Source organism: uncultured Shimia sp. (assembly GCF_947493595.1).
Lineage (GTDB): Bacteria > Pseudomonadota > Alphaproteobacteria > Rhodobacterales > Rhodobacteraceae > Shimia.
Genome location: NZ_CANLRL010000004.1, coordinates 56,919 through 114,589, shown reverse-complemented (window position 1 = coordinate 114,589; position 57,671 = coordinate 56,919). Strand labels below are relative to the sequence as shown.

49 protein-coding genes and 4 tRNA genes (2 of these 53 cut by a window edge) are annotated in these 57,671 nt (G+C 57.5%); 20 read left to right on the top strand and 33 right to left on the bottom strand.

All coding sequences use genetic code 11. The features are described 5' to 3' along the window. From Q0955_RS11970 to Q0955_RS11960, 3 genes are all read right to left on the bottom strand, one after another. Window positions 1-505 carry the 5' end (the start) of a TRAP transporter large permease subunit gene (locus Q0955_RS11970; RefSeq protein WP_299424531.1) on the bottom strand. The gene continues 1,850 nt to the left of window position 1, outside the view, so the window shows 505 of its 2,355 coding nt (coding positions 1-505); it begins with the start codon at window positions 503-505; the stop codon falls past the left edge of the window. A gap of 17 nt (window positions 506-522) precedes the next feature. Further along, a complete protein-coding gene (locus tag Q0955_RS11965; protein ID WP_299424530.1) occupies window positions 523-1,437 on the bottom strand; it encodes a TRAP transporter small permease subunit in 915 nt (304 codons plus the stop codon). Between the two features lie 122 nt (window positions 1,438-1,559). Then, on the bottom strand, window positions 1,560-2,642 hold the full coding sequence (locus tag Q0955_RS11960) for a TRAP transporter substrate-binding protein (RefSeq protein WP_299424528.1): 1,083 nt from the start codon (window positions 2,640-2,642) through the stop codon (window positions 1,560-1,562). Between the two features lie 249 nt (window positions 2,643-2,891). Between Q0955_RS11960 and Q0955_RS11955 the strand changes: the two genes are divergently transcribed. Further along, window positions 2,892-4,319: a cache domain-containing protein gene (locus tag Q0955_RS11955; protein WP_299424526.1), complete on the top strand. Its 1,428-nt coding sequence runs from the start codon at window positions 2,892-2,894 to the stop codon at window positions 4,317-4,319. After that, window positions 4,316-4,966, top strand: coding sequence for a response regulator transcription factor (locus Q0955_RS11950; RefSeq protein ID WP_299424524.1), 651 nt, complete (start codon window positions 4,316-4,318; stop codon window positions 4,964-4,966). Before Q0955_RS11955 ends, Q0955_RS11950 begins: the two co-directional genes overlap by 4 nt. A gap of 103 nt (window positions 4,967-5,069) precedes the next feature. On the opposite strand, the gene Q0955_RS11945 is transcribed toward Q0955_RS11950, so the two are convergent. Further along, window positions 5,070-5,447: a VOC family protein gene (locus Q0955_RS11945; RefSeq protein WP_299424522.1), complete on the bottom strand. Its 378-nt coding sequence runs from the start codon at window positions 5,445-5,447 to the stop codon at window positions 5,070-5,072. 301 nt (window positions 5,448-5,748) lie between these two features. Here Q0955_RS11945 and Q0955_RS11940 point away from each other — a divergent pair, with 301 nt between their 5' ends. Together Q0955_RS11940 and ilvN are read left to right on the top strand one after the other, a co-directional pair. Then, entirely contained in the window at window positions 5,749-7,503 is a 1,755-nt protein-coding gene (locus tag Q0955_RS11940; protein ID WP_299424521.1) for an acetolactate synthase 3 large subunit, read from the top strand. Window positions 7,504-7,514: 11 nt separating this feature from the next. Beyond that, window positions 7,515-8,078: an acetolactate synthase small subunit gene (ilvN, locus tag Q0955_RS11935; protein WP_299424519.1), complete on the top strand. Its 564-nt coding sequence runs from the start codon at window positions 7,515-7,517 to the stop codon at window positions 8,076-8,078. A gap of 82 nt (window positions 8,079-8,160) precedes the next feature. On the opposite strand, the gene Q0955_RS11930 is transcribed toward ilvN, so the two are convergent. Next, window positions 8,161-8,544: a hypothetical protein gene (locus Q0955_RS11930; RefSeq protein WP_299424518.1), complete on the bottom strand. Its 384-nt coding sequence runs from the start codon at window positions 8,542-8,544 to the stop codon at window positions 8,161-8,163. 305 nt (window positions 8,545-8,849) lie between these two features. Here Q0955_RS11930 and Q0955_RS11925 point away from each other — a divergent pair, with 305 nt between their 5' ends. The 3 genes from Q0955_RS11925 to Q0955_RS11915 all read left to right on the top strand — a co-directional run bounded on the left by Q0955_RS11925 (window position 8,850) and on the right by Q0955_RS11915 (window position 11,064). Continuing rightward, window positions 8,850-9,608 (top strand): helix-turn-helix transcriptional regulator, encoded by a 759-nt coding sequence (locus Q0955_RS11925; RefSeq protein WP_299424810.1) that lies wholly within the window; start codon window positions 8,850-8,852, stop codon window positions 9,606-9,608. 92 nt (window positions 9,609-9,700) lie between these two features. Continuing rightward, window positions 9,701-10,855 carry an aromatic ring-hydroxylating dioxygenase subunit alpha gene (locus Q0955_RS11920; RefSeq protein WP_299424516.1) on the top strand — a complete coding sequence of 385 codons (1,155 nt, stop codon included), beginning with the start codon at window positions 9,701-9,703 and terminating at the stop codon, window positions 10,853-10,855. After that, window positions 10,852-11,064 (top strand): hypothetical protein, encoded by a 213-nt coding sequence (locus Q0955_RS11915; protein ID WP_299424515.1) that lies wholly within the window; start codon window positions 10,852-10,854, stop codon window positions 11,062-11,064. The genes Q0955_RS11920 and Q0955_RS11915 overlap by 4 nt, the downstream gene beginning before the upstream one ends. Window positions 11,065-11,073: 9 nt before the next feature. Here the strand turns inward: Q0955_RS11915 and Q0955_RS11910 are convergent, their stop codons facing one another. The 10 genes from Q0955_RS11910 to Q0955_RS11865 form a co-directional block, all read right to left on the bottom strand. Further along, complete coding sequence (locus Q0955_RS11910) at window positions 11,074-11,724, bottom strand: pyridoxamine 5'-phosphate oxidase family protein (RefSeq protein ID WP_299424513.1); 651 nt, start codon at window positions 11,722-11,724, stop codon at window positions 11,074-11,076. An 11-nt stretch (window positions 11,725-11,735) separates the two neighbouring features. Next, window positions 11,736-12,491 carry a DUF2189 domain-containing protein gene (locus Q0955_RS11905; protein WP_299424809.1) on the bottom strand — a complete coding sequence of 252 codons (756 nt, stop codon included), beginning with the start codon at window positions 12,489-12,491 and terminating at the stop codon, window positions 11,736-11,738. A 177-nt stretch (window positions 12,492-12,668) separates the two neighbouring features. Continuing rightward, the gene (locus tag Q0955_RS11900) at window positions 12,669-14,096 is read right to left on the bottom strand and encodes an amidase (RefSeq protein WP_299424512.1); all 1,428 of its coding nucleotides are present in this window, start codon (window positions 14,094-14,096) and stop codon (window positions 12,669-12,671) included. 177 nt (window positions 14,097-14,273) lie between these two features. After that, window positions 14,274-15,401 (bottom strand): peptide chain release factor 2, encoded by a 1,128-nt coding sequence (gene prfB, locus Q0955_RS11895; protein WP_299424510.1) that lies wholly within the window; start codon window positions 15,399-15,401, stop codon window positions 14,274-14,276. 135 nt (window positions 15,402-15,536) lie between these two features. After that, the gene (locus Q0955_RS11890) at window positions 15,537-17,261 is read right to left on the bottom strand and encodes a methyl-accepting chemotaxis protein (protein ID WP_299424509.1); all 1,725 of its coding nucleotides are present in this window, start codon (window positions 17,259-17,261) and stop codon (window positions 15,537-15,539) included. Between the two features lie 49 nt (window positions 17,262-17,310). Beyond that, a complete protein-coding gene (locus tag Q0955_RS11885; protein ID WP_299424507.1) occupies window positions 17,311-17,880 on the bottom strand; it encodes a hypothetical protein in 570 nt (189 codons plus the stop codon). A gap of 171 nt (window positions 17,881-18,051) precedes the next feature. Beyond that, window positions 18,052-20,604: a penicillin-binding protein 1A gene (locus Q0955_RS11880; protein ID WP_299424506.1), complete on the bottom strand. Its 2,553-nt coding sequence runs from the start codon at window positions 20,602-20,604 to the stop codon at window positions 18,052-18,054. A 132-nt stretch (window positions 20,605-20,736) separates the two neighbouring features. Continuing rightward, window positions 20,737-21,357 carry an isochorismatase family cysteine hydrolase gene (locus Q0955_RS11875; protein WP_299424504.1) on the bottom strand — a complete coding sequence of 207 codons (621 nt, stop codon included), beginning with the start codon at window positions 21,355-21,357 and terminating at the stop codon, window positions 20,737-20,739. Continuing rightward, window positions 21,354-21,767, bottom strand: coding sequence for a MarR family transcriptional regulator (locus Q0955_RS11870; RefSeq protein WP_299424503.1), 414 nt, complete (start codon window positions 21,765-21,767; stop codon window positions 21,354-21,356). Before Q0955_RS11870 ends, Q0955_RS11875 begins: the two co-directional genes overlap by 4 nt. 170 nt (window positions 21,768-21,937) lie before the next feature. Continuing rightward, window positions 21,938-22,582 carry a glutathione S-transferase family protein gene (locus tag Q0955_RS11865; RefSeq protein ID WP_299424501.1) on the bottom strand — a complete coding sequence of 215 codons (645 nt, stop codon included), beginning with the start codon at window positions 22,580-22,582 and terminating at the stop codon, window positions 21,938-21,940. Window positions 22,583-22,757: 175 nt separating this feature from the next. On the opposite strand from Q0955_RS11865, the gene Q0955_RS11860 reads away from it, so the two are divergent. Further along, window positions 22,758-23,456 carry an FkbM family methyltransferase gene (locus Q0955_RS11860; protein WP_299424500.1) on the top strand — a complete coding sequence of 233 codons (699 nt, stop codon included), beginning with the start codon at window positions 22,758-22,760 and terminating at the stop codon, window positions 23,454-23,456. On the opposite strand, the gene Q0955_RS11855 is transcribed toward Q0955_RS11860, so the two are convergent. From Q0955_RS11855 to Q0955_RS11845, 3 genes are all read right to left on the bottom strand, one after another. Then, a complete protein-coding gene (locus tag Q0955_RS11855) occupies window positions 23,453-23,884 on the bottom strand; it encodes an NUDIX hydrolase (protein ID WP_299424498.1) in 432 nt (143 codons plus the stop codon). The genes Q0955_RS11860 and Q0955_RS11855 overlap by 4 nt on opposite strands. Window positions 23,885-23,987: 103 nt before the next feature. Beyond that, window positions 23,988-25,217, bottom strand: coding sequence for an N-acetylmuramoyl-L-alanine amidase (locus tag Q0955_RS11850; RefSeq protein ID WP_299424497.1), 1,230 nt, complete (start codon window positions 25,215-25,217; stop codon window positions 23,988-23,990). Window positions 25,218-25,367: 150 nt separating this feature from the next. After that, entirely contained in the window at window positions 25,368-26,519 is a 1,152-nt protein-coding gene (locus Q0955_RS11845; protein WP_299424495.1) for an aminotransferase class I/II-fold pyridoxal phosphate-dependent enzyme, read from the bottom strand. Window positions 26,520-26,542: 23 nt separating this feature from the next. On the opposite strand from Q0955_RS11845, the gene Q0955_RS11840 reads away from it, so the two are divergent. Then, on the top strand, window positions 26,543-27,907 hold the full coding sequence (locus tag Q0955_RS11840; protein WP_299424494.1) for a M48 family metalloprotease: 1,365 nt from the start codon (window positions 26,543-26,545) through the stop codon (window positions 27,905-27,907). Window positions 27,908-27,917: 10 nt separating this feature from the next. Further along, window positions 27,918-28,673, top strand: a complete 756-nt coding sequence (locus tag Q0955_RS11835; RefSeq protein ID WP_299424492.1) for a DsbA family protein — start codon at window positions 27,918-27,920, stop codon at window positions 28,671-28,673. 208 nt (window positions 28,674-28,881) lie between these two features. On the opposite strand, the gene ispG is transcribed toward Q0955_RS11835, so the two are convergent. From ispG to hemA, 3 genes are all read right to left on the bottom strand, one after another. Continuing rightward, the gene (ispG, locus tag Q0955_RS11830) at window positions 28,882-30,009 is read right to left on the bottom strand and encodes a flavodoxin-dependent (E)-4-hydroxy-3-methylbut-2-enyl-diphosphate synthase (RefSeq protein WP_299424491.1); all 1,128 of its coding nucleotides are present in this window, start codon (window positions 30,007-30,009) and stop codon (window positions 28,882-28,884) included. 147 nt (window positions 30,010-30,156) lie between these two features. Next, a complete protein-coding gene (locus tag Q0955_RS11825; RefSeq protein ID WP_299424489.1) occupies window positions 30,157-31,374 on the bottom strand; it encodes a helix-turn-helix domain-containing protein in 1,218 nt (405 codons plus the stop codon). Between the two features lie 110 nt (window positions 31,375-31,484). Then, window positions 31,485-32,708, bottom strand: coding sequence for a 5-aminolevulinate synthase (gene hemA, locus Q0955_RS11820; protein ID WP_299424488.1), 1,224 nt, complete (start codon window positions 32,706-32,708; stop codon window positions 31,485-31,487). A gap of 217 nt (window positions 32,709-32,925) precedes the next feature. Here hemA and Q0955_RS11815 point away from each other — a divergent pair, with 217 nt between their 5' ends. After that, complete coding sequence (locus tag Q0955_RS11815; protein ID WP_299424486.1) at window positions 32,926-34,299, top strand: M20/M25/M40 family metallo-hydrolase; 1,374 nt, start codon at window positions 32,926-32,928, stop codon at window positions 34,297-34,299. Between the two features lie 126 nt (window positions 34,300-34,425). On the opposite strand, the gene Q0955_RS11810 is transcribed toward Q0955_RS11815, so the two are convergent. Then, window positions 34,426-34,502 (bottom strand) — tRNA-Asp (locus Q0955_RS11810). Window positions 34,503-34,564: 62 nt separating this feature from the next. Beyond that, window positions 34,565-34,641: transfer RNA gene (locus tag Q0955_RS11805), tRNA-Asp, on the bottom strand. Window positions 34,642-34,877: 236 nt separating this feature from the next. Here Q0955_RS11805 and Q0955_RS11800 point away from each other — a divergent pair. After that, on the top strand, window positions 34,878-35,069 hold the full coding sequence (locus Q0955_RS11800; protein ID WP_294113700.1) for a hypothetical protein: 192 nt from the start codon (window positions 34,878-34,880) through the stop codon (window positions 35,067-35,069). A gap of 181 nt (window positions 35,070-35,250) precedes the next feature. Here Q0955_RS11800 and Q0955_RS11795 read toward each other — a convergent pair. Beyond that, window positions 35,251-35,326, bottom strand: a tRNA-Val gene (locus Q0955_RS11795). A gap of 115 nt (window positions 35,327-35,441) precedes the next feature. On the opposite strand from Q0955_RS11795, the gene Q0955_RS11790 reads away from it, so the two are divergent. Next, on the top strand, window positions 35,442-36,443 hold the full coding sequence (locus Q0955_RS11790; protein ID WP_299424484.1) for a GlxA family transcriptional regulator: 1,002 nt from the start codon (window positions 35,442-35,444) through the stop codon (window positions 36,441-36,443). 378 nt (window positions 36,444-36,821) lie between these two features. Next, entirely contained in the window at window positions 36,822-39,572 is a 2,751-nt protein-coding gene (locus Q0955_RS11785) for a calcium-binding protein (RefSeq protein WP_299424483.1), read from the top strand. Window positions 39,573-39,702: 130 nt separating this feature from the next. Here Q0955_RS11785 and Q0955_RS11780 read toward each other — a convergent pair. The 5 genes from Q0955_RS11780 to phaC all read right to left on the bottom strand — a co-directional run bounded on the left by Q0955_RS11780 (window position 39,703) and on the right by phaC (window position 43,464). Continuing rightward, window positions 39,703-39,778: transfer RNA gene (locus Q0955_RS11780), tRNA-Val, on the bottom strand. 18 nt (window positions 39,779-39,796) lie between these two features. Further along, window positions 39,797-40,234 carry an HU family DNA-binding protein gene (locus Q0955_RS11775; RefSeq protein ID WP_299424481.1) on the bottom strand — a complete coding sequence of 146 codons (438 nt, stop codon included), beginning with the start codon at window positions 40,232-40,234 and terminating at the stop codon, window positions 39,797-39,799. Between the two features lie 157 nt (window positions 40,235-40,391). Beyond that, complete coding sequence (gene phaR / locus Q0955_RS11770) at window positions 40,392-40,943, bottom strand: polyhydroxyalkanoate synthesis repressor PhaR (RefSeq protein ID WP_299424480.1); 552 nt, start codon at window positions 40,941-40,943, stop codon at window positions 40,392-40,394. A 136-nt stretch (window positions 40,944-41,079) separates the two neighbouring features. Then, on the bottom strand, window positions 41,080-41,526 hold the full coding sequence (locus tag Q0955_RS11765; RefSeq protein ID WP_299424478.1) for a phasin family protein: 447 nt from the start codon (window positions 41,524-41,526) through the stop codon (window positions 41,080-41,082). A gap of 144 nt (window positions 41,527-41,670) precedes the next feature. Next, window positions 41,671-43,464 (bottom strand): class I poly(R)-hydroxyalkanoic acid synthase, encoded by a 1,794-nt coding sequence (gene phaC, locus Q0955_RS11760; RefSeq protein WP_299424477.1) that lies wholly within the window; start codon window positions 43,462-43,464, stop codon window positions 41,671-41,673. Window positions 43,465-43,572: 108 nt separating this feature from the next. Between phaC and phaZ the strand changes: the two genes are divergently transcribed. The 4 genes from phaZ (at window position 43,573) to Q0955_RS11740 (ending at window position 51,013) form a co-directional block, all read left to right on the top strand. Further along, window positions 43,573-44,856, top strand: a complete 1,284-nt coding sequence (phaZ, locus tag Q0955_RS11755; RefSeq protein ID WP_299424475.1) for a polyhydroxyalkanoate depolymerase — start codon at window positions 43,573-43,575, stop codon at window positions 44,854-44,856. A 592-nt stretch (window positions 44,857-45,448) separates the two neighbouring features. Further along, on the top strand, window positions 45,449-49,114 hold the full coding sequence (locus Q0955_RS11750) for a vitamin B12-dependent ribonucleotide reductase (protein WP_299424474.1): 3,666 nt from the start codon (window positions 45,449-45,451) through the stop codon (window positions 49,112-49,114). 10 nt (window positions 49,115-49,124) lie between these two features. Then, the gene (locus tag Q0955_RS11745) at window positions 49,125-49,322 is read left to right on the top strand and encodes a hypothetical protein (protein ID WP_299424473.1); all 198 of its coding nucleotides are present in this window, start codon (window positions 49,125-49,127) and stop codon (window positions 49,320-49,322) included. Window positions 49,323-49,651: 329 nt separating this feature from the next. Further along, on the top strand, window positions 49,652-51,013 hold the full coding sequence (locus Q0955_RS11740) for a DUF3179 domain-containing (seleno)protein (protein ID WP_299424472.1): 1,362 nt from the start codon (window positions 49,652-49,654) through the stop codon (window positions 51,011-51,013). Here Q0955_RS11740 and Q0955_RS11735 read toward each other — a convergent pair. Then, complete coding sequence (locus Q0955_RS11735; RefSeq protein WP_299424471.1) at window positions 51,010-51,897, bottom strand: LysR family transcriptional regulator; 888 nt, start codon at window positions 51,895-51,897, stop codon at window positions 51,010-51,012. The two genes, Q0955_RS11740 and Q0955_RS11735, sit on opposite strands and share 4 nt — an antisense overlap. A gap of 97 nt (window positions 51,898-51,994) precedes the next feature. On the opposite strand from Q0955_RS11735, the gene Q0955_RS11730 reads away from it, so the two are divergent. After that, on the top strand, window positions 51,995-52,762 hold the full coding sequence (locus Q0955_RS11730; protein WP_299424469.1) for an SDR family oxidoreductase: 768 nt from the start codon (window positions 51,995-51,997) through the stop codon (window positions 52,760-52,762). A 61-nt stretch (window positions 52,763-52,823) separates the two neighbouring features. Here Q0955_RS11730 and lon read toward each other — a convergent pair whose 3' ends face one another. The 3 genes from lon to tgt all read right to left on the bottom strand — a co-directional run bounded on the left by lon (window position 52,824) and on the right by tgt (window position 57,212). Then, a complete protein-coding gene (lon, locus tag Q0955_RS11725; RefSeq protein ID WP_299424467.1) occupies window positions 52,824-55,226 on the bottom strand; it encodes an endopeptidase La in 2,403 nt (800 codons plus the stop codon). A 295-nt stretch (window positions 55,227-55,521) separates the two neighbouring features. Then, a complete protein-coding gene (locus Q0955_RS11720) occupies window positions 55,522-56,070 on the bottom strand; it encodes a hypothetical protein (RefSeq protein WP_299424466.1) in 549 nt (182 codons plus the stop codon). An 11-nt stretch (window positions 56,071-56,081) separates the two neighbouring features. Continuing rightward, a complete protein-coding gene (gene tgt / locus Q0955_RS11715) occupies window positions 56,082-57,212 on the bottom strand; it encodes a tRNA guanosine(34) transglycosylase Tgt (protein ID WP_299424464.1) in 1,131 nt (376 codons plus the stop codon). 130 nt (window positions 57,213-57,342) lie between these two features. On the opposite strand from tgt, the gene Q0955_RS11710 reads away from it, so the two are divergent. Next, window positions 57,343-57,671 carry the 5' portion of an SPFH domain-containing protein gene (locus Q0955_RS11710; RefSeq protein ID WP_299424463.1) on the top strand. 556 nt of this gene lie beyond the right edge of the window, so only the first 329 of its 885 coding nucleotides appear in the window; the start codon lies at window positions 57,343-57,345; its stop codon lies beyond the right edge, outside the window.

Here is a 57,671-nt window from a genome sequence, read left to right as displayed (position 1 = left end):
CCACAACCGACACAGCCAGACCGCCCGGCAGCGGGCCAAAGACGCGCGCCATTGTAGTCAGAAGGTCGTTTGCAATCTTGGACCGTTCCAGCGTGATGCCCATCAGAACAAACATCACAACCGCCAACAGCGTTTCGATGGATTGACCGGCAAGCACACGCTCGTTCATCCGGTTCACAACAAAGCTGATGTTGCGGTTCATTGCCTGTTCCCAACCGCCCGGGAACACAGATTCTGCCACACGAGGCAGATCCGGGTATCGGAAGACCGAGATTGTATCCGACTTCACCCCTTGGGCAATCAGGTCGGCATACATGGTTGAGCTGGTGTCAATTGCTTGGTGTATCAGGATCCCGGCACTGTCGAGTGCCGCAATGATCCCGAAGGAGATAACCCCTGCCCCACCAATGGCAAACGCCACAGGGAAACCGGAGAGAATGCCTCCAAAGAGGCAGAGAAAGACGATAATCAGGCCGATTTCGACCCCATCAAGTCCAAATAGCATTGGTTCTGCCCCTTAGATCAGTGTGTGCCTTCATAGGCTTCTTCGCCCTCGCCCAGCGTATCGCGGTCGAGGTATTTGCCAATGCTGCCGGCGCCTTCTTTGAACTCGAGGAACGAGCGATAGAAGAACGCAATGGCCTGCAAGAAGACCATGGCGGCAAAGCAAACAAGAAGCACTTTGAAGAGGAAGTACGCGTTAAAGCCGTTGGGTGAAAAGCCGATGGTTTCCACGTTCCATTTCAGGATACGGGCTTTTTTCATCAGGATCTCAACCTTGTCAGACGCCGATACTTTTGGGGTCACAAGGTGACGCCACATGAAGAACCAGCCATACATCCAGGTCAGAACCGCAACCGGCATCATGAAGAAAATCGAGCCGAACATGTCGACAACCCGCTTCGCACGGTGGCTGATCGCGGAGTAGACAAGATCCACACGCACGTGGCCGCCCTGCACAAAGGTGTAGGTCGCACACATACAGACGATCATGGCGTTATAGAGCTTCAGCTCTTCTGCCCACCAGCTCACGTCATACGTCAGGAAATCCACGCCATAGATCAGCGAGATCTCCGCCACGGTGAAAATCCGCTGCATGAACACGATCACGATTTGCTGCAGCACCATCAACAGGCCTGCCCACGCAAAGAAACGGCCCACCGAGTTGGCAAAGCCTTCCAGAACGCGCACGCATCCCCACATGAAATTGGGCCGCGCAATACCAACCGCCGTAACGATCAAGAATAGCGTGAACACCACAAAGAAAAACTCGACCGAGCCACCGTAGTACACAAACCGCATCAGCGATTGTTTATCTTCGGTGGTCTCCAGGCCTCCCATCCAGCTCAGCCACAAGCCTGGATGTGTGAGTGCATAACCTGCATTCACAAAGGCTTGGCCGATGTTGGAAAAGAACCAGACCAGACCGTCCAGCATTGTCCCCTCATCCCCTTATTGTTTTTGGATTTTTGACAGTGCTGCGATCCGCGCCCTGTCCGTTTTTGCAAAAGGCCCCCCGGAGGTCACCGAGGGGCCAATCTGCTTAGCTTCTCAAGGCCTTAGCCCATCACGCGGTCACGCTGAGCGCGGTACACGCCTTCGGATTTAACCAGCCAACCGGAAGACGCTTTCATGCTTTCTTCTACGGAGGCACGGACTTTGGCGAAGATTTCGTCGTCCATGTACTCGTCCAGAGTGTCTTTTGCGGCTGCGCCCATTGCATCCCAAACGGTGTCTGGGAATTCCAGAACCTTCACACCACCGGCTTGCAGACGCTGCAGCGCCGCACCGTTGTTGTTCAGGAACTGAGCCAGGTTCCACTGGTGGGTGGCTGCGGCTGCAGTTTCGATGATTTTCTGGTTCGCAGCGGACAGGCCTTCGAACACTTCGCGGTTGGTTGCGAGTGTCAGAGCGGCACCTGGCTCGTGGAAGCCTGCGGTGTAGTAGAACTTGGTGATTTCCTGGAAACCGGCTTTTTCGTCAGCCCATGGGCCAATCCACTCGGTGCCGTCAATCGCGCCAGACGCCAGCGCCTGATACACTTCGGAACCTGGAAGGTTCTGAACAGATGCACCCATCTTGCCGAGCGCTTGACCGCCCATGCCAGGCATACGGAACTTCAGACCTTGGAAGTCTTCTGGACCGGAGATCTCTTTGGAGAACCAGCCACCAGCCTGTGCGCCAGTGTTACCCGCCAGGAAGGATTTCAGGCCGAAGATTTCGCCCAGCTCGTCATGCAGAGCCATGCCGTCGCCGTGGTGGTACCAGTTCATCATTTCCTGAGCGGTCATGCCGAATGGTGCTGCGGTGAAGTACTGATACGCAGGGTGCTGACCGGTGAAGTAGTAGTCAGCCGCGTGGTACATATCAGCCTGACCAGCGGTCACGGCGTCAAATACTTCAAATGCGCCAACCAGCTCGCCGGCGGCTTTGATTTCGACGGTCAGGTTGCCGTCGGACATGGCGTTGATGGTGTCAGCTGCGTGCTGAGCCGCGTCAAACACACCTGCAAGGCCACGGCCCCAGGATGTTACCATGGTCAGTGTTTGTTTGCCGGTTGCATAGGCCGGTGCTGCCAGAGTGCTGGCTGCGGCTGCGGTGCCGCCGAGTGCAGACGTCTTTAGAAAAGAACGACGATCCATGTAGGTCTTCCTCCCAGAATGTTGTTCAGCTCGGGTCTCCCTCCAGAGACTCCAAGCGGATCGTTGAAGTGGGGCGAGCCTAGCCTTGCCCCTACGTAGAGGAAATACCCACTACCGCGTAGAAACCGACCAAATGGCCAAAAATCCGGACCAATTTCAAAAGTTAATTTTGGGTTCACAGGTTCGTTAGCGGTAACGAAGATGATTCTAACCTAGGATTCGCCCCCAAACTTCCGTAACGAATCGAACATGCGACCCATTTGGCCCCTCCTGCGACTGTCTTACGGTCAGAAGCTTTTTCTGCTGGCAACCGTACCCTTGCTTTTGGCGGTCGCGGGCATTTCCGTTCTCGTGGCCAATCAATCTCGCCAATTGGCCGACCGTGAAATCCGCGCTTTAGAGGCACAGCTGATCGAGGCCAAAAAAGCGGAACTCAAAAACTATATCTCGATTGCCCGCACAGCTTTCATCAACATCTATGGCCGCGCCGCGCCGGATGACTACGAGGCCAAACTTGCCGTCACCCAAATCCTCTCCTCTATGCTCTATGGCCAAGACGGCTACTTCTTTGTGTTTGACTATGACGGCAACAACCTTGTCAGCCCACGTCAGACCTACCTGATTGGCAAAAACTGGCGTGGCCTCACCGATCTGAACGGCACAGAAATCACCGATCCCCTGATTGAAATTGCCCGTTCCGGAGGCGGGTATCACAGCTTTGACTGGGCCAAACCCTCCACCCTCGAGACCGCCCGTATGGTCACCTATGTGGTTGGCCTACAAGACTGGCAGTGGGTGGTGGGCACCGGCATCTTCATTGATGACGTGCTGGAAAGCGTCGCCGCCGCCCGTGCCGAAGTCGAAGAGCGCGTGCAACGCACCTCTTTCTATATTCTGGTGATCACTGTCGCCTGCCTCACGCTTGTGTTTCTGTCCGGCTTTTTCATCACCGTACGCGAACGCCGCCTGGCGGACGCCAAGCTCAAAGCCCTGACCCAACGGGTGTTTGACGCCCAGGAAGAAGAGCGCGGCCGTGTAGCCCGTGAACTGCACGACGGCATCTCGCAACTACTTGTAGGCGTGCGCTACGCCCTCGACAGCGCCACCCGCCGCCTCAAAAACGGTGACGACCGCGGGTTGGACTCGCTGGACAAAGGTGTACAGCACCTCTCCGGCGCCATTCAAGAGGTCCGCCGCATCTCGCGCGACCTACGCCCCGGCGTGCTCGATGACCTCGGCCTTGGCCCTGCGCTCAAGGCCTTGACCGACGACTTCTCAGCCCGCACCGGTATCGAGACCCATTTCAACACCGTAGTCTTCCGCAATCGCCTCGACCAGGACGCCAAAATTGCGCTCTACCGGATTGCCCAGGAGGCCCTCACCAACATCGAACGTCACGCCGGTGCGACCACCGTTTCCATCGACGTGCGTGGCCACAAAAAAGGCGCGACCCTGCGAATTGCCGACAACGGCAAAGGCCTACCGCAGGAACGCGATCCCTCCGCCCGTGGTGGCCTTGGACTGCGCAACATGCAGGAGCGTGTGGAACAGCTCGACGGCACCCTGCGCATATTCTCTTCTCGCTCCGGCACGGTGATTGTGGCAGAAGTCCCGCTAAGCCACATCCTGACGCCCGAAACCGAGGGCAACGACAAGACCCGAAAGGCCAGCGCATGAGTTCAGACACAAGCATCAAAGTGATGATTGTCGACGATCACCCGATGGTGGCCGAGGGCATCGAGTCCATTCTGGAAAGCTATGATGACATCACAGTTGTCGGCACGCTCTCCAATGGGCGTGAGGCGGTGGACCAACTGCCGGCGTTAAAACCCGATGTGGTGTTGATGGACCTCAACATGCCGGAGATTGGCGGCCTGACCGCCACCGAGATGTTGTTGGAAATGGACCCGGATCTGCGTGTGTTGATCCTGTCGATGCACGACAGCCCGGAATACATCTCCACCGCCCTCAGCCACGGTGCCATGGGATATGTGCTCAAAGACGTGCCAACCGAGGAGATCAAAACCGCGATTGATGCGGTGATGGGCGGCAAAAAATACCTTTGCACCGGTGCCAAAGGTTCACTTGAGCCATCCGAAACCGGCGCCCGCGAACCGCTCACAAGCCGCGAGCAAACCGTGCTGCTGCAACTGGCGCAGGGCAAATCCAACAAAGAAGTCGCCAACGAGCTCAACATCTCGGTGCGCACCGTGGAAACCCACCGTAAAAACATCAAACGTAAGTTGGGAATCTCGTCCACCGCCGGCCTGACCCGCTACGCCATGGAACATGGTGTTTTACAAGGCACCGGCGTCGGTTTGTAAGCCCCCTCGCCCGGCGCCCCCACAACTTCATTTGACCGCAAATATCCCGGGGGGCATAGGGGCTGGCCCCCATTTCCGCGCACGCCTCAAACGGGCCGCCGGCTTAAGGCGCAATTGCCTCGCCAAAAAAAATGAGGTTCCCGTCCTCATCCAACACGTGAAATTCCCGCTGCCCGTAAGGCTGGTCAAACGGTGCCCGCACCCGGCTTGGTGGCAGGCCATTCAGCGCTTCCAGCAAATCGGCAAACAACGCATCAATCCCGGCGACATCAATGTAAAACGACATCTCCCCCCCGGCTAGTTCCTCACCCGCCTCCACCTCTATCAACCGCACCGCCACGGCCTCACGCCGCAAAAAAGCGTAGTTGCCGGCCACAAATCCCTCCTCAAAGCCCAACACGTCGCAATAAAACGCAATTTGCCGCGCCAAATTGCTGCAAGGAACAAACGGTGTGATCTGATTCAACCTGAATCCACTCATAATATTTCATCAAATTTCACAAGACCCCAGGGTTTACGCAATAAATGGAAAGAATTTACGCCTGAAACGGTGCTTTTCTGTAGTTTTCGCGGTTGACGCCGCGATGCAGCAGCCATAAGGTCCGATCCGAACACATTAAGTCACCCCACTTGAGGACAAAAACGATGCCAAGGCTAGTCGTCATTGTCGGAATAAGGCGCATGGGCCGGTAACGGACACCATAACGGTACCCCATGCGCCCTCGCTCATAAGCGGGGGCTTTTTTGTGCAGCTAGTAATGTCGTCGGTAACGGAGAGAATGATGACACGTCAGATGACCGGAGCAAAAATGGTAGTTCAAGCCCTGAAGGATCAGGGAGTGGACACAGTCTTTGGCTATCCCGGAGGGGCTGTCCTACCCATTTACGACGAGATTTTTCAGCAAAATGACATTCGCCACATTCTGGTGCGTCACGAACAAGGCGCCGTGCATGCCGCCGAAGGCTATGCCCGCTCCACCGGCAAGGTTGGCGTGGCACTGGTGACCTCTGGCCCCGGCGCAACCAACGCCGTGACCGGCCTGACGGATGCACTTCTGGACTCGATCCCAATTCTGGTTCTGACCGGCCAGGTGCCGACCTTCATGATTGGCTCTGACGCCTTTCAGGAAGCGGACACCGTCGGCATCACCCGCCCGTGCACCAAGCACAATTGGCTGGCCAAAGACACCGACACATTGGCGGAAACCCTGCATCAGGCGTTCCACGTGGCCCAAACTGGTCGCCCCGGTCCCGTGCTGGTGGACATTCCCAAAGACGTGCAGTTTGCCAATGGCACCTATACAGCGCCGGAGAAATCCGACACCACCATCTACGCGCCGGAAACCAAAGGTGACATCACCGCCATCAACGAGCTGGTTGAGGCCATGGAAAAGGCCGAACGTCCAGTGTTCTACACCGGCGGCGGTGTGATCAACTCCGGCCCCAAAGCCTCCAAACTGCTGCGTGAACTGGTGGAGGCCACTGGCATCCCAATCACCTCCACGCTGATGGGGCTTGGTGCTTATCCGGCGTCGGGTGAAAACTGGCTCGGCATGCTCGGCATGCACGGTCTCTACGAGGCCAACATGGCGATGCACGACTGTGACCTGATGATCAATATCGGCGCGCGCTTTGATGACCGCATCACTGGCCTCATCTCCGCCTTCTCGCCCAACTCGATCAAAGCCCACATCGACATCGACCCCTCCTCGATCAACAAGGTGATCCCGGCGGACATTCCAATTGTGGGTGACGTGGAAAGCGTGCTGACGGACATTCTGAAAGTCTGGAAAGCCCGTGGCCGCACCGTGAACCGCGACGCCATTGCCAACTGGCAAAGCCAGATCAGCGAGTGGCGCAAGGTGGAATGCCTGAAATACACTCAGGAAGGCAAAGTCATAAAACCCCAATATGCCCTGGAGCGTCTTGAGGCACTGACCAAAGAGCATGACCGTTACATCACCACCGAAGTTGGTCAGCACCAGATGTGGGCCGCGCAATACCTTGGTTTTGAAGATCCCAACCGCTGGATGACCTCCGGTGGCCTCGGGACCATGGGCTACGGCACCCCTGCCTCCATTGGTGTGCAGGTAGCGCATCCCGACAGCCTCGTGATCAACGTGGCTGGCGAAGCCTCTTGGCTGATGAACATGCAGGAAATGGGCACCGCGGTGCAATTCCGCCTGCCGGTGAAACAGTTCATCCTGAACAACGAGCGCCTCGGCATGGTGCGCCAGTGGCAGGAACTGCTGCACGGCGAACGCTACAGCCACAGCTGGTCTGAGGCCCTGCCTGATTTTGTGAAGCTCGCCGAAGCCTTTGGCGCCAAGGGCATCATCTGCTCCGATCCGGATGACCTGGACGAGGCGATCATGGAAATGATCAATTACGACGGCCCGGTGATCTTTGATTGTCTGGTGGAGAAACACGAGAACTGCTTCCCGATGATCCCGTCGGGCAAGCCGCACAACGAAATGCTTCTGGGCGAAGCCAGCACGCAAGGCGTTATCCAAGCTGCCGGCGCGGTGATGGTGTAAGGAGAGAGATCATGGCTGCTCTAAAAATCAAAAAAGGCTCCACGAGCCACTCCGCATACAACCTACGTCCCAACTTTTCGGATGAGGTCGAAACCCACACGCTCGCCGTTCTGGTGGACAACGAACCGGGCGTTCTGGCGCGGGTGATTGGCCTGTTTGCCGGGCGTGGCTACAACATCGAAAGCTTGACCGTGGCCGAGGTGGACCACACCGGTCACCTGTCGCGCATCACCATCGTAACCACCGGTACACCGCAGGTGATTGAACAGATCAAAGCGCAGTTGGGCCGCATTGTCTCGGTGCATGACGTGCATGACCTGACCGTCGAAGGTGCCTCTGTGGAGCGCGAACTGGCCCTCTTCAAAGTGGCAGGGACTGGTGAAAAACGCGTTGAAGCCCTGCGGCTGGCCGATATCTTCCGCGCCAATGCGGTGGACAGCACGCTGGAAAGCTTTGTGTTTGAGCTGACCGGCACGCCGGGCAAGATCGACGCCTTTGCTGACCTGATGCGCCCGCTGGGCCTGATCGAAGTGGCGCGCACCGGTGTTGCGGCCCTCTCGCGCGGCCCCGAATAAACCCTGACGCTATAGCGCAGCAAAAAGGGGCCAGCTGGCCCCTTTTCTTTTGTCTGGTTGTCTTGGCTGCGCCGAAACTCAGCTAACTGACTTTGCGCGACCGTGCGACCGCCTCCAAGTCAATCACCTCCGCCGACGCGCCTGTGTCCTCTGCCGCTTCCGGCAGATGCAAAGCCGCCCGCAACGCGCGTGCAACCTCTCCGGATTCCACTGCCATCGCCGCCTGCAACAGGTGCTCTGCCAATGGCGTGCCTGGAGCCAGACGACGCAGGTTCATCGCACGCCGTTGGTCGCCAACCAGCATCACTTCAAAAATCACCAGATCCCCGGCCGCCAACACCACGGCATCGCTCCCCAAAGCGGCCGCATCTGTTTCTGCGGAGTAGTAGGCCAAGTCCGCGTGATCTTCACACCAAATTACCGCTGTACCACTTGTGTTGTCATGCCAGAGCACAACCCCATTCATTCCTTTCCCTCCCCTAAACTCGTTATGTCCCGTGCATAGATGAGCCAGCCCAAAACACAGCTGGCGCATGTCCCTGCCCCAGCCTACAGCCAGTTTCCCATCAACCCATGGCCAATTTTGTGTCGGCCCCATTGCAAGCTGGTGCCAAAATGCGCCAAGATGACGCCATTCAGCGTCGAAATTGACCACAAGCGGATTTTGCACACGTTCTGCGAGTTATTCAATGACAAACACAGCCGGAGAGCCAATTGTCACAACCCGAACCTGCATTGGAAGCAGAAACACATCCTGCAGAGCTACGTCAAATGTTTGGGCGAAATTTGCGGGCGCTGTGCGCCCCGTACCGCTCTGTGTCCGATCTGTGCCGCCAATTGGGAATCAACCGCACGCAATTCAATCGCTACTTGTCTGGTGAGAGTTTTCCACGCCCTGATGTGCTACATATCATGTGCGCATTTTTTGACGTCGACGCCCGTATTCTGCTGGAACCTCTGGAAAACCTCGACACGCGCCCTGGTGTGCTCAATCATCCGTTTTTGGAGGGCAATATCGGCAGTGGCATGCAAGCCCTGACCGAAGACGCTTTCCCCTCTGGCTTTTACCGCTTCTCCCGCAAGAGCTTTGTGGAAACCGAGCTTGTGGTTGTCGGGCTGGTCTATGTCTTCCGCGACAACCAATACACCTTCCTGCGCGGTTATGAGCCCCGCGCCGCCATGAGCACTCATGGTCTGCCCACCAATGGCCCTCTGCGCGAGTATCGCGGCTATGTCTCCCCCCAAGAGGACGGCATCTCCATCAATGTCTCCCACCGCCACAACATGGCCGCCACCTTCAGCTTCCTCGGGCGCGTGGCCGCCTTTCAAAACAAGTTCTGGCTTGGCTATTCCGCCCGCCCCACCCGCGAGACCCTGCGCGGCCGCCGCGTGGCCCGCATGGTCTATGAACATATGGACCTGCCCCTACAGGAGATTGTCGCTCTGGCCCGCAAAACCGGTTACGTCGATCCCGACGACTTGCCTGATTTCCACCAACGTCACCTGATGCTCGACACCCCATTCACTTGACTGGCGCATCTGCGGCATCCGCTGTCGCAGATAGGCCGGACCAGTCTTAAACATGCCGCCTAGGCTACCTGTGCCAGCCACAGGAGCCCGCCATGTCCAACCGGAAACCTCACGCCGATCCCCTCGCATCCGTGCGCCTACCCGTGGCCACGGCCAACGGCTTGCCCAACGCGCATTACACCGATCCAGCGGTGTTTTCAGAAGAGGCCGACGCTTTGCTAAAGTCCACATGGGCGGGGCTGGCTGTCGCCTCCGATGTGCCCGAACCGGGCGACGCCGTACCGCTGACCTTCCTTGGCATGCCACTCCTGCTCCTACGTGACAAAGCTGGCACTGTCCGTGTCTTCAACAACGTCTGCCGCCACAGAGGCATGATCCTCGTAGAGGAACCGCGCAAAATCGAAGGCGCCATCCGCTGCCCCTACCACTCCTGGTGCTACGCCACCGACGGCCGTCTGGTCACCACGCCCCACGTCGGCGGTCCCGGCCAAAACACCGATCACAACATCGACCGCGCCACGCTCGGCCTGATCGAAGTCCGCTCCCACATCTGGCACGACATTGTCTTTATAAACATCTCCGGCGATACCCCAGCCTTTGAAGACCAACACGCCGCCCTGCTGTCGCGCTGGCACGCCTTTGACCAACCGCACATCCACGGCGGCGCCGACAGCCGTTTCACTCTCGATGTCGCCACCAACTGGAAGCTCGCCGTGGAAAACTACTGCGAAAGCTACCACCTGCCTTGGGTCCACCCCAGTCTCAACAGCTATTCCCGCCTCGAGGATCACTACAACATCGTCGAACCGGAGCATTTCTCCGGCCAGGGCACCCACGTCTACCGCCAACTCACGTCCAAGGAGGGCACCACCTTCCCCGACTTCGCCAACCTGCCAGATTTCTGGGACCAAGGCGCCGAATACATCGCGCTTTACCCCAACGTGCTCCTAGGCGCCCAGCGCGACCACGCCTTTGCAATCATCCTGGAACCTCTGGCCCACAATCAAACCCGAGAACACGTGCATCTCTACTACGCCAGCCAAGACACCAACGACGCCCTGCGCGCCACAAATGCAACCCAATGGAAACAGGTGTTTGAGGAGGACATCTTTGTCGTTGAAGGCATGCAGCGTGGACGATCTGCCCCACATTTTGACGGTGGTCGTTTCTCCCCCGCCATGGACGCGCCCACCCATTGCTTTCATGACTGGGTCGCCGCGCGCCTGCAGGCACACCGCGCCCCATGAGCGACTTGGAAGCCCGCCTGCTCGCCGCCCATGCCGCAGACGACAAAATCGCGTTGGTCACACTCTACAAAGAAGCCGCCACAGCAGCAAAAACACCCGAAGCAAAAGGCTTCTTCCTCACCCAGGCCTACGTCTACGCGATAGAAACCGGCCACCCTATAGCGGCCGATTTGCACCAGAACCTCAAAGCCACGGGCCGTGAGGCCTGAAACACAACGTCAGTACATCGTTTCCCGATAGCGCGCCTCAAGCTGCGCATCGAGTTTCGCCATTTCCTCTGCATCCTCAGGCGCGCCCGTGCTCTGATCCAGCACCATATTGCTTAACGAAGGCATCCCGCTACGGTCCTGCAACGACGCAGGGTCCCACAGCTTGGATCGGCGGAACGCTTTGGCACAGTGCAAGAAGACCTCTTTCACCGACACCACAATCGCCGCGCGCGGCAACCGGTCCTGCACTTCCATCAGCGCCAATATCTCCGGATCCGTCGTCACCTGCGCCGTGCCATTCACCCGCAGCGTCTCGTCGAACCCCGGCACCAGAAAGATCAGTCCCACATTGGGGTTGGCCACGATGTTGGTCAGGCTATCAATCCGGTTGTTGCCCGGCCGCTCCGGGATCACCAACGTGCGCGCATCGAGCACTTTTACAAATCCCTCAGGATCACCTCGGGGCGTCACATCCGCCAAGCCATCCGGCGCCTGCGTGCCCAAACACAAAAACGGGGCACGGCTGATAAAATCCCGCGCGTGTTTGTCCAGATAGTCGATGCATTTCTTCTGCGACAAAGACTCAGGATTGGGTGTCTTAAACACCGCCCGCAACCCTGCCACATCCGAAATCACAAACTCCGGCTTCAACTCACCCATTCTACTTGCCCTCAGCCGTCTTCTTGCGCACCCGCCGCTTTGATCAGCGCGTATAAATGCCAACTGCCATGGCCCAGCACCGGCAGGCAAATCAACAATCCGAGAAATCCGGGCAGCAACGCCAAAAACGTGACGCCCGCCACAACGGCCGCCCACATCAGCATCACCACAAAATGGTTCTGCACATAAGCAAAACTGGTGATCATCGCGGTCACAAAATCAATCTCCCGGTCCAGCAACAGCGGCAAAGACAACACCGTGATCATGTAGAGCAGCAGCGCAAACAGAAACCCGACAATCGAGCCCACCAGCAGCATCGTGATGCCGTTTGTGGTGGTGTAGATCTCAAAGGAGCTCGACACATTCGTCATCGGTGCCAGCCCCAGAAACAGCGCAAAAATCATATGTGCCAGAAAAAACCAGAACAGGAAGACAATGATGATGATCGCACAGATCGACGGCAATTGCCGCTTGCTCTGCCGCCAGACCACGCCGGCAATCAGCGGCCAGTTGATCTCCCAGCCCCGCTCCAATCGCAGCGACACCTCATATAGTCCCACGGCGGCAAACGGCCCCAAAAGCGGAAAGCCAATGGCCGCAAAGGTCAGCCAATAGCTCTGCCCACTGGCCACGGTCAGCCAGGTCATCAGCCAGCCGCCAATCACATAAAAAAGCCCAAACCCAATCCCGTACATTGGCTTACGCACAAAATCCCGCAGCCCCAGCTTCAGCGCCTGCCCCAACATGCCCGCCTTCACGTCGCCCATGGCCGGGGCGCCATGGGCGCGCTCACCATTCTCGCTGCGTGCGGCGGACAGTTGTGTTTCGCTCATGGGTTTTTCAGAACCACGGTTTTCCCCCGCGCCCTTAAGTGTCTCCTCAGACATGCGGCCTCCCTGCGCCTGCTCGCTCCCCGGCGATCAAAGCCGGTTTGCTGTCTTAAATCAACCGTTTGGAATGTGTGGCGGACGTTTCTGCGGCCATTGCGTCGCCATATGGTAGGCCTCCGCGACTTCCAGCAGCCGGACATCCGTCCCTTTGGCCCCAATAAGCTGCATACCCATGGGCAAACCGGCTGCGTTAAATCCCACCGGCACGCTGATCGCAGGCAAGCCAAGCAGGCTTGCGGGCACCATCACCTGCATCCAGCGGTGATAGGTGTCCATCACCACACCCGCAATTTCCTTGGGCCAATCCCACTCTGCCGGGAAAGGGAACACCTGCGCCACGGGCAACACCAAAACCTCATAAGTTTCAAAAAGCTCAGCGGCTCTCGCAAACCATTCCGAGCGCACTTTGGTCGCCCGATGCAACTCCAACGCCGCCATCTCCATACCGCGCTTGATTTCCCACTGCGCTGCAGGCTTGAGCCGCTCCCGCTTGTTTTCATCCTCATAAAGCGCGACCAACTCCCCCGCCAAAGCAAAAGCCCGCAAATCGCTCCAGCTCTGGAACATCTCTTCCGCATCAAACGGCGGTTCAACATCTTCCACCACAGCACCAGCGCCGCGCAGAACGTCCACACCATCCTCACAAAGCGCCAAAATCCCTGCCTCCATCGGCATCGCGCCGCCCCAATCGGCCAACCAGCCAATCCGCGCGCCTTCCACCGAACAAACTTCCGGCAGATTCCAATCTTGCACCGGCAGGTTAAACGGCACCCTCGGCTCGGCTTCGGCCATCACGGACAGCAACAGCGCACAGTCGCGCGGACTGCGCCCCATCGGGCCAATGGTCGACAACTGCTGCCAGAAGCTCTCCGCCCCGATCTCCTTAGGAACCACGCCCCAGCTTGGCCGAAAACCATAGACGTTGTTCCACCCCGCCGGATTGCGCAGGCTGCCCATCATGTCGCTGCCATCCGCCAGCGCCACCATGTTCATCGCCAAGGCCGCCCCGGCCCCACCGGAACTGCCCCCCGCCGTGCGGCTGGCGTCATAGGGGTTCAATGTCACCCCATGCACTGGGTTGTAACTGTGAGAGCCAAGCCCAAACTCGGGCACATTGGTCTTGCCAATGAAGATTGCACCGGCACGGCGCATCCGCGCCACAAACGCACTGTCCTTGTCGGCCACACGCTCCGCAAACAGCGGGCTGCCCTCAGTGGTCCGCATACCTTTCACATGCGAAAGCGCTTTCACCGCAATCGGCAGGCCATGCAACGCGCCACGCTCGGTAACCGGCACCGCATCCGCCGCCCGCGCCGCCGCCAACAGCGTGGCCTCGTCGCGTAAATCCACTATTGCGTTCACCGCCGGGTTGCGCTCCCCAATCCGCGCCAAAGTCGCCACCATCACGGTCTCCGCGCTCAAATCCCCGCCACGCAACGCCGCCGCCAACTTGCCTGCGTCCCAATCCAAAAACTCTGCCATACCCTGCTCCTCCTCCGCCTCAGAGGATCATGAACAGGTTAAACACACAAGCACGCCAACAAACAAAAGCGCCCCACCATTCGGTGAAGCGCCTGCACATTCTCATTCCCAAAATATCCTGGGGGAGTCACATCCTCGATGTGACGGGGGCAAAGCCCCCTCAAACCCGGATCGGCCTTAGTCCTCAGACTGCGCGTCCGCGCGGCTCATACCCGAGACGTCCATCGCCAATGTCGCCGCCATCAACCCATCCAGATCGCCATCCAGAACACCTTTGGTGTCGCTGGTCTCGTAACTGGTGCGCAGGTCTTTCACCATCTGATACGGCTGCAACACGTAAGAGCGGATCTGGTTGCCCCAGCCCGCGTCGCCGGCGTTTTCATGCACCTCATTCACCAGCGCAGACCGCTTGTCGAGCTCAATCTGATACAGACGTGACTTCAGCGCTTTCATGGCAATATCGCGGTTCTGGTGCTGCGACTTCTCGGAGCTGGTCACCACAATCCCGGTGGGGTGGTGGGTGATCCGCACCGCCGAGTCCGTGGTGTTCACGTGCTGACCACCAGCGCCCGAGGAGCGGTAGGTATCAATCCGGATATCCGCCGGGTTCACCTCAATCTCGATGTTGTCATCTACCACTGGATAGACCTTCACCGACGTAAACGACGTGTGACGTTTCGCGGCACTGTCAAACGGCGAAATCCGCACCAGACGGTGCACGCCGCTCTCAGACTTCAGCCAGCCATAGGCGTTGTGTCCGGAAATCTTATAGGCCGCCGATTTGATGCCCGCTTCTTCGCCCGCGCTCTCGGCCTGAAGCTCGACTTTGTAGCCCTTTTTCTCGGCCCAGCGCACATACATGCGCGCCAACATGCTGGCCCAATCACAGCTTTCTGTGCCGCCAGCGCCAGAGTTGATCTCCAGGAAGGTGTCATTGCCATCCGCCTCACCATCTAGCAGGGCTTCCAGCTCTTTTTCTGCCGCTTTGGTGACCAGCGCCTTAAGCGCCTCTTCGGCCTCCGCCACAACCTCGTCATCTTCTTCCATCTCGCCAAGTTCAATCAGCTCAATGTTATCAGACAGCTCGGTCTCAATGGCTTTCACAATATCCATCGCGTCGACCAAAGTCTGGCGCTCGCGCATCAGTTTTTGCGCCGCCGCAGCATCATCCCAAAGGTTTGGATCTTCGACACGGGCGTTGAATTCTTCGAGCCGATAGGGTGCGGTTTCCCAATCCAAACGCTGGCGCAACAGGGTCAGGGATTTTTCGATCTCTGTAACGGTGTTCTGAGCTTCAGCGCGCATGGGAAAAGACCTTCTTATGGGTTCAGATCAGCGTGATAGCGCAGGCCTGCCTGCCCCGCAAGTGACGACGCACGGCCAAGCGCTTTGCCCGGCTGTGCGTCATAGAGTTTTTTGCTGCAGTGTCGCGAGACCCGCTTACGCCGCCCGGCGCGCCGCACCTTCTGGCGTCACCTTGAACACCGACACTTGAGAGGCCAACTCGCTGGCGTCGCTGTGCAGCACGGTACTTGCCGCCGCAGTTTCTTCCACCATCGCGGCATTCTGTTGGGTCACACGGTCCAATTCCGACACGCCCTTGTTGATGCCGCTCAACGTGGCCGCTTGACGTTCCGCGCCGTCCGCAATGCCGCTGACACGCTCTGACACCGTGGCCACGCCGCTGATGATCTTTGTCAGCTCATCGCCAGTGCGGCCGACAAGCGTCACACCTTCATCCACATGGGTTGCGCTTTCGTTGATCAGCTCCTTGATCTCCGACGCCGAGTCAGACGAGCGCTGAGCCAAGGCCCGGACTTCTGAAGCCACAACCGCAAAGCCACGCCCCGCGTCCCCGGCCCGCGCCGCTTCCACGCCCGCATTCAGCGCCAGCAGGTTGGTTTGGAACGAAATGTCATCGATCACCGAGATGATCTGCGAAATCTTGTCTGAGGACGCCTGAATCAGCGACATCGCATCCACCGCCTGCTTCACCACTTCGCCGCTGGACTGCACGGTCTGCTTGGTCCCCGCCACAATGGTTTCCACGTCTTTGGCACCTTCTGCGGCTGCACGCACACTGGCGGTCAATTCTTCCATCGCATGGGCCGTTTGCTCCAACGTAGAAGCCTGGCTTTCTGTCCGGGTCGCCAGTGAGGTCGAGGAATCGCCAATCTCTTTCGAGCTGCTGCGAATACGGTGTGAGTTCTCCACCACGGCTTCCATGATCGAGACCAAGGTCACCAAGGTGTTGTTGTAGTTCTCCCGCAGCGGCTCATAGCCTTCAGAGAACCTCTGTTCGATGGGATGGGTCAAATCGCCCTCCGCCAAGCGTTGCAACGCCGCTGTCAGCGCTTCAACCACACGGTCCTGCTCCTGCTGGGCCAGCTTCTGATCCTGCTCCACTTCATGGGCTTCGGCAAGCTGCACCTTCAGGCCTTCAACCGTGCGGGAAATCCCGCCAATCTCGTCACCGCGCTCTACGTGTTTCGCAGGCGTGTCATAACGCCCTTCAGCAATGTCGCGCACCACTTCGCGCACGTCCTGCAACGGATGAGACACCACAGTGCGGATCACCCAGGCACAGAGTGTGCACATCACCAGAAACACCACACCTGCGGTGGCAATCGACAGCATATTGGCCGCCTGCGCCTGTGCCAACGCCTGATCCGGAGACCAGATGATCGCCACTGAGCCGGCAATCTTGCTGCCGTCTTTGCCGCTTCGCGCCGGTTCCGCCATCACATAGCCGTTCTCAGACCGCGCGGCTTCACCGCTCTCCAGAGCCTGTTTGGCCAGCGCCTCAACTTCGGATCCCGCAGCATTTGGTTGGGCGCCGGAGGTCCCAATTGCCTCACCGGCCTTATTCAAAGCAACCGCATACAACGCCTGACCGTCCGCACGATCCAGCGTGGTGTCCAAAATCGCTTGCAGGGACTCCGTGTCGCCAAACCGGATCGCACCGCTGGCATTGACCGCGGTGGAGCTGGTCATCTCTGTTGCAAGTTGAAACAGGCCGTTTTTGATCGACTTGGTCACCTGACGCTGGGAGTCCACGGTAAGCATCGTGGCCACGATCAGCGTGGTGCCCACAATCAACAGTGTGGCTTTCAAAAATACAGACAACTTATCAAACAGCGCCAAAACCGGCGAAAACAGTTTCATGATCTACTCCTGAAAAGGAAAGCGATCCCACTAGGGGACCGCATAACAATTATTCGAGGGTTTCCGCGTCAACACCGACAACAATCGCGCCAATGCTGGCACCGGTGTCCGGATCCACAATCGTCATCGAAATCTGCACCTGATAGGTGCGGGTCGAGTCATCCAGCTCCACTTCGCTGAAGTGATAGGCCTCTGGACCAACGCTGTAGGTTTGCTGATATTTGGCCTCGTCACCTTGCCACATGTCAGAGTTCACACCGGACGCCGCCACGTTTAGGCCAACAGAATCCATCACCGTAATCTCGGTGATCTGACCGGCAGACTTATCCAGTTGCATCCGCAAAAAATCGGCCGCTGCATTTTCAATCACTGGCGTAATTGTTGGGGTTGACGCGGCACCCACTTCGGCCCGCCATGTGGTGTCCATCTGATCGATGGTGGCTTGATCATAGCCAGCGGTGGTTTCGTTCTGTGCCTTGATCGCAGACACTAGGATCGGATCCTGCGCCCAGGTACGGATGTTATCATTCAGGAACGCTGCCATGGCAGGTTCATACTCGTTGGCCACAACAGGCGTCGCGGCCAGCACGGCCACAACGGCAAAAGCGGTTATTTTCATTGGAGGAGTCCTTGTTAGGCTGCAATTTGCTGCGCCTGCATAAGAGCCAAGTATTGCCGCCTCGTTAACTGCACAGGGCGTTAGCGCGAACTGCGTCATTCTGCACGAAAAAGCGGAGGCCGTTTCCGACCTCCGCTCAAATTTCACTTACCGATGAGTGGCTTATTTTGCTTAGTACAGCCCACCAGAGCTTACCGTGCCAAAGTCCGCCTTCGGCCCGACAACCCCAGTGCCGCCTGAGGAGGTCGTCACCTGACGGCCAGCCGATTGAACTTCCTCCACCAGCGGCAGGTTGCTGCCCATGGCAAAACCACCGTCATAGGCGATACCAAAGATCGGCTCTTCGCCGTCACGGAAGTACTCTGCCACAACGCTGGCGCCGCTGGCATCATTGTCCAGACGCGCACCGGTGTAGCGGTCGATCTTGATGAAGTGGCCACCCGGCGGTACGCGAAATTTCCCGCCACCGTATTTCTTGATCGCCTCTTTCATGAACTCCTGGAACACCGGACCACAGGTGGTACCGCCGTAGGTGCCACGCCCAAGCGGGCGCGGGCGGTCATGCCCGATGTAGCAGCCCGCCACGATGTTGCTGGTAAAGCCCACAAACCACACGTCTTTGGCTTCGTTGGTGGTCCCGGTCTTACCTGCGACAGGCACCGGCAGCTTGATCTGGCTAGAGGCTGTCCCTCGTGTCACAACACCCTGCATCATCGAGGTCAGCTGATAAGCGGTGATCGCATCCATCACGCGCTCACGGTTGGTCACAATCCGTGGCCCCCGGCTCTCCGGCACGCTTGGATCCAGACAGTCGGTACACTCCCGCTGGTCATGACGATAGATTGTTTTGCCGTAGCGGTCCTGCACCCGGTCCACCAGGGTTGGCTCCACCCGCTCACCACCATTGGCAAACATCGCATAGGCCGCAACCATCTGATACAGTGTGGTTTCATCCGCGCCCAGCGAGTTCGCCAGGAAGGCGCCCATATTGTCATAGACCCCAAAACGCTCCGCATAACGTGCCACGGTTTCCATCCCAACTTCCTGCGCCAAACGAATGGTCATCAGGTTCCGGCTCATTTCGATGCCGGTCCGCAATGGGGTTGGGCCGTAGAATTTGTTGGTCGAGTTCTTCGGACGCCACACACCTTGGGGCGTGTTGATCTCAATTGGCGCGTCAATCACAATGGTCGCAGGGCTATAGCCGCTGTCCAACGCCGAGGCATAGACAAACGGTTTAAAGGATGAGCCCGGCTGACGTTTCGCCTGCGTCGCACGGTTGAACACCGTGTCCTGATAGCTGAAGCCCCCCTGCATCGCGATCACCCGGCCGTTGTTCACGTCCATCGCCATAAAGCCGCCCTGCACTTCTGGCACCTGTCGCAAGGTCCAGCGCACAAAGCTGCCGTCGCTGTCTTTGGTCATCGCCCTGACAAGGACAACATCCCCTTTGGACACCAGATCGCCGGCCACTTTGGCCTTGCTGGCAAGGGATCCGTCTTCTCGCTGCTTGCGGGCCCACTGTGCGTCCTTGGCTGGAACCCAATGGCCGTCGTCGTCATCTTCAACACCTTCGATGCCGATACGTGCATCGTTTTTGCCAACCTCAAGCACCACCGCCGGATGCCACTGACCTTCCAGGTCCACATCCCGTGGGATAGACACATTGGCCAGCGCCTCGCGCCATGCCGCCTCATCGCCAAGCACCTCTTCCGGCAACACCTCGCCAGTGCCACGCCATACGCCCCGCGAGCGGTCATATTTTTCCAGCGCCCGACGCAACGCCCGCGCCGCCACATCCTGCATTTCCGGATCTTCCGTGGACCGCACCGCCATACCGCCAGAGAAAAACTCGTCTTCGCCAAAGTCACGGCTCAGCTGACGTCGGATCTCATCAGTGAAATAGTCACGAGGTGGCCGTTCCGTTTTGTAGCTCTCATAGTCGCCATTCTGAACCGACTTCAGAGGAAGCGCCTTTTCACTCTCATAGACCGCCTGCGTGATCACACCGTTCTCGGCCATCTCCTTGAGCACAAAGTTCCGCCGTGCCAGAACCCGATCCATGTTGCGCACAGGATGAAACTTGCCCGGCGCCTTTGGCATCGACGCCAGGGTTGCCGCTTCATGCGGCGCCAGCTCTTCCAACGTCTTGTTGAAATAGGTCTGCGCCGCCGCAGCCACACCGTAGGAGTTCTGACCGAGGAAAATCTCGTTCATGTAAAGCTCAAGGATCTGATCCTTGGACAACGTGTCTTCCACCCGCGTTGCCAGAATGATCTCTTTGATTTTCCGCTCAATTTTCCGATCACCGGAGAGCAGGAAGTTCTTCATCACCTGCTGCGTGATCGTCGACGCCCCGCGCACGTTGGAGCCCCGCGACTGCACCGCCTCTACAGCCGCCGCCGCGATACCACGTGCATCATAGCCGGAGTGGGTGTAGAAGTTTTTGTCTTCCGCCGAGATAAACGCCTCTTTCACCAGAACCGGAATCTCATCCGCTGGCACAAACAGACGGCGCTCTTTGGCAAACTCATCGATGATGTGCCCCTCACCCGAATAAATCCGGCTGATTGTTGGCGGCTTATACTGCGCCAGGCTCTCATGGCTGGGCAATTCCTGACCATAAATCCAGAACACCGCCCCAATGGAGAGCGCCACTACGGCAATACCCATGGTCACAAAAGTGAAAATGGTGCCGAAGAACGAAAGGATGAATCGTATCACGCTGGAGGCCTTCTGAAGTCGCGTCTCAAAGCCCCTCTATATAGAGGCCCTTAGGCAGGGTCAAAACACCTTGCCGCGATAACAGCGCCTTGCGCGTGGTTTTGCCGGAAATCGCACCTCAACTGACCACCATCACGCCAGGGCAATGCCTTGCCTCTGCAAATCGGCGCGTGTTTTTGCCATGTTCTGCACCGCCAGAACACCCGGCTCCACCACGGTAACATCATACCCACGGCGTACAGCCGCCAGGGCTGTCTTGGCCACGCAATAATTGTAGTCCAATCCAACAATTCGCAATGCGCCTACGTTCAACTCCGCCAACAGCTCATCCAACGCACCGGTTTCAAACCCGTCCTGCACCCGTTTGACAAGCTCATGATCTGCGTATCCCACAAATGGAGCGGCCATTTCCGTACCAGAAGTTCCTGCAACCGCCTGCCCCTTCATCGTCAAACGCGCAATCACCTTGGTCGCTGGCAACGACCATTCCTGCCGTAGCGCAATCACTGGAGTTCCTTTCGCTTTAGCTGCTTGAACCTCCCCTAGGATCACCGTCGCAACCGCCTGCTTGTCTGCTTCCGAATACGGCCCCTCATTCCAAAACACCGATTGCAGATCGACCAACATCAGCGCCGCGTTCTCTCGCCCCTCAATTCGCTCCCCAGGGCTCACCTTCCCAATCCGGACCACGCCTCCCACAAGCCACAAAAAGCCCGCCACCAGCGCACCAAACACCACATACACAACACTCATCTCTCACCACCTGTTTTGCCCTTTAGGCTCTCTGTTAACCGCCGCACCACGTCCAAGGCCGTGGTAATCTCCTGTTCCTCAAACCCGTCGCCAATGGCCTCAAGCAGCCCCCGCTCCCGCGCGACCACCCCGTCGATCAACGCCTGCCCCTTGTCGGTCAGCACCAGAAGCGAGGATCTTTTGTGACGTGGATTGGGACGCTGTTCTGTCAGCCCCTCTGCCAACGTCTCATTGACCATGACTTGCACGTATTGCCGCTGAATCTCCAAATGACGGGCAATCTCTGGCACAGGAAGCGCGCCTTTCTCCCGCAAGATCTCAAGCACGGCGCGCATCCGCACCGTCAGGCCGGAGCCCTCAAGCCCCTGTTCCACAGCCAGTTCCGCAACTTGCATCAAAGGCCGCGACATCCAAACCAGGTGATATAAACGATCAATTTTTTCCATGTCATTATTAATGTCATATTGACATGCATAATGTCAATATGGATGGAAATGCGCCGCCCACAACCTCGGCCACCAACAAAATAAGGGCGACACACGGGGTGCCGCCCAACCTTCAAACGGATCGCTCTGTTGACCTACTCCGCAGCCACCGGGAATCGCTCCCCTTCCCGCATCTCAATCGCCTCAGCCCGTTGAAACGCCTCACGTGCTTTCAACCGCACCAAGTACTCTCCAATCGGCCCATCCGTCGGAATAATCCCAATCATCTGCCCAAAGACCAGATTGTTGCCCACAACCACATCCGCTGCCGAGAACGTCTCCCCAAGCAACCAGGGCCCTTCGGTCAGCCCGTCCGCAAGAACCTGCATCATCTGCTCATAGGAGCCCCACGCCACGGTGGCCGCAGAGGCCTCCCAGCCAAACAGCTTCTGCGCAAAAGCTGGCTCCATGATGGCACTGGCAAAGAACATCCACCGCAAATACGCAGGGCGTGCCGCGTCCGTCGCCGCAGGCGCCAAACCAGCCGCCACATAACGATCCGCGATGTAAATCGCCATCGCGCCAATCTCCGGCACCGGCGTCTCGCCATCCACCACCAACGGCACTTTCCCCATCGGGTTCAACGCCAGGTAATCCGCCTGCTTGTGTCGACCAGTGGCAAAGTCAAAGCTCTCTAACTGATAAGGCTCCCCCAGTTCTTCCAACAGCCAAAGCGCCGCAAAAGACCGAGTGCGCGGAGCAAAGTATAGGGTCAGGTTTGGAGTGTGTGTGCCAGACATGTTCGTTTCCTCAATAAGTGTTTGCCTGTCTGACCTAGAACCTATGGTGACACTTAGTGTCACATTTGTTGACACACAGGCCTGTCTATTCTGCCCCGCACACCATCTTGCGCCCGCGCCGAGACAATGGTTCAGTGCGCCGCAGCATCCAAAGAAGAAAATGGGCACACCCCTGATGACCGAATACACTCTCAAAGGCGTCAAGGTAGGCCTGCCCGACTGGCTCGAAGGCACCAAAATCGAAGCCAAACTGGCCTCAGGTGACTATGAGGGGCGGGAAAGCGCGGCCGCGCTCAAACGCATCAAACCCGGCTGGAAAGTGCTCGAGATTGGCGCAGGCCTGGGCTATGTCACCACCATCTGCGCTCAGGCCGCCGGGGCGGAAAATGTCACCAGCCTCGAAGCCAACCCGCAGATGCTCGACCAAATCCGCGACACGCTGGCCCGCAACGGACAAGAAAACGTGAACCTGTGGCATGGCGCTGTTGTGGGAGATTCCCATGACGGCGACACCGTGGCCTTTCGCGCCGGCGCGCTGTTCTGGGGCGGCGGTCTTGTCGCGGATGGCCGCAGCGAAAAAGATATGGTCGAGGTCCCCGCCACCCGCATCAGCGACCTGCTGGCCATTGTGCAGCCGGACTTTGTGATGATGGATGTCGAAGGCGCCGAGCAGCATCTGTTTGAACAGGACTGGCCCAAATGCGTGCGCCATGTGGTTATGGAAATCCACATGGCCAAATATCCAAAACACGTTTTGCAAAAGATGGTGGACTGCATGTCCCGCTCCGGCATGACCTATGACCCCGCCACCAGCAGCGGCCGCACCCTGGGCTTCATGCGCGTGCGCAAACCCAAACCTGAGGCATCGACCTAAGCCACCTCCCGCTCCGCCAGATAGTCTGACAGCCGCGTCTGCATCGTGGGCACCACATTGCTCATCCGCAAGAACCGCGCCACATCCCACATCCGCCAGGCCTGCCCTTCCGCTCCCAGTCGAATGCGATTGATGTCCAACTCTGGCACCTCGGCGACAAAGAACCAGGTTGTGCTTTCCCCATCCAGATCAGAGACATACCGGCGTTTCCAGCGCAGGTCCGCCTCACTCAAGGGGAGCGACAACTCTTCTTTCAGTTCGCGCAAGACACAAGCTTCCGGACTCTCACGGCCTTCCCGCCCGCCTCCAGGCAAATCCCACATATCCGGATAGGGGATCTCCGGGTCCTTGTCCCGCAGGATCGACACCAAGCGATCCCCGGTCAAAAGCGCCAGCTTGGCCCCGTGAAACCCGTCTGTCTCCTGCATCGCCGTCTGCCCTTTAGCCTGCCAATTACGGCACACTCGACAAACTCTCACGCGCAAAGGAAAGCGGTTTCCCGCCAGCACGAAGAAACCAGCGACGCTCCGCCTATTGCCGCACCAGCGCCCGCGCTGCCTTGTCTTCGACCACCCAGGCCAGCAACCCGTCGCGCAACCCCGCCGCCATCGCCGCGCGCCACCCCGCGTCCTGCAAATTGGCCAGGTCCTGCTGGCTTGACATAAAACCAAGTTCCACCAAAACCGAGGGCACATCCGCCGCCTTCAACACCGAAAACCCGCCGGTTCTCAACGGCTTGCGATTCAACCTTACGGTGGTTTCTTTCAACGCGCCGACCAAAGTTTCTGCCAACATCATGGTCCGGGGTTCTGTCTCCAACCGCGCCAGATCCAACAGCACATCGGTCACCTCATCATCCGCGCCGGACAGGTCCACGCCAGACAAAATATCCGCCCGATCATGGCGCTCCGCCAAAAGCGCTGACGCCGCATCGCTGGCCTCCTCAGACAATGTATAGATCGTCGCACCCTTGGCATTGCCCTGGCTCAAACTGTCCGCATGCAACGAGAGAAACACATCCGCCTGCGCCCGATGCGCAATCGCAACGCGCCCTTCCAGTGACACAAACGCATCCTCATCCCGTGTCAGCACCACCTCAAAACCACCCGCCCGACGCAGCACATCGCGCAGCTCGCGGGCAAATAGCAGCATCAGGTCTTTCTCCTGCGCCCCGTCACGCTCCGCCCCGGGATCAATGCCACCATGGCCCGGGTCAATCACCACCACCGTTGGTGCCCAATCCGGCCGGGCCTCGCGCGCAACTTCTGTGGTGTCCGCAGGCTCCGGTAAATCCCAGCGCGGATCATGTGGTGCCCCTGCGGCCTTGGCAAACGCCAGCGTATCACTCGTTGCCAGTACCAGTTTTAACTGCGCGCGCCCCGTGGCGTCGTTCACGGTCATACCGGCGCTTTCCACCGCAAATGGCCGCGCCAAATCGAGCACCATCCGGCTCCATCCGGGGCGATACGCCCCAAACCGCACCGTTTCCACACCATCCACAGTGCCAAACGACTCCGCCGTCAGGTCTTCCCAATCAATCTCTTTGAAATCCAGCACCACACGCCGGGGATCATCCAACGTGAACACCCGCCAGGGCACCCCTTGGCTCAGGCTCAAAGTCAGTTCCGCCGCCCCGCGCCAGCCCTCTGACAAGCCGCTTTTCGCCGCATCCAACCGCGCAAGCGCGGAAAACTCCCGCTCCTGCGCCGCGGCCACTCCGGCCCAAACCATCACCATAAAAGCCCAAAACACTCTGCTCATGCTGCCGCCCTGCCCGCTGTTGCGCGTCTTCTTTGGTGGCACTCTACATCAGCCCGCCGCCCTTCACCACGCCGCGCATTCTCATTCCGCAAATATCCTGGGGGAGTCGCCAATTGGCGACGGGGGCACCGCCCCCGCCAACCTTACGCCTTAGACAAACCCACGGGCGGCCATAAACTTCTTCAGCCGCGCCAGACCTTCTTCAATGTCGGCTGTGCTGCGCGCATAGGAAAACCGCAATGTCTGATGCCCGCGCACCGGGTCAAAATCCAAACCCGGCGTTGCGGCCACCCCTGCCTCATCCAACAGCTCCCGCGCAAAGGCCCGGCTGTCCTGGGCGAAAGCGCTCACATCCACATAGAAATAAAACGCCCCATCCGGTGGCGCAAACTGCGTGAACCCCGCCTTTGGCAAGCCCTCCGCCATCAATGCCCGATTGGCACGATAGACCGCCATATTGGCCTCAAGCTCTTCATGGCAATCCATCGCCGCCAAGGCCGCCACCTGGCTGGCATGACTCGCGCAAATGAACATGTTCTGCGCCAGACGCTCGATCTTGCGCACATGATCCTCCGGCACAACCATCCAGCCCACACGCCAGCCGGTCATGCTGAAGTATTTGGAAAAGCTGTTGATGACATAACACTCATCGGTGAGTTCCAGCGCCGTGACAGCCTTCGCCTCATATTCAATGCCGTGGTAAATCTCGTCGCTGATGAAAGCCGCCTCTTTCTCCCGACACAGGTCGATCAGCTGCCCCATGGCCGCGCTGTCGAGCATCGTCCCTGTAGGGTTGGCTGGAGAGGCCACCATCAGCCCCTCAAAATCCAACGCGCGCAGATCATCTGGCACCGGCTGCAACCGGTTCTCGGGCGCGGTCTGCACATCCAGCGACTGTAAACTCAGTGCCTTCAAAATCTGGCGATAGCTGGGATAACCCGGCGCCCCAATGGCCACCCGCTCCCCCGCATCAAACAGCGCCGAGAACGCCAGCAAAAATGCACCTGACGAGCCCGGCGTGACTATCACCCGCGCGGGATCAAGGTCCACATTGTACCACTCGCCATAGAGCTGCGCGATCCGCGCACGTAGCGCTGGCAGGCCCAAGGCCACCGTGTAGCCCATGGCGTCTTCTGCCATCGCGTCGGTCAATGCCTTGCGCGCGCCTTCCGGCGCCGCCGTGCCCGGCTGACCCACTTCCATATGGATGATGTGGCGGCCATCCGCCTCGGCCTGACGCGCCGCTTCCATCACATCCATCACAATAAAGGGATCAACCGCCCCACGCCTTGAAGTCCGCATCAAATTCGTTCCTATTGTCGCTCATGAGGTTTCACCGCGAAATGACGGCGCCGTCAATCACCGCTTTGCGCGCCCGCGTCGTCACGCTGCTGACGACCTGCGCGCTTGTGCTTGCCTCAACGGCCGCTCAGGCCGTGTCTCTGCTGCGAGATCCGGACATCGAACATGCCTTGCAACGCATGGCTGCACCCGTACTCTATGCCGCAGGCCTTGGCGACAATATCAAAATCCTTCTGGTGGACGATCAGCGCCTCAACGCCTTTGTCATCGACCACGGCCATATTTTTATCAACTCCGGCATGATCATGCGCATGACCACCCCGGAAATGCTGCAATCGGTGATCGCCCACGAAGCCGCCCATATCGCCAACGGCCACATTGCCCGCCGTATGGCCAACCTTGATTCGGCCCGCACCACCGCAGGCCTCGGTCTCGCGCTTGGGCTGGCCGCCGCCGCTGTTTCCGGGCGTGGTGATGTGGGCGCCGCACTTGCCTTTGGCACACAAAGTTCTGCCCTGCGACAATTTCTCGCCCATACCCGCGCCGAGGAATCCTCCGCTGACCAATCCGGCATCCGCTACCTCGCCCGCGCTGGCATCGACCCGTCCGGCACGCTGGATGTGCACCGCCTGTTTGAAGGCCAGGAACTGCTCTCCGCTTCCCGCCAGGACCCTTACATGCGCTCCCACCCGTTGACCCGTGACCGCCTGCGCGCGGCGGAAGGCTTTGTGGCGGCTTATGCTGGCAATGCCAAATCACAACCAGAGCTGGACTACTGGTATGATCGCGCGCGCGGTAAAACCACTGCGTTCATCCGCCCCACCAAATGGACCCTGTCGCGCTACAAGGAAAGCGCCGCTGAAGATGTGCGCCACATGCGCCTCGCCGTGGCTTACCACCGGCAACAAAACACCGCCAAGGCGGTCTCCCACATCAATCAGGCCCTCGAAACCCGCCCTGACGATCCCTATTATTACGAGCTCAAGGGGCAAATCCTGCTGGAAAGCCGCCAATTCCAAAACGCCGTCACTGCCTACAAAAAGGCCGCAGAGCTTGCACCGGGCAACGCGCTCATCCTCGGCGGCTTGGGTCGTGCCTTGCTAACCGTGAACCGCCCCAAAGAGGCCCTGCAATATCTCGAATCCGCCCGTGCCCGCGACTTCCGCGACGCGCGCGTGCTGCGCGATCTTGGCTCCGCCTACGCGCAAACCAACCAACACGGCATGGCCTCGCTTCTGGCCGCCGAACGCTATGCGCTCGCCAACCGACTGGACGACGCTGAAATCCACGCCCGCCGCGCCATGGCCCGCCTTCCCCAAGGCTCCAGCGCATTTAACCGGGCCGACGACATCGCCCGCGCTGCCAAGCGCCGCAAAGACAAGAAATGAGGAAAACCCCATGAGCACATTGAAAACCAAATTGGCCAGCAGCGCGCTGGCCCTCACCCTGGCCGCCGCCCCGGCCCTGGCTTTTGACATCGACAAACTGTCAGATGCCGAACGCGAGGCGTTCCGCGCCGAAGTCCGCGCCTACCTTCTGGAAAACCCTGAGGTCATCATGGAAGCTGTTGCCGTGCTGGAAGAGCGCAATGCCGCCGCCCAAGCGACCGCCGATTTTGATCTGGTGACCAACAACGCCGACCGCCTGTTTGACGACGGCTACAGCTACGTCGGTGGCAACCTTGAAGGCGACATCACCATCGTAGAATTTGTCGACTACCGCTGTGGTTACTGCCGCAAGGCCCATGACGAAGTGGCCGAGCTGATCAAGTCAGACGGCAACATCCGCTTCATCGTAAAGGAATACCCGATCCTCGGCGAAGCCAGCGACCTCAGCTCCCGTTTTGCCATCGCCGTGAAACAGAAGGTGGGGGATGAAGCATATAAGCTAACCGCCGACACACTGATCAAAATGCGCGGTGACGTGAATGAGAAGTCCCTGCGCAAAGTGGCCAAGGGTCTCGGTTTTGATGCGGACATGATTCTGGATCACATGGACGCGCCCGAGGTGGAGAAAGAGATCGCCACCACCCGTGCCCTCGCCCGTGACCTGAACATCACTGGCACCCCAAGCTTTGTCTTCCACGACGAAATGGTGCGCGGCTATGTGCCGCTCAAAGGCATGCAGGCAATTGTGAAGGACAAGCGCGGCTAAGGCGTTGCGCCAACCAAACAGTCTAACACCGCAGCGGCCACCGTTGCGGTGTTTTGCGTTCAGCGCTCGTTGCGCAACGCACGCTGGCTTAATCCAGACGTTCTGAAAACTGGCACCACCGCAATACAGCCGCGATACCGTCAGCATACCGACGTAAAAAAAACGGCCCCTGAGGGCCGTTAATCTTTGAGTCGCTTGTGCAGGTGGATCACTCCGCCGCTTCAGCAGCCTCTGCAGCCTGAATCGCCGCCACCTTCTTTTCCACTTCTTCCACGATGTGATCGACCATCGCCTCATTGGACATTTTGTGACTCTGCTTCCCGGCAAGATACACCATGCCAGAACCAGCCCCACCGCCGGTGAAACCAACATCGGTCATCAGCGCTTCACCCGGTCCGTTTACCACGCATCCGATGATGGACAGGCTTAACGGCGTATGGATATGCGCGAGGCGATTTTCCAATGTTTCCACGGTCTTAATCACGTCAAATCCCTGACGCGCGCAGCTAGGGCAACTGATGATATTCACCCCACGGTGACGCAGACCAAGGCTCTTGAGGATCTCAAATCCAACCTTCACCTCTTCCACGGGATCAGCGCTCAGGCTGACACGCAGCGTGTCGCCAATGCCCATCCACAACAGCTGACCAAGGCCGATCGCGGACTTGATGGTGCCGCTGACAAAACCGCCAGCCTCAGTAATACCAAGGTGAATCGGCGCATCGGTGGCATCCGCAAGGAGCTGATAGGCCGCAGCTGACATGAAGACATCTGACGCTTTCACGGAAATCTTGAACTCGTGAAAATCGTTATCTTGCAAGATCTTAATATGGTCGAGACCACTCTCCACCATCGCGTCAGGGCACGGCTCGCCGTACTTATCCAACAGGTGCTTTTCCAAGCTCCCGCCGTTCACCCCAATGCGGATCGAGCAGCCATGATCCTTGGCCGCCTTGATGACTTCCTTGACCCGCTTTTCATCCCCGATATTGCCCGGATTGATCCGCAAACAGGCCGCCCCGGCCTCCGCCGCCTCAATCGCGCGCTTGTAGTGGAAGTGAATATCCGCCACGATTGGAACCGGGCTCTCTTTTGTGATTTCTTTCAGTGCCTTAGTCGCTGCTACATCTGGCGCTGAGATACGCACGATGTCCGCGCCAGCCTCGGCTGCGGCCAGCACCTGCCCCAACGTGGCTTTCACATCGCCACTGTCGGTGTTGGTCATGGTCTGCACCGCAATGGGTGCGTCCCCGCCCACAGGCACATTGCCCACCATGATCTGTCGAGACTTACGTCGCTCGATATTGCGCCACGGACGGATGTGATTCATCGACATATCAAGACCTTTCACCACAGCAGAGATGGGTTTGATGCCTGTCTAATCGCTTCCGCCAGAAGGGGCAATGCGCGATGGCGCACAGACAAAGAGCGCCCCGAAGGCGCTCTCTTAACTAATTGAAATCTTAGAGGGTTTTGATCCGGATCACTCGTCCGCAATCACCACATTCTGCGCCGCTGCCAAGGCCACGATCTTGGCCAGCTCCGGATCATCGTTCAGATCCGCCACCGCAAAGCTCTCTTTGAGCGCATCCGTAGCCAGTGCGAGATTGCGCACAGTCCCCGTGCCCTCACCCGCCGGCCCATACAGCTCGCCGTTCACCTTGAAGTATACCGATCCGGACATGCCAGCCCGCAATGTGGGTGGCTCTTCCGTCGCCGGAAGCACATATTCCTCACCCGCATCGAGGATTTTCTCAAACAAAACAGAGCCATCCGCCGCACGCACCCGCACCCAAGCTGGCCGCACCGCCATCAGCACCAGCTCTGGCGCATCATCCTCAACCACTTTTGGCACCGGCAATGTGTCAGCCACAGGCGCGGCCATCGCCACCGCTGCGGGCAGCTCCGGTGTAAACACCCCAATGTTGTTTGGGTTCAGCTGGGAAATTGGCGCATCCCGCGCCACCAACACTGGCACATCCAGCGCTTGCGGACGATACAGCCGGTCCAACGCATCAGACGGGGCAAATACCCCAGCACCAACGGTGGCCACATCGGTTGTTGCGTCCGTCTGCGACGTCGCAACAGGCGCACGCCCGGCGCCATCCAGAGGATCCAAATCACTCAATACCACAGGGGACTGTTCCACTGGCGCTAGAGTAACCCGTTGAATTTCATTGAGAACCGACCACCCGCCGTAGCCGATCCCAGCAATCAGCGCGACGAGCACCAGAGAGGAGCCCACCGCCCGCATCTCCACGCGAGATAGCAGAGATTCCTGCATCGGCGTAAACGGCGTGTTTGAGGAAGAGAACGGATCGTTGCCCGTCATAGCCGGGGCAATGGCTTCCGCCTTACGGACACCGGAGGCCTCCGCCGACATCCCGTGCGCCGTGGAAAACCCACTCTCCGCACAGAACAGGCTGAACGTCTGTTCCGGGTCCATGCCAAGATAACGTGCATAAGACCGCACATAGCCGGCAATAAATCCAGGGGTTTCAAAGGCTGACGGATCGCAATTCTCAATTGCAGCCACATAGCTTGCACGGATTCGCAACTCGCGCTGCACATCCAAAAGCGACTTCCCCAAAGTCGCTCGTTCGCCGCGCATCATGTCTCCAAGTTGCACGTCAAAATCGTCGTACCCTTTCGGGCCTTCGTCTACCGCTTCGGCATTGCGCTTGAATCTGCGCCCGATCATCCCACTGGCCTCTTCTTGCGTCGCCGGTTCTGAAAGTCCCCGATTCGAACCGATCCCCTTGTTAGGTATGAATATAACACAAACAAGGGTTTCTACACTAAGAAGTCATCTTACCCCGCCATATCGGCACGATTCAGCGCACAGTGGCTCCAGAGGGCGTCCATTGCCCCTACAAGGGCATCAATTTCCTTCGGCCCATGCACTGGTGATGGCGTGAACCGCAAGCGCTCGGTGCCGCGTGGCACGGTTGGGAAATTGATGGGCTGAACATAGATGCCGTAGTCTTCCAGCAGATGGTCAGACAGCACCTTTGTGTGCACAGGATTGCCCACAATCACCGGCACAATATGACTGCCGTGATCGATGATCGGCAGACCAAGCCCTTTCAACCGCAGCTTCAGAATCTGCGCCTGTGTCTGATGCTGATCCCGCAACGCCTGATCGGTTTTCAAATGCGCCACAGAGGCCGCGGCACCGGCTGCCACAGCTGGTGGCAAAGACGTCGTAAAGATAAAACCTGGCGCGTAAGACCTTACAGCATCACACATTTTTTCAGATGCAGCGATATACCCCCCCATCACGCCATAGGCTTTGGCAAGGGTGCCGTTGATGATGTCGATACGGTGCGCAAGGTTGTCACGCTCGGTCACACCACCGCCGCGCGGGCCATACATGCCCACCGCGTGCACCTCATCGATATATGTCAGCGCGCCAAACTCATCCGCCAGATCACAAAGCGCTTCAATGGGGCCGAAATCGCCGTCCATCGAGTAAACAGATTCAAACGCAATCAGCTTCGGCGCCGCCGGATCATCGGCTTCCAGAAGCTCGCGCAAATGCGCCACGTCATTGTGCTTGAAGATACGTTTTGCCCCGCCGTTGCGGCGCACACCCTCAATCATCGAGGCATGGTTCAATTCATCCGAATAGATGATCAATTCGGGGAAGAGTTTTGGCAAAGTGCTTAAAGTTGCATCATTTGCAATGTAGGCGCTGGTGAAAAGCAGCGCTGATTCTTTACCGTGCAGGTCGGCAATCTCGGCTTCCAGACGTTTGTGATAAACAGTGGTGCCGGAGATGTTGCGCGTCCCACCGGAGCCCGCGCCGGTGGCGTCTACAGCTTCATGCATCGCCTCAAGCACCACCGGATGCTGTCCCATGCCAAGGTAGTCGTTGCCACACCACACAGTGATTGGCTGCGCCTCACCATCCGGACGGGTCCAAGTGGCATGCGGGAAGTGGCCCTGCTTACGTTCGATATCAATGAACGTGCGATACCGCCCCTCTTCGTGCAAACGATTGAGTGCAGTGTCTAGCTTCGCAGTATAATCCACAGTGGCTTTCCTTCTTCCCGGTCAGGGCGACCTGGCGTCGCAACACCCTATCTGGGCATTGGCGCTCTTTTAGTCATCTGTCGCGCTTTCAGCAATGGCTACCAAATGATACATCTTTCGCACATTGATATCGATCAAACTGTGAAAGAGCGAGTCTGGACAGTTGACTTTGGGGTGGTACGGTCCCTGCAAATCGTCGCACCCGAAGGAGGCTTTCATGACGCTTGATCCCGTTCTCGCCCGCATTGACCAAAACATGCCAGAGGCGCTGGAGCGCCTGTTTGATTTGCTGCGCATCAAATCCATCTCCACCGATCCGGCGTTTGACGCCGATGTCGACGCCGCAGCGGACTGGCTGGTCAAGGAACTGCAAAGCCTTGGCATAGAGGCACAAAAACGCCCAACCACCGGTCATCCGATGGTAGTTGGTCACGTGGATGGACCCGGGCCTCACGTGCTGTTTTACGGACATTATGATGTGCAGCCAGTTGATCCGCTGGAGCTTTGGGACCGCGATCCGTTTGACCCCGCCCTGGAAGACACCGACGCTGGCCAGGTGATCCGCGCGCGCGGATCATCTGATGACAAGGGACAATTGATGACCTTTGTCGAAGCCTGCCGCGCCTGGAAAGCCGAACACGGCAGTCTACCGTGTAAAATCACCTTCCTGTTTGAGGGCGAGGAAGAATCTGGCTCACCAAGCCTTGTGCCCTTCCTCAAAGAGAACGCCGAAGAGCTGAGCTGTGACATTGCGCTGATCTGCGACACCGGCCTGTTTGAAAGCGCAGTGCCTGCGATCACCACCATGTTGCGCGGCCTGCTGGCCGAGGATTTCACCATCACCGGCCCAAGTCGCGATCTGCACTCCGGCATGTACGGCGGCATCGCCATGAACCCGATCCGCGTGCTGAGCAACATCCTCGCAGACCTGCACGACGGCACAGGTGCGGTGACTTTGGATGGCTTCTATGATGATGTACCAGAACTGCCTGATGACATCCGCGCCCAATGGCAGGGCCTGAACTTCGACCACGGCACCTACCTAGGCGACGTAGGCCTGAAATCCCCGGCGGGCGAGCAAGACCGCACCCCACTTGAGCAAATATGGTCCCGCCCGACCTGCGACGTAAACGGCATCTGGGGAGGTTACACCGGCGACGGGTTCAAAACCGTCCTGCCCTCTCAAGCCTCAGCCAAACTGTCTTTCCGCCTCGTCGGCCAGCAGGATCCAGACAAGATCCGCGCAAGCTTCCGCACGCACTTGGAAAGCCGTCTGCCAGACGGATTCACCGTCGAATACCGCTCCGAAAAAGGCTCCACCGCCTCACAAATGTCGATCGAAGATCCTGCTTTTGAAAAGGCGCGTATTGCGCTCAGCGACGAGTGGCCCCGTCCAGCGGCTTATGTCGGCTGCGGAGGCTCCATCCCGATCGCTGGCTTCTTCAAAGAGATGCTGAACATGGATTCGATGCTGATTGGCTTTGGCCGCGACGACGATCAAATCCACTCTCCCAATGAGAAATACAATGTGGAGAGCTTCCACAAAGGCACCCGCTCTTGGGCGCGAATCCTGGCGGCACTCTCCAACTAACCCTTTGAGAAGGTTTAGAATCACAAAACGCGCCCACAGGGGCGCGTTTTTTTGTGCTGGAAAAATTGAACGCAAAGATAGAATGCGCGGAACCAATTCATCATCTCTGTTTAGGGGAGGAAGAAGTGGCGCGGTTGACGGGGCTCGAACCCGCGACCCCCGGCGTGACAGGCCGGTACTCTAACCAACTGAGCTACAACCGCGCATATATCTTCGCCTTTCGGCGTGTCCATTCCCGAAGGACCCAGGACGTGGGCTGGTAGTGTGGCGCGGTTGACGGGGCTCGAACCCGCGACCCCCGGCGTGACAGGCCGGTACTCTAACCAACTGAGCTACAACCGCTCACTACCTGCTGTCTGGCGTGTGCCGTTCAGCGTGTGGCGTGGTTTATGCCGAGTGCTCAGGCGCGTCAAGCGGATATCCGCGAGAAAATCGAAGAAAATTTCCAAAGCCGTTTGTGGACCTTTCACAACAATGGTTTCCTATTCAGCGAACTCCCGCGTAGAGTGCTTTGCGCGCTGAATTTTTTGTGTTTAGATGCGCTTACTCGATTCAATTGCTTTTGAAGGAATAACCCGATGAAACCACTTTATGCTGCCCTGTGTGTTGCCGGTATCACTCTTGCTGCGTGCTCTCAGCAAGAAGAGCCTACTCCGGTTTACGCTCAGCCTGATTTTGACAAGCGTGGCAACGCAAGCTGTATGGCCGGTTACGACCTGCTGACCACAGACACCGGCGCTCTTGTTTGTGCACCGGCAACTGCTGGCTAAATTTCAGCCACAGACTGGAATTTCAGGCGGTCCCTTCAGGGATCGCCTTTTTTGTTTCTGCCGCACGGTCTCAGCGTCGCAAACACAGATCCATCGCCCGTCAAACAACAAGGAGTTTTCAAGAAAAGATGGGAGCAGCGCCCTGAAGGCACTCGAAGTTTCAACGCTGGTAGAGAGAAAATGGTGGGTCGTGAGAGGCTCGAACTCCCGACATCTTCGGTGTAAACGAAGCGCTCTACCAACTGAGCTAACGACCCGGTAGGCGGGGATTTAGACCTTGGCGCGGGGACATGCAAGCCCCCTTTTTGAACTTTCTTTGCGTCTTGTCCAACTTCCTCATAGGGTGGCGGCAAAAAAGGGAAAACACACCCCATGCCCGATCCAATTGTGCCCAAAGGCGTTGCCCACGTAGCTGTAGATGTGGTCGAAACCCCTGATCCTATTGTCTTTGCGCTTCAACCGAATCTGTCGATGCTGGCCTTCACCTCCGCGGTAGAGACCCTACGCATCGCCAATCAGCTCACGGGACAGATTCTCTACACCTGGACCACCATGTCTGAGACCGGCGAAAATGTCCGCTGTTCCAACGGTATTGAAATTGGAATCGACGCGCCTCTTGGTGACACCCCGGCCAGTGCCTGCGTGTTTGTCTGCTCCGGAGTGGAGCCCGAACGCGCGGCCACTGCGAAAGTTGCTGACTGGATTCGCCACCAATGGCGCACCGGTCGCCGGGTTGGTGGCCTCTGTACCGGCGCTTTCACCCTCGCCAAGGCGGGCATTCTCGAAGGCAAGGACTTCACCCTGCATTGGGAGAACATCACGCCCTTTCGGGAGCAGTACCCAACCCTTGATCCGCTGGAACAGCTCTACGCCATTGATGACCGCATCATGACCTGCGGCGGCGGCGTAGCTGCGATGGATCTGTTCCTGAAACTGATCTACGACCGCCACGGCGCCCCCCTCGCCCGCGCGGTGCTCAACATGTGCCTACATACCGTGCAACGCTCCGAGACCGACCGTCAGCAGAGCTCGACCGCCGCGGTGATCGGCAACCGAAATGACAAGTTGGTCAAAATCATCGCCCATTTTGAGGAAAACCTCGAAGAGTCCATCGACCTTGATCAAGTGGCCCGTAGCCTCGGTGTGTCCCGCCGCCAGATGGAGCGCCTGTTCAAAACCCACCTGAACACAACCCCAAAACGCTTTCTGCAAGACCTGCGCCTACAACGCGCCCGCATCCTGCTTGCCGAGACCGACATGCCGGTGGTCGACGTCGCCATAGCATGCGGCTATGAATCCGCCGGAAACTTCTCCAAACGCTTCCGCGAAGCCTATGGCATCTCGCCTCACCGGTTTTCCGCAGGACATGGATAAGCCTTTCGGCAGCTCCTCGCCTGAAAAGGCGTAATATCTCCAAAATTGCTTGGGTTTCTCGCAAATTTGATACACTTTTAGCGGTAATTAAAGGATCGCAACAATCGCTTTGACCTATGTGGCTCCTAGCGCTTGGCGATGGAGAACCCACGCTGGTTGTGACCAACAAAGAAAGGTCCCTTGCCGCCAACACGGGCGCGTTTTTGCCTGCAGAGTTTTTTACCCTTGGCTTGGGCTTAACCGGGCATCCAAACCCAGAGCATCGACCGCAGGCCAGTTTTCTCGCGTCCCCACATTCATCCGCGCAATTCAGCCAAGCAACCTATTGCCGAGCCTCGCGCAATTTCGACCCTATTCTCACAACAAAAGTACACAACAATGCCAGACGATCATTCCAATACCATTATAGGCGCAACTGAAATTAGCCTTGGGACAGATTTTTCGGGTACGCTCGACTACACCTTGGACGCAGATATATTTGCCATCAATCTCATCGCAGGGCAAACCTACAGCTTCAACTTTCAACTCCAGGACGGGGTGCAAAGCTGGCTTGACCTCGACATACTGGATGCGGGCGGCAACAGCATCGTTCCATATGAAGATGTACTTAACACCTCCATGACGTTCCGCGCCACGACGTCTGGGACATACTATGTTGCCGTCAGGCATTACGAAGACGATGATGAAATTTCGTCGTTTTTGGGAGGCTACACAGGACAGGTGCAGGTCATTGAAGACGACCACCCGACCGCCACGACACCGTCCGATGATGTGATCAATCCAGGAGAAACGGTCACAGGTACAATCAATCACTACTTGGACAGAGACGCTGCACGGATCAATGTTGAAGAGTACGGGATCTATCGAGTTGTTTTTGATGAAGTGCCACCGAGTCTTTATCTCGGTGCAGTTTCTGGCAATTCCGCTCAAATCTCAGAGCTCTGGTGGGGTACAGTCGATGCTGGCGAAGAGTACTACTTTATTGCCAACTCGTCAGGCACCTTCGATCTGCGTGTTTTAGGTCAAGAGCTAGGAAACTACTCTTATACCATTGAACGCGCAGGAACCGATGACCACAGCGCACTCCGTTCGCAGGCAACTCAACTTGACAATGAAAGCAGCATTGCAGGAAACATTGCTTTTTATGCAGATGAAGACATCTTCGAAATCAACGGGGTTGCGGGGACAACCTATTTCTTGACCGTTGACCTGAACGACTATGCCACGCTCGATGGCTTGGTGGTTGGATTACGAGAGGCTGATGTCTACGGGTCTCCCGGAACCTATACAAGAACAGAAACCCAGGTCATCTTTGAGTGGACGCCGTCCGTTGACACCTCATATTTCCTGAATGTTGGAACAGACAGTTCTCGAACCAATGGTGTCAATCCACATGGCGACTATACCGTGACCCTGTCAACGGAGTCCGCCTTGCTCCGTCGCGGCGACGACACGGACGAGCTTTTCCTTGGCACGGATGACGCTGAAGTATTCGTCACCCTCGGCGGCAATGATACAGTCCACTCCGGAAAAGGCGCCGACATTGTCCGCCTTGGCGACGGCGATGACGTCGTTTTTGTCGGCGGCGGTGCGGAACAATTCCACGGCGGCGCTGGACACGATCGGATCAGCTACCACGACAGCCTCAACGGTGTGAACATCAACCTGGAAACCAATGAGGTGTCCGGCTCCTGGGCCAGCAATGACACCATCAGCGGCTTTGAAAGCGTCGACGGCTCCAGATCCGGGCACGATGTTATCCACGGCACCAGCGGCGCCAACACCATCCGGACCTTTGGCGGCGACGACCGGGTCTACGCGGGCAAAGGCAATGACACAGTCAACCTCGGGGACGGCAATGATTACGTTCGAGTTGGCGGTGGCGCGGAAGAATTTCACGGTGGCGATGGAAACGACTACCTCAGCTACTACGACAGCCGCAATGGCGTAAACGTCAACCTGGCGACCAATGAAGTCTCAGGCTCATGGGCGGCAAATGACAAGATCAGCGGCTTTGAAAACGTCTCGGGTTCCAAAACCGGCGACGACACAATCACTGGCACGTCCGGCGCCAACAAAATTAAAACCTACGGCGGAGACGACCTCATCTTCGCTGGTGGTGGTAACGACAAAGTTTACGCGGGCAAAGGCAATGACACAGTCAACCTCGGGGACGGCAATGACTACGTACGTGTGGGCGGCGGGCGTGAAGAATTTCACGGCGGCGGTGGCAATGACTACCTCAGTTATTACGACAGCCGCAATGGCGTGAACGTCAACCTAGCGACCAATGAAGTCTCCGGCTCCTGGGCCAGCAACGACACCATCAGCGGTTTCGAAAACGTCTCTGGTTCCAAAACCGGCGACGACACAATCACAGGCACGTCCGGCGCAAACAAGATCAAAACCTACGGCGGAGACGACCTCATCTTCGCCGGAGGCGGCGACGACACTGTCTATGCCGGCAAAGGCAATGACCGCGTCTTCCTCGGCCATGGTGACGACTACGTTGTTGCTGGCGGGGGCGCCGAAAGTTTTGATGGCGGCGCTGGAGATGACATGATCAGCTACCGCAACAGCCGCTCCGGCGTCGTCATTGATTTGCAGGCAAACACCGCTTCTGGATCCTGGGCCGCAAATGACAAGGTCAAGAACTTTGAGAATGTCGTGGGCTCCGACACCGGTCACGACATTATTTTCGGCACCTCCGGTCAAAACATTCTGGACGGGTTCCGCGGAGATGACAGGCTCTATGGCCGCGATGGCGATGATTGGCTTATGGGCCGCGACGGTGACGATCAGCTGTTTGGCGGCGATGGTAGCGACCTCTTGCGAGGTGGCGCTGGCAATAACACACTGACAGGTGGCTCCGGCGCGGATGCTTTCGAGTTTGATAGTGAAGACTACGCCCACGGGGAAGCCAGTCACAGCGTCATCCGGGATTTCGAAGACAATGTGGATACGATCAGAGTGAACTACTCTGATCGCCGTTTTGGACCCGACCTGTTCAACAACGCGCAGCAAGTTGGCAATGATGTTGTCGTCACGGCAACCTCTGATGTGACCCTGACCATTCTGAACATCACGATCGACGCGCTTCAAAACGACGTTGAGTTTTTCTGGATTTAGGCAAATTCGACAGGGGTGCCGCAACTGCTCGGTGCCCTACTCATTTGGCGGCCGGCCACTTCCAACCACTTTCCAAACCCAGAAAAATAAACGGGCGCTCAACCAGTTAAGGGAGCGCCCGTTGGAATAATGGTGGGTCGTGAGAGGCTCGAACTCCCGACATCTTCGGTGTAAACGAAGCGCTCTACCAACTGAGCTAACGACCCGATAAGCGCCTTCTAGACTCACTCCGCAGGCTCTGCAAGGCCCTCTTCGTCACTTTCTTCACCTTCTGTCGATTTCCGGCGCAAACGCAGGTTTACCACCTTTACTTCATCCAGATCTTTGCTGTTTTGCACCTTCACTTTGCCAAGTCCAGGCATATTCAGACCACGCCCAGATGTGAGGGTTTCCCCGAGGATCGCCAGTGCAGCCTCAATGGCCGGCTTGGCATCACGTTTCTTCACGCCAGCCCGGGCAACAGCCGCTTCGATGAGCTCCTTTTTACGCATGAGATCCTGACCATCGTCCACCGCAGTGCCTTCGATGCTCTCAGACACCGCTGCTGGTGCCGCTTCTGCAATTTCTTTTAAGCTGGTGCTGGTTTTGCGGGACGTGGTCGCACGTGCGCGCGTCTTACTGCCGGACGCGCTCTTGCGCGTCGTTGCGGGAGCCTTAGCCATGGCTTTCTACCTCACTGGTCTGCTCAACTGCTTGACCATAGCATGGACAAGCAAAAAAGACAGGCAATTCGGGTATTTGCCACAATATCTGCACCAAAACCAAAAGTGGCGCACCAAATGCGCGCCACTCAAACTGTCTTGGATCTGAACAAAGCTGTCACTTCAACTTGGACAGTTTGTCCTGCAATTCCGCCAGCTGCTTCTTGATGTCGTCGAGGTCTTCCCCCTCACCACCAGCAGCCTCTTCCTTCTCCGCGGCCGGAGCCGCCGCGCCAGGCCAGGCCATGCCCCCCGTCATCGCCTTCATGAAGGCTTCTTGCTGCGCCTGCATTGCTTCCAGACCCGGCATTGTCATGCCAGTCCCCATGCTTTCCATGACCTTTTCCTGGCTGTCACGCAGCATATCAAAAGAGGTTTGCAGAAACTGCGGCACCATTGACGTGGCCTGTGTGGTGTAGGCCCGTACCAAATCGTTGAGCACATTCACGGGCAAAACATTCTCACCCCGGCTCTCATGTTCCGCAATGATTTGAAGCAGGTACTGACGGGTCAAATCATCCCCGCTTTTCAAATCGATGATTTGGACTTCTCGACCGGATCGAATGAAACCGGCAATGTCGTCCAAGGTGACGTAGTCACTGGTCTCTGTGTTGTAGAGCCGCCGGCTGGCGTAGCGTTTGATCAGCAGTGGTTTGGTGTCTTCGCCCACGTCATTCTCCCCAAAAATTTTGCGCGCTGCAGAAAAAGCCTATGCGACTGCAGCACAAAAAGAAAGAGCGGGCATAAAGCCCGCTCACGCAATCTGCATCCTCAGGGAGGATAAGGATGCCGAGTTGCGGCTTTTCTTACTTGGAAGTCGCTTTTTTGGCAGCTGCGGTCACGTCGTTTGTGGCCTTTTTCACAGCAGCAGTTGCTTCTTCAGACGCTTCTTTGCCCGCAGACATCAGCAGCTCAACAGTTTCCATCTGAACTTTTTTGGCAACTTCGGCAAACGCTGCCATGTTTTCAGCAGCAACTTCAGCCTGAGCGGATGCAAAATCGGTCATCGCTTTGGCGTAATCAGCTGGATCTTCCTTGGCTTTGGACATGTCGCCCAGTTTCGCCAGAGTGTCTTTGGTCCACTTGGTGGAGATCTCGGAAGACTTCTCAGCCGCACCCAGAGCAACAGTGGTCAGCTTTTCGTTCAGCGCTGCGGAGTTTTTGAACGCGTCATCAAAAGCAGATGTATCAACCGGGAATGCGCCCAATACGTCTTTGAACATTGCGGTCATGTCCTGTGTCGCTTTAGCCATTGGTGTAGTTCCTTAAACAAATGACAGCCCGTGAAGATGAGGAGTATGGGCTGCGTTTCTAGTCTCTGGAAACAATATGCTTTCTGCGTCGCAGCATTTCAAGAAGTTTTTGCTGCAATGCAGCAAAAACCTTTCACGTAGCTGTTATTTACAGGCTTTTTTCAAGACATAACTGCCCGGAGCCTCACCAAGCGTGGGGTGATTCTCATCTCCAGGCTGTCGGGCGGATACTTTTTTGCCAGACTTGGGCGACAGCCAGCCATCCCAGCGCGGCCACCAGGACCCCTCGTTAAAGGTTGCCCCATGCATCCACTCGTCCGCTGTGCCCTTCACATCGGTATTGGTGTAATGGCCATACTTCTTCTTGCTTGGTGGGTTCACAATCCCGGCAATGTGTCCGGACTGCGATACGATGAAAGTCTTGGACCGACTCTTGGTTTGCTGAAATCCGTTGTAGCAGTCTTTCCACCGCGCGATGTGATCTGTCTCGCAGGTCACGGCGCAGACCGGCACATCAACGTCAGTGATTTTCAAAGTTGTGCCACAGAGCTCGACACCTTCACCGACAAACTTGTTGGCCTGACATAGCTCGCGCAGATACTGATGCGCCATTTTGCCTGGCAAACCGGAGCCATCGCCGTTCCAGTATAACAAATCAAACGCGGGCGGCGCCTCTCCCAAAAAGTAACTCTTGATCGCAGGACCGTAGATCAGATCATTGGACCGCAGGAAACTGAACGTGCGCTGCATGATAAACGAGCGCAGGATGCCAAACTCCTCAACCTCATCATCAATGCCGTCGATAAAGTCATCCTGCAAAAACGGCGTAAACTCGCCTTGGTCAGAGAAATCCGTCAGCGTGGTGAAGAACGTCGCGGACTTTACCGATTTGTCTCCCCGCTGCTTCATCAACGACAACGTCAGATGCAGCGTGGTTCCCGCAATACAATAGCCAACCGCATTCACCTGTTTCTGTTTGGTGATGTCTTTGACCTGAGTAATGGCTTCGAGGAACCCCTCCTCAATATAGTCATCCAGCCCCACGTCCGCGTGAGACAGATCTGGATTGACCCAGCTCACCACAAACACGGTGTAACCCTGCGCCACACACCACCGGATCAGACTGTTCTGCTCTTTGAGGTCCAGAATGTAGTATTTGTTGATCCAGGGTGGAAAGATGATCAACGGGATCTCATGTACAGTCTCGGTGGTTGGCGAAAACTGCAGCAACTCGAACATGCGATTGCGGTACACCACTTTGCCCGGTGCCGTCGCAATATTGCGCCCAATCTCAAAGGCGTCTTCGTCCGCGAGCTTCACCAGAAGCTCACCGTTGTTGGCCTCCAGATCAGAGATCATGTTCTGCAATCCGTCGATCAGCGACTGCCCTTCCGTCTCCACAGCTTTTTCCAACGCATCCGGGTTGGTTCCCAAAAAGTTGGTCGGCGACATCATGTCGACAATCTGACTGGAGAAATATTCGATCCGTTGTTTGTCTTTTGGCGCCAGCCCCTCGAGCTCACCAACAGCGGTTTTGATCGCTTCGGAATTGCGCATGTATTGCTGTTTGAGGAGGTTGAAATAGGGATGAGACTTCCACATTGGGTGAGAGAATCGGCGGTCGGTTGGGGTGTCATCCTGCGGTGCAGAAAACTGCCCCTTAAGCATTAAATTCTGTGCGTCTACGAAAGATTTAACCGACTTCCCCCACAAATCGAGCTGATTTTCGATAACTTTTCCAGGGTTGTCGACCATCGCTTGCCAATAGGCCGTCGCAGCGTTCATAAAAACTTCAGGTTCCGGGGAATTTAGCTCATCTCTCAATGGCTTATGGCGACCAAGAACTTCGGTTAATCGCAGTGACAAAGCTTCAACTTTTGCCAAATTTGCGTTCAGGCGATCCATTTTTTCGCCAGTTTCAGTCTCATTTGTTGTCATATTAACCCATTCGCCCTAATGTCGCTGCTGTGCAGCATTAACCAAGCGCCCCCTCAATATTACTGGGGAAAACACAGGGTGCATACCCCAAACGATAGGACGAAGCACATGCGATACATGGCCACGTATGACCTGATGGAAACGATGCGGAACACCAACCAATGGTTGGGCGCAACCGCCAGCGCCATGGCGTCATACCCGGCATTCGCATTGGTCCCCAACCCCGGTTTGCAGTGGATGGCGGCTTGGGGTGAAGTCACAGAACGGGCCTTCCAGCGCATGATTGTGAAACCGGATTGGGGCATCGACAGCTTCACCTGTGAAGACGGCAAAGACCACATCGTCAACATCAACACCGTGATTGAGCGCCCCTTTGGCGATTTGATCCACTTTGAGGTTTCCGGCCGCAAGCCAATGAAGCGCAAAGTCATGTTGGTGGCGCCGATGTCCGGCCACTATGCCACCCTGCTGCGCTCCACCGTGAAAAGCCTGATTGCCGATTGCGAAGTCTACATCACTGATTGGCATAACGCGCGCGACATCCCCGTGTCCGAAGGCAAGTTTGATGTTGAGGATTACACCCTCTACCTTGTCGATTTTATGAAAGAGCTTGGTCCCGACACCCATGTGATCGCCGTTTGCCAGCCCGCCCCGCTCACTCTGGCCGCCACCGCTTATCTGGCCGAAGAAGATCCCAAGGCGCAGCCGCGCTCCCTCACTTTGATCGGTGGTCCAATTGATCCAAACGCCGCTGCAACCGAGGTCACCGACTTTGGCCACCGCGTCACCATGGGGCAGCTTGAAGAAACCATGATTCAACGTGTGGGCTTCAAATACCCGGGTGTTGGACGCATGGTCTATCCGGGCCTGCTGCAGCTTTCTTCCTTTATGTCGATGAACGGAGAACGTCACTCTAAGGCGTTTAACGACCAGATCATGCGTGTATCCCGGGGCGAAGCCTCCGATCACGACGCGCACAACCGATTCTATGACGAATACCTGGCTGTCATGGACATGACCGCAGAATTCTACCTCTCCACAGTAGAGCGCCTCTTTAAAAACGGCGAAATCGCCAACAACGAATTTGTCGTCGCTGGCCGCAAGGTTGATATTGGCAAAATCACCACCGTGGCTGTGAAAACCGTCGAAGGTGCCAAAGACGACATCACCGCGCCAGGTCAATGCATTGCCGCACTGGATCTTTGCACGGGTCTGCCAGACGACAAAAAGGCCAGCCACGTAGAGCCCGGTGCTGGTCACTACGGCATCTTCGCGGGCAAAAGCTGGCGCAACAACATCCGTCCGCTGGTGTTGGAATTCATCGACGCCAATGCAGAAGCGCCAAACAAGGCAAAACCGCGCAAGGCTGCGAATAAGAACAACGCCGCCTAAACCGACGCTTCAAAAATCTTCCGCACACAATTGGGGCGATCGTTAGACGATTCGCCCCTTTGTTGTATTTGCTGGCCACCGTTGCAAAAGATGCACATCTGTTCACCGCAATATTTTCCACAAAGACACCCCCTCAGGCCTACATATTGTGGATAACTCTGCCGTCTCCCCTCGCCCAAAAGCAGAAACGCCTTTTTTCAAACGTTTAGAGGAATTAACCATTATTAACGGGCTCTAAACGTCCCTGTGGAGGAATCGGAGACCATGCGCGAGTCGCCGCCGACCACTTTCCGTCAACAGGAAAAATCCTGATTTTTAGTAAATAAATCCGTTGACCCTTTAGGGGCCGATACGCCAGTTTGTGGCAGCAGCCGAGAAAACCCACTAGATATTGTGGCGACCGAGGTAGCAGGGACAAACTCTGACATACGCCCATTTGGGTCTATTGCAGCGGCAAATGTTTGACGTTTGCGCACCGGTTTCCCTTTGCCTGCTGGTCCCGCCCAACGTCCAAGGGTTCGCACTGGGTGCGCCATCAATTGCACAGAACGTGCACCACGGGACACTTTTGGCACTGGGGACGACAACAGGCATGAAGATTCAACGACGCTTCACCAAGACCGGACAGGACGCTTACGCAGATCTGGATTTTGTGACCACCGAATCTGAAATCCGCAACCCGGATGGCACCATTGTTTTCCACCTTGATGACGTTGAGGTTCCAGCCAGTTGGTCTCAGGTGGCCTCTGATGTGATCGCCCAGAAATACTTCCGCAAAGCTGGCGTACCTACCAAGCTGCGCAAAGTGCGTGAAAAAGGCGTACCGGAGTTTTTGTGGCGTTCCATTCCTGCCAATGAAGACGTCGCCCTTGGCGGTGAAGTCAGTGCGAAACAGGTGTTTGACCGGCTCGCCGGCGCTTGGACCTATTGGGGCTGGAAAGGCGGCTATTTCTCCACCGAAGAAGACGCCCGCGCCTATTTTGACGAAATGCGTTACATGCTGGCGTCGCAACGCGCCGCACCAAATTCGCCACAATGGTTCAACACCGGCCTGCACTGGGCTTATGGCATCGATGGCCCATCGCAAGGCCACTACTATGTCGACTACAAAAGTGGCAAGCTGACCAAATCCAAATCCGCCTACGAGCATCCGCAGCCGCACGCCTGCTTCATTCAGTCCGTGGCTGATGATCTGGTGGGCGATGGCGGCATCATGGACCTCTGGGTCCGCGAAGCGCGCCTGTTCAAATACGGCTCCGGCACCGGCACCAATTTCTCGTCCCTACGTGCCGACGGCGAATCCCTCTCCGGCGGCGGTAAGTCCTCCGGCCTGATGGGCTTCTTGAAAATTGGCGACCGCGCTGCAGGCGCCATCAAATCCGGCGGCACCACCCGCCGCGCGGCCAAGATGGTGATTGTTGACGCAGATCACCCGGACATCGAAGAATACATCAACTGGAAGGTCAAGGAGGAGCAAAAGGTTGCCTCCATCGTGGCCGGCTCCAAAATGCACGAGCAGAAGCTCAACGGTATCTTTGACGCCATCAAGGCTTGGGATGGTGCCGAGGCAGACGCCTATGATGCCAAAACCAACGATGGTCTGAAATCCGCGATCCGCGACGCCAAAAAGTCGATGATCCCGGAAACTTACATCAAACGCGTGCTGGACTACGCCAAGCAGGGCTACGCCAGCATCGAGTTCCCGACATACGACACCGATTGGGACTCTGAGGCCTACGCCTCTGTATCTGGCCAAAACTCCAACAACTCCATCCGTGTCACTGACGCCTTCCTCAAGGCTGTGGAAAACGATGACGATTGGGAGCTGATCCGCCGCACCGACGGTAAAGTGGCCAAGACCATCAAAGCACGCGACCTGTGGGAAGACGTGGGCCACGCCGCATGGGCCTGTGCCGATCCCGGCATTCAATACCACGACACCGTAAATGCCTGGCACACTTGCCCCGAAGACGGTGAAATCCGCGGTTCCAACCCGTGTTCCGAATATATGTTCCTCGATGACACGGCCTGTAACCTCGCCTCCATGAACCTGCTGTCCTTTCTGAAGGACGGCGTGTTCCAGGCCGAAGACTACATGCACGCCACCCGTCTCTGGACCGTGACGCTGGAAATCTCTGTGACCATGGCGCAGTTCCCGTCAAAGGAAATTGCCCAACGCTCTTACGACTTCCGCACACTTGGCCTTGGCTACGCCAATATCGGCGGCCTGTTGATGAATATGGGCTACGGCTATGACAGCGAAGAAGGCCGTGCCCTTGGTGGCGCTCTCACGGCACTTATGACCGGTGTCTCTTATGCCACTTCCGCCGAAATGGCTGGCGAACTTGGCGCCTTTGACGGCTACGCCCGCAACAGCGAACACATGCTACGCGTCATCCGCAACCACCGCCGTGCCGCGCAGGGGCTGACATCCGGGTATGAAGGTCTGGCCGTCAAACCACTGCCGCTTGACGCTGAAAACTGCCCGGACCAAGTGCTGGTTGAATTGGCCAAATCCGCTTGGGACGAAGCCCTGCAATTGGGCGAGAAAAACGGCTACCGCAACGCGCAGACTTCCGTGATTGCCCCAACCGGCACCATTGGCTTGGTGATGGATTGCGACACCACCGGCATCGAGCCTGACTTTGCGCTGGTGAAGTTCAAAAAGCTCGCAGGCGGCGGCTACTTCAAAATCATCAACCGCTCTGTTCCCGCTGCTCTCGAAGGCCTCGGTTACTCATCGGCGCAGATCGAAGAAATTGTGTCTTACGCGGTTGGCCACGGCACCATCGGCAACGCGCCGGGCATCAATCACACCTCACTGATCGGCCACGGCTTCACCACCAACGAAATCGAGAAAATCGAAGCTGCACTTGGTTCCGCTTTCGACATCCGCTTTGTGTTCAACCAATGGACCCTGGGCGAAGAGTTCTGCACCAATGTTTTGGGCATTCCAACCGAGAAGCTGAACGACCCGGCGTTCGAACTGCTTGGCCACCTCGGCTACACCAAAGCGGACATTGATCTGGCCAACGACCATGTCTGTGGCACCATGACCTTGGAAGGCGCGCCGTTCCTGAAAGAAGAGCACTATCACATCTTTGATTGCGCCAACCCCTGCGGCAAAAAAGGCAAGCGCTACCTGTCAGTAGACAGCCACATCACCATGATGGCCGCCGCGCAGTCCTTCATCTCCGGCGCGATCTCCAAAACGATCAACATGCCAAACGATGCCACCATCGAAGACTGCCAAAACGCCTATGAGCTCAGCTGGTCCCTCGGCATCAAAGCCAACGCGCTCTACCGTGACGGCTCCAAGCTGTCCCAACCGTTGGCCGCCGCTCTGGTCGAAGATGATGACGACGCTGCCGAAGTGCTCGAATCTGGGTCCATGACCGAAAAGGCGCAGGTTCTGGCGGAAAAAATCGTCGAGAAGATTGTCGTCAAAGAAGTGGCCCGTGGCCGCGAGAAAATGCCAGAACGCCGCAAAGGCTACACCCAAAAAGCGGTTGTGGGCGGCCACAAGGTGTACCTGCGCACCGGCGAATACTCTGATGGCGCTCTGGGTGAAATCTTCATCGACATGCACAAGGAAGGCGCTGGCTTCCGTGCGATGATGAACAACTTCGCCATCGCGGTGTCGGTGGGCCTGCAATACGGCGTGCCGCTTGAAGAATTTGTCGACGCCTTCACCTTCACCAAATTTGAGCCCGCGGGCATGGTGCAGGGCAACGACAGCATCAAAAACGCCACCTCGATCCTCGACTACATTTTCCGCGAATTGGCCGTGTCTTACCTCGACCGTACCGACCTTGCGCATATCAAGCCAGAAGGCACCACGTTTGACGATGTTGGACGTGGCGAGGAAGAAGGCGTGTCCAACGTGTCAGAGCTGTCTGACACCGCGGCCTCTCGTTCGCTGGAGGTCCTCAAACAGATCTCCTCCACCGGGTATCTGCGCAAACGCCTGCCCCAGGAACTGGTGGTGCTGAACGGCGGCGGCAACATTTCTGTGGATAACTCGGAAACTGTCAAAAATGTGAGCACTTTGGTGCCGGAAACCGCTGGCGCAGCCGTATCAGACATGGCACCTAGCGCCTCCGTCACAGCGGTTGCAACACCGATGAACGAGCGCGCCAAAGCCAAAATGCAAGGCTACGAGGGAGACCCCTGTGGCGATTGCGGCAACTACACTTTGGTGCGCAACGGCACCTGTATGAAATGTAACACCTGCGGCGCCACTTCGGGCTGTAGCTAAGGAGATGACTGTGACGAAGAGCAGAAGCCTTCCGTCTAAAGACGACCAAAGCCAAACCACCAATGACACGTTGGTGGGCACCATCCGCATCAGCGGTGACTGGGCCCGCAAAGTGCGTGGCGACGCAGACACAAGCGCCCCTGCCCCGCAGGCGGCCAACGACGATTACGCCGAACATCGGATTTTTGCCGCCCGCAAAAGCTCCTGATCGGTGACACCAAGATCCCGGGGGGACCTGGGTAGGGGGCCTCGGCCCCCGACGACATACTCCGCTGCCGTCCCTAAGTTTAGGCAGTGGTGTTCCACGGAGCGGGTGCGCTCGCTCCGACGACATTCAGGCCGCAGGCAAAAAACATCGAGCGGTAATTATAGAGTGAGCCTGAATGGCGAAACTGGGGGGTCTTTTGACCCCCCATTTTTTTTGCCCAGATCCCAAATCTTTCAACCAACTCACTTTCTCCTGATGCAAGTTGATTGGCGTGCACAACCACTCCTCGGCCACAAAGATGCAACCGCCCTTTGCGCCAAGGACCCCTCATGCCTCTCCGCCTCTCTGCCCTGCTCTGCGCCGTCGTTTTTTCTACCGCCCAGCCCGTCATCGCGCAGGTCACCGCCCCCCTCCCCGCCTATGTGATCGACCAGTTTGGCACGCCTCCTACCGTGCCCACAGGTGCACTGTCAGACACCGTCGAAACCGCCGCTGATACCGCATTTGTGCAAAGCATGCAGCAGGGCACCTGGAGCCGTGATCAGTCGCTGGCCCTCGAAGAGATCGCAGCCTCAGGCGACCCGCGCCTCGCCTGGATCATCAGTGATCTCATGCGCTTTGTGACCTCTCCCCAACTGAACCTCGTTCTCTCCGAAGCGGCCGCCACATTGCTGGAGATCGACACGCCAACCGAGAACACCTGGGGCATCGTCACCGATCACCTGATCGCCTGGGACATCCCCGAGCCGCCCGACTACTTGCGTTTCAAACGGGCGATTTTCACCGCCATCGTTCCGGAATGGGACCCGCTGTTTGTGCCCGGCGATATTGACTGGCGGCTGGTTTCCTGGGGCGGCGTGCTGATTGATGACCGCGCCTTTGACACCACCGATGATCCCTGCAACTGCATCCCCGCCGCCGACAACCCAGAAGTCACCGATGCCGCAGGCGCCACGTGGCTCAAGGATGACGACATCGTCTTTGGCGTTGAGGTCAACGACGAATTCCGCGCCTACCCCCGCCAGATCATGGAAGTCCGCGAGATGGTCAACGACACGCTGGGCGGGCGCGACCTTGGCATCCCCTACTGCACGCTCTGCGGCGCAGCCCAGGCCTATTTCACCGATCAATTGCCAGCAGGCGTCGATCGGCCGATCCTGCGCACCTCCGGCCTTCTGAGCCGCTCCAACAAAGTCATGTATGACCTAACCACCTATTCTGTGTTCGACACCTTCCTCGGCCACGCTGTCACCGGTCCCTTGGCCGACAAAGGCATCAAACTCGAGCAAGCTGCCGTCATCACCACCGACTGGGGCACATGGAAAACCGCCCACCCAGAAACCACTGTTCTGGCCGAATACCTCGCCCTTGGACGCAACCCGGATTTCCGCAATGGCCGTGACGCCAACGGCCCAATCTTCCCGGTTGGCGACGTAGATCCGCGCCTGCAGGTGCACGAAGACATCATCGGCATTGTCGCCGCCTCCGGCCAGCCCATCGCCTTCCAGAGATCCAAAGCCCTTGTGGCCCTGCGCAACGGCGAAAACATCGCCTATGAAAACGTCCGTCTCAAACTCGACGCAGGCGGCATCCGCGCGGTCGACGCAAATGGCGCCGACCTCGGCAGCCAACAAGCCTTCTGGTTCGCTTGGTCACAGTTCCACCCGGACACCGCTCTTTGGCCCGGCTAACGCGCTAACGAATCACGCAAAAAATCAATCATCACCCGCGTCTTGCGCGGCAAGTACCGGCGGTTTGGGTAAAGCACCCAAGCCGCCGTTTCAAAATTGCTCACCGTGCCCTGATACTGCGGGCATAGCTCCACCAGTTGCCCCGTTGCCAAATCTTGCGCCACCAGCCAATCTGCCAGCAACGCCACGCCAAGCCCTTGCCTTGCGGCCTCCAATAGCGCCAGAGCATTGGAAAACTTGTGCCGCCCGGTCACGTTGACCTCAAACGCTTCCGAACCCGCTCGAAACCGCCAAACATCCCCAATCCCCGGCAGCGCGTACCGCAAACAGTCATGATCCCGCAGGTCCACTGGCGTCGCCAAACCGCCCGCACGCTCTAAATACGCCGAGCTCGCCACCAGATGATACCGCGTGTCCATCAGCTTACTGGACACCCAATCCCCTTTCGGCGCCGGGGCCAAGCGCACCGCCAGATCAATCCCTTGCTCGACCAAATCCAAGTTAGTGTCACTGCTGATCACCTCAACGGAAATCTCCGGGTACCGCTCTGAAAACGCGGCTAAAACCGGCACAATCTTCTGACAGGCAAAGGCGACCGACGCCGTTAATCGCAGTGTACCTGCCGGTTCCTGCCGCGCTCCAACAGCCGCCTGTGCTGCTGCCCGCATCTCCTCCATCAGCGGAGCCACCCGCTGCAAATACGCTGCGCCTTCCTCGGTTGTGGATAGCTTCCGGGTCGTCCGATGAAACAACCGTACACCCAACTCCGCTTCCAAAGCTGCCAAGCTGCGCGACACCGACGAAGGATCCACATCCAACACCCGCGCCGCCCCGGCAATGCTGCCCTGCGCTCGCACCAACAGCGCCAATTCCAGATCTCGCATGTCCATTCATGCAAATTAAGCACGACTAACCTGTCAATCCAGCCATTTCTCGCAACTCCCCCACGACCTATCCCAAAGGCAACCCAAGGAGACCCCAATGACAAACCTAACTGGAAAAACCGCCATCATCACCGGCGCGAGCCGCGGCATCGGCGCCGCCGCCGCCCGCCACCTCGCCAAACTTGGCGCCAACGTCGTGCTCGCCGCCCGCTCTCAAAGCGCGCTGTCAGAACTGACACAAAGCATCCTCGACGACGGCGGCGCGGCCCGTCTACAGGTCTGCGACGTTGTCGATCCGACCTCGGTAGACGCCCTCGTCAATATGGCCACGGACACCTTCGGAAGCCTCGACATCCTTGTGAATAACGCAGGCCTCATTGATCCCATCACGACCTTGGCCGATAGCGACCCCGCCGCATGGGCCAAGGTCCTCGATGTGAACGTCAAAGGCGTCTACCACGGCCTGCGCTACGCCTTGCCCGTCATGCGGACCCAGGGCACCGGCACCATCATCAACATCTCGTCTGGTGCGGCCAACTCCTTCCTCGAAGGCTGGTCCCACTACTGCGCCTCCAAAGCCGCCGTGGTGCGCCTCACCGGCATCGCCCACAAAGAAAACGTCGACGCGGGCGTAACGGTTGTCGGCCTCAGCCCCGGCACCGTCGCCACCGACATGATGGCCACCATCCGCGCCTCCGGCATCAACCCGGTCAGCCAGCTCTCGCCTGACGCGCACATCCCTGCCGAGTGGGTCGCGCAAGCCATTGCCTACCTCTGTGGTCCCGAAGGCAAAACCTACGCCGGACAGGATTTCTCTCTCAAAACCAACGAAGGCCGCGCTGCATTAGGCCTGCCCCCAGTCTAAACCAAACAAAAAAGGCGCGCCGATCTCTCGACGCGCCTTTAATTTCAAAGCTTTGAAGACCTTAGTGCGCTGTCGCGCCGGCCGCTTCCTCTTTCTTGAGCTTCGCCGCAGCTGCTTCTTCCGCCGCTTCGTCCCACTCAATCGCTTCTGGTTCTTCGGTCAGCGCCAGTTTCAGCACCTCAGAGACGTGCTTCACCGCGATGATCTCCAGACCGTCTTTCACGTTGTCCGGAATATCCGCCAGATCCTTCTCGTTCTCCTGCGGGATCAGAACCGTCTTGATGCCACCACGCAGCGCCGCCAGAAGCTTCTCTTTCAAGCCGCCGATTGGCATCGCGTTGCCGCGCAGGCTCACCTCGCCGGTCATCGCAATATCTTTGCGCACCGGAATGCCGGTCAGCACAGACACAATCGACGTCACCATCGCCAGACCGGCAGATGGGCCATCTTTGGGCGTCGCCCCATCAGGCACGTGTACGTGGATATCGATCTTGTCAAAGACCGTTGGCTTCACACCAATCTGAGGCGAAATCGAACGCACATATGAAGACGCCGCATCAATCGACTCCTTCATGACATCGCCAAGCTTACCGGTGGTCTTCATCCGGCCTTTGCCAGGCAGCTTCAGACCTTCGATATGCAGCAGATCACCGCCGACAGAGGTCCAGGCCAGACCGGTGACAACACCCACCTGGTTCTCGTCCTCAGCCAGCCCATAGCGGAACTTCTTTACACCCAGGAAATCATCCAGATTGTCCGGGGTCACGGAAACAGTCTCGGCCTCGCCTTTGACAATCTTGGTGACTGCCTTCCGGGTCAGTTTTGCCAGCTCGCGTTCTAGGTTCCGCACACCCGCTTCACGGGTATAGGTGCGCACAATCTCTTGCAGCGCTTCATCCGATACTTCGAACTCACCCTTCTTCAAGCCGTGGTTTTTGACCTGCTTGTCGATCAAGTGCTGACGCGCAATCTCACGCTTCTCGTCCTCGGTGTAACCCGCCAGCGAAATGATCTCCATCCGGTCCAGCAGTGGACCCGGCATGTTGTAGGAGTTCGCTGTGGTCAGGAACATCACGTTGGACAGATCGTATTCCACCTCAAGGTAGTGATCCACAAACGTGCCGTTCTGCTCAGGGTCAAGAACCTCAAGCATCGCAGACGCCGGATCACCACGGAAATCCTGACCCATCTTATCGATTTCATCAAGCAAAATCAGAGGGTTGGTGGTTTTCGCCTTCTTCAGCGCCTGAATGATTTTGCCCGGCATGGAGCCGATGTAGGTCCGGCGGTGGCCACGGATTTCGCTTTCGTCACGCACCCCGCCAAGGCTGATACGGATGAACTCCCGACCGGTCGCTTTGGCCACAGACTTACCCAGCGAGGTTTTACCCACACCTGGAGGGCCCACGAGGCACATGATTGGCCCTTTGAGCTTGCTGGAGCGCTGCTGCACCGCAAGGTACTCAACAATGCGCTCTTTGACCTTCTCCAGACCATAGTGATCCGTATCCAGCACCTCTTGCGCCTTGCCCAAATCCTTCTTCACACGGCCACGCTTGCCCCATGGAATGGACAGCATCCAATCCAGGTAGTTGCGCACAACTGTCGCTTCCGCAGACATCGGGCTCATGTTCTTGAGCTTCTTCAGCTCACCCTCAGCCTTCTCTTTGGCCTCTTTGGACAGCTTGGTCTTGCCAATCTTCTCTTCGAGCTCGGCAATTTCGCCTTCGCCCTCTTCCCCGTCGCCAAGCTCTTTCTGAATGGCCTTCATTTGCTCATTCAAATAATACTCGCGCTGGGTCTTCTCCATCTGCGATTTCACGCGCGTCTTGATCTTCTTCTCGACCTTCAGCACGCTCATCTCGCCCTGCATCAGGCCGTAGACCTTCTCCAGACGCTCGCTCACGGACAGGGTTTCCAGAAGCTCCTGCTTCTCGTTCACCTCAATACCCAGATGACCCGCCACAAGATCGGCCAGACGCGCAGGCTCGCTGGCGTCTTCCACCGCGCTCAGCGCTTCTTCAGGGATGTTCTTTTTGACTTTGGAATAGCGCTCAAACTCGTCGCCAACAGAGCGCAGCAGCGCTTCGATGGTGGCAGCGTCACCTGGCATTTCGTCCAGGTGTTCGGCACGGGCCTCAAAGTAGTCGTCGTTTTCAACAAAGTCGGTGATGGTCACGCGGCTCTGACCTTCGACCAGAACTTTTACCGTGCCATCGGGCAGCTTCAAAAGCTGCAGCACATTGGCCAAAACGCCGGTGCGGTAAATGCCGTCAAAATCTGGATCATCCTCAGCAGGATCAACCTGACTGGACAGCAGAATCTGCTTGTCGTCGGCCATCACCTCTTCAAGCGCGCGGACCGATTTTTCCCGGCCGACAAACAGCGGCACAATCATATGTGGGAACACCACAATGTCGCGCAGCGGCAGCACAGGATAAGATGTGTTGAGGGGCTCAGTCATGAGTATTCCTTGTTCTAGCAAAGCGACACTGGTCCCACATGTGGCAACGCTCTGGTCACTTTCCGTTTCCTCGGCTTATTGATTTGGGGTGCCTCGCCCCCGCTTTCAACGGCGTTTTGTTGGTTGGACCACACAATGCCTTTACAGAACGTGAGGAACAAGGCGGGAAACGGCTAAAGAGGCAAAATATTTTGCCTACAGAGAAGGTGTTCCAGGCGTGACGCACGGGCTACTCAACCGAGGCGGACACATAGACTCCAGCTTCCCGCCATCCGATAGGACGCCCGTGCAGCCGTCACTCCGCAGGACGCAAGAGCACCGTTTCTGTCATGAAAAGCACCGTTTCGTCGCTTTTGAGGGTCAGCTCCGAAGTCTCTAGCACCCGATCGTCAAAGTACGGCACCAGAGTGATGGTGCCAAATACAGTGATACCATCATCAAACTCCGGCAGCGCGACCTGCAACTGTGGCAACCCCTCCGGGCCACATAGCGTGTCACTCAACAAATCTGCAAAATCCGTACGGACGGTTGTGTCCAGCACATCATCTATGCGGTCCACGTCATAAGGTTTTGGCTCTGCCCAGCGCAGCGCGACGTCTTCGCCCATGATGCTGTCCACAAAGCCGGAATAAAACCGACCATCGTTGTCAATCTCAGTGGCAAACATCCGCGCCGGCCGCACAAAGGAGGTCACATTGCCCTCCACAGATGTGCTGCCTTCGCGCACCCAACTGCCCGCGAGACGCTCATAGACCACCGCCGGATCACTGACCCCGCAAAACCCATCTGCCATCGCGGCAACGGGCGTCATAGCGACCACTGCCGCCATCAAAAACCGCTTCATCAGGACACTCCTCACAGCCGCTCAATATCGCCTTGCGCGCGCTGCGCGTGGAACTCTGTTTCCCAGACGTCAAAGGTTCCGGCTGCAATCGCATCGCGCATGCCCTGCATGATCTCTTGGAAGTAATGCAAGTTGTGCCATGTCAGCAGCATGCCGGAAATCATTTCATTGCTGCGGAACACATGGTGCAAATACGCACGTGAGTAATTTGAACAGGCCGGGCAGGAACAGTTTTCGTCCAATGGCCGCGGATCATCCGCGTGGCGCGCGTTTTTGATGTTCACCACGCCATACCGCGTGAACACCTGCCCCGTCCGGCCAGAGCGAGACGGCAACACACAGTCCATCATGTCGATGCCACGTTTCACCGCGCCAACAATGTCATCCGGCTTGCCAACGCCCATCAGGTAACGTGGCTTGTCCACCGGTAGCATATCCGGCGCATAGTCCAGACAGTCAAACATCTTCTCTTGGCCTTCGCCAACCGCGAGGCCACCCACAGCATAGCCATCAAAGCCAATCTCTTTTAACGCCTCGGCGCTCTCCTCACGGAAATCCTGCTCCAGTCCGCCCTGCTGAATGCCAAACAGCGCATGCCCCGGCCGATCTCCAAAGGCATCGCGCGACCGCTGCGCCCAGCGCATCGACAGCCGCATGCTCTCCGCAATCCGGTCCCGATCCGCAGGCAGCGCCGGGCACTCGTCAAAACACATGATAATGTCACTGCCCAACAGCTTCTGGATCTCCATCGAGCGTTCCGGCGTCAGCGAATGTTTGGATCCATCAATGTGGCTCTTAAATGTGACGCCTTTCTCGGTCAGCTTACGCAGTTCCGCGAGGCTCATCACCTGAAACCCGCCACTGTCTGTCAGAATGGGCCGGTCCCAGTTCATAAACTTGTGCAACCCGCCCAAACGATCAATCCGCTCTGCTGTAGGCCGCAACATCAGGTGGTAGGTGTTGCCCAGCAGAATGTCCGCCCCGGTCGCGCGCACGCTCTCTGGCATCATTGCTTTCACGGTGGCCGCCGTGCCCACCGGCATAAACGCAGGCGTGCGAATATCCCCCCGTGGTGTGTTGATCACCCCGGTGCGGGCTTTGCCATCTGTGGCATGCAGCGAAAACGAAAACTTTTCAGACATCTGAGACCTTCATCGGGGAGTTTGCGCAAAATTTCCCCCTCCTTACGCCGAACCATGTAACTTGTAAAACACGCCGATGTGACCATATTCCAACCCATAGATAACAAACACTTTCTGGGGAGAGAGCATAATGAACGAAGACCTGATCTTCTCGTTACTATCTGAAAACATCGTGATCCTGCTGGCCGCAGTGTTCCTGATTGTTGTGGTTCTGAAAGGTGTGCGCATCGTGCCACAATCGGAAAAACACGTTGTGGAACGCTTTGGCCGCCTGCACTCGGTGCTTGGGCCAGGCATCAACTTTGTGGTGCCGTTTCTGGACGTTGTACGCCACCAGATCTCCATTCTGGAGCGCCAGCTGCCCAACGCCACCCAAGACGCCATCACCAAAGACAACGTGCTGGTGCAAATCGACACCTCCGTCTTCTACCGCATTCTGGAGCCGGAAAAGACCGTGTA

Bases quoted from the DNA above. Each gene is read 5' to 3' on its own strand.
- Q0955_RS11965 (WP_299424530.1), bottom strand. From the start codon at position 1,437: ATGCTGGACGGTCTGGTCTGGTTCTTTTCCAACATCGGCCAAGCCTTT.
- Q0955_RS11960 (WP_299424528.1), bottom strand. From the start codon at position 2,642: ATGGATCGTCGTTCTTTTCTAAAGACGTCTGCACTCGGCGGCACCGCA.
- Q0955_RS11955 (WP_299424526.1), top strand. From the start codon at position 2,892: ATGCGACCCATTTGGCCCCTCCTGCGACTGTCTTACGGTCAGAAGCTT.
- Q0955_RS11950 (WP_299424524.1), top strand. From the start codon at position 4,316: ATGAGTTCAGACACAAGCATCAAAGTGATGATTGTCGACGATCACCCG.
- Q0955_RS11945 (WP_299424522.1), bottom strand. From the start codon at position 5,447: ATGAGTGGATTCAGGTTGAATCAGATCACACCGTTTGTTCCTTGCAGC.
- Q0955_RS11940 (WP_299424521.1), top strand. From the start codon at position 5,749: ATGACACGTCAGATGACCGGAGCAAAAATGGTAGTTCAAGCCCTGAAG.
- ilvN (WP_299424519.1), top strand. From the start codon at position 7,515: ATGGCTGCTCTAAAAATCAAAAAAGGCTCCACGAGCCACTCCGCATAC.
- Q0955_RS11930 (WP_299424518.1), bottom strand. From the start codon at position 8,544: ATGAATGGGGTTGTGCTCTGGCATGACAACACAAGTGGTACAGCGGTA.
- Q0955_RS11925 (WP_299424810.1), top strand. From the start codon at position 8,850: ATGTTTGGGCGAAATTTGCGGGCGCTGTGCGCCCCGTACCGCTCTGTG.
- Q0955_RS11920 (WP_299424516.1), top strand. From the start codon at position 9,701: ATGTCCAACCGGAAACCTCACGCCGATCCCCTCGCATCCGTGCGCCTA.
- Q0955_RS11915 (WP_299424515.1), top strand. From the start codon at position 10,852: ATGAGCGACTTGGAAGCCCGCCTGCTCGCCGCCCATGCCGCAGACGAC.
- Q0955_RS11910 (WP_299424513.1), bottom strand. From the start codon at position 11,724: ATGGGTGAGTTGAAGCCGGAGTTTGTGATTTCGGATGTGGCAGGGTTG.
- Q0955_RS11905 (WP_299424809.1), bottom strand. From the start codon at position 12,491: ATGGGCGACGTGAAGGCGGGCATGTTGGGGCAGGCGCTGAAGCTGGGG.
- Q0955_RS11900 (WP_299424512.1), bottom strand. From the start codon at position 14,096: ATGGCAGAGTTTTTGGATTGGGACGCAGGCAAGTTGGCGGCGGCGTTG.
- prfB (WP_299424510.1), bottom strand. From the start codon at position 15,401: ATGCGCGCTGAAGCTCAGAACACCGTTACAGAGATCGAAAAATCCCTG.
- Q0955_RS11890 (WP_299424509.1), bottom strand. From the start codon at position 17,261: ATGAAACTGTTTTCGCCGGTTTTGGCGCTGTTTGATAAGTTGTCTGTA.
- Q0955_RS11885 (WP_299424507.1), bottom strand. From the start codon at position 17,880: ATGAAAATAACCGCTTTTGCCGTTGTGGCCGTGCTGGCCGCGACGCCT.
- Q0955_RS11875 (WP_299424504.1), bottom strand. From the start codon at position 21,357: ATGAGTGTTGTGTATGTGGTGTTTGGTGCGCTGGTGGCGGGCTTTTTG.
- Q0955_RS11870 (WP_299424503.1), bottom strand. From the start codon at position 21,767: ATGTCGCGGCCTTTGATGCAAGTTGCGGAACTGGCTGTGGAACAGGGG.
- Q0955_RS11865 (WP_299424501.1), bottom strand. From the start codon at position 22,582: ATGTCTGGCACACACACTCCAAACCTGACCCTATACTTTGCTCCGCGC.
- Q0955_RS11860 (WP_299424500.1), top strand. From the start codon at position 22,758: ATGACCGAATACACTCTCAAAGGCGTCAAGGTAGGCCTGCCCGACTGG.
- Q0955_RS11855 (WP_299424498.1), bottom strand. From the start codon at position 23,884: ATGCAGGAGACAGACGGGTTTCACGGGGCCAAGCTGGCGCTTTTGACC.
- Q0955_RS11850 (WP_299424497.1), bottom strand. From the start codon at position 25,217: ATGAGCAGAGTGTTTTGGGCTTTTATGGTGATGGTTTGGGCCGGAGTG.
- Q0955_RS11845 (WP_299424495.1), bottom strand. From the start codon at position 26,519: ATGCGGACTTCAAGGCGTGGGGCGGTTGATCCCTTTATTGTGATGGAT.
- Q0955_RS11840 (WP_299424494.1), top strand. From the start codon at position 26,543: ATGAGGTTTCACCGCGAAATGACGGCGCCGTCAATCACCGCTTTGCGC.
- Q0955_RS11835 (WP_299424492.1), top strand. From the start codon at position 27,918: ATGAGCACATTGAAAACCAAATTGGCCAGCAGCGCGCTGGCCCTCACC.
- ispG (WP_299424491.1), bottom strand. From the start codon at position 30,009: ATGTCGATGAATCACATCCGTCCGTGGCGCAATATCGAGCGACGTAAG.
- Q0955_RS11825 (WP_299424489.1), bottom strand. From the start codon at position 31,374: ATGATCGGGCGCAGATTCAAGCGCAATGCCGAAGCGGTAGACGAAGGC.
- Q0955_RS11815 (WP_299424486.1), top strand. From the start codon at position 32,926: ATGACGCTTGATCCCGTTCTCGCCCGCATTGACCAAAACATGCCAGAG.
- Q0955_RS11800 (WP_294113700.1), top strand. From the start codon at position 34,878: ATGAAACCACTTTATGCTGCCCTGTGTGTTGCCGGTATCACTCTTGCT.
- Q0955_RS11790 (WP_299424484.1), top strand. From the start codon at position 35,442: ATGCCCGATCCAATTGTGCCCAAAGGCGTTGCCCACGTAGCTGTAGAT.
- Q0955_RS11785 (WP_299424483.1), top strand. From the start codon at position 36,822: ATGCCAGACGATCATTCCAATACCATTATAGGCGCAACTGAAATTAGC.
- Q0955_RS11775 (WP_299424481.1), bottom strand. From the start codon at position 40,234: ATGGCTAAGGCTCCCGCAACGACGCGCAAGAGCGCGTCCGGCAGTAAG.
- Q0955_RS11765 (WP_299424478.1), bottom strand. From the start codon at position 41,526: ATGGCTAAAGCGACACAGGACATGACCGCAATGTTCAAAGACGTATTG.
- phaC (WP_299424477.1), bottom strand. From the start codon at position 43,464: ATGACAACAAATGAGACTGAAACTGGCGAAAAAATGGATCGCCTGAAC.
- phaZ (WP_299424475.1), top strand. From the start codon at position 43,573: ATGCGATACATGGCCACGTATGACCTGATGGAAACGATGCGGAACACC.
- Q0955_RS11750 (WP_299424474.1), top strand. From the start codon at position 45,449: ATGAAGATTCAACGACGCTTCACCAAGACCGGACAGGACGCTTACGCA.
- Q0955_RS11740 (WP_299424472.1), top strand. From the start codon at position 49,652: ATGCCTCTCCGCCTCTCTGCCCTGCTCTGCGCCGTCGTTTTTTCTACC.
- Q0955_RS11735 (WP_299424471.1), bottom strand. From the start codon at position 51,897: ATGCGAGATCTGGAATTGGCGCTGTTGGTGCGAGCGCAGGGCAGCATT.
- Q0955_RS11730 (WP_299424469.1), top strand. From the start codon at position 51,995: ATGACAAACCTAACTGGAAAAACCGCCATCATCACCGGCGCGAGCCGC.
- lon (WP_299424467.1), bottom strand. From the start codon at position 55,226: ATGACTGAGCCCCTCAACACATCTTATCCTGTGCTGCCGCTGCGCGAC.
- Q0955_RS11720 (WP_299424466.1), bottom strand. From the start codon at position 56,070: ATGAAGCGGTTTTTGATGGCGGCAGTGGTCGCTATGACGCCCGTTGCC.
- tgt (WP_299424464.1), bottom strand. From the start codon at position 57,212: ATGTCTGAAAAGTTTTCGTTTTCGCTGCATGCCACAGATGGCAAAGCC.